This window comes from Streptomyces sp. NPDC102258 (assembly GCF_055584685.1).
The window spans coordinates 1-54514 of sequence record NZ_JBVJLO010000002.1 but is presented as its reverse complement, the minus strand read 5'-3'; the positions used below and the strand labels follow the sequence as shown (position 1 = coordinate 54514).

The window sequence follows — 54514 nt, the reverse complement described above, 5'->3', positions numbered from 1 at the left end:
GTGGTCGGCCTCGGAGAAGGAGTAGGCGAGCGGGGAACCGGAGTAGCGGACCCGTTCGTTGATCGTCTGGCAGCCGTGGAGGTGGCCGAGGGCGGCGTAGTCGACCCCGTCGAAGACGGCGGCGGGCACCGACTCGACCCCGCCGACGGCGATGTCGCGCTCGCTGTCGCTGGCCTGGCCGCCGGTGACGAAGGCATGGGCGAGGACCACCGAGCGGGTGCCGGGCGCCCGGCGGGCCAGGTCGGCCCGGATCCGGTCCATGGCCGCGCCCAGCACCGCCTGGTGACCGGTCCCGGCCGCCCCGAACTCGTCCTTGACCAGCGCCGGTTCCAGGTACGGCAGCCCGTACAGGGCCACCTCACCGTGTACGTCGGCCAGCACCACGGGGTCGGCGCAGCCCGCGGGGTCCGTCCTGAGGTGGATCCCGGCCCGGCCGATCAGCCCGGCGCCGACACCGAGGCGGCGGGCGGAGTCGTGGTTCCCGGAGATCATCACCGTCGGCACGCCGAGGTCGGCGAGCCGGTGCAGCGCCCGGTCGTAGAGCTCGACGGCGGGCAGCGGGGGCACAGCCCGGTCGTAGACGTCCCCGGCGACGAGGACGGCGTCGACCTCGTGTTCCCGTACGGCCGCGATGAGGTGGTCGACGAAGGCGGCCTGGGCGCCGAGCAGGTTGACGCGGTGGAAGGACCGGCCCAGATGCCAGTCGGAGGTGTGCAGGAACTTCACTCGACCGCTCCGACCCGCACGCCAGCTCTCCTCGTGTCCGCGCGCCGACCGGCCGCTCGCCGCCCGGTCCCGCGCCTTCTCTTCCCGCCCCGCCCGGGCTCTTCTGTACCGCCCGGGATCTTCCGTACCGCCCGGGACTCTTCCCGTACCGCCCGGGGCCCGCGCCTCCGGGCACCCGTCGCCCCGCCCCCCGCAGCGACCCTCCAGGCTACCCGGTGCGGATGCGCGGTGGCGGCCGGTCCCGGGGACCGGCCGGCCGGGGTCCGGCCGGGTCAGCCCTCCGCGTAGGCCTCGCCGCCGAGTTCGAAGCCCGCCGTGCCCGCGGTGGCGTCGGCGAGCCAGGCCCGGAAGGCCTCGATCTCCGCCTCCGGCAGGCCGATCTCGATGGCCACGGCCTCGCCGTAGCGCACGTCCAGCACCGCCCGGCCGGTGGCGCGCAGGTCGTTCTGGGTCTTCCCGGCCCGTTGGTGGTCGACGGTCACGGTGGCCAGCCGGTAGCGGTGCCGGGTGATCGTGCCGAGGGCGTCGAGCGCCTCCCCGACGACCCCTCCGTACGCCCGGATCAGCCCACCGGCCCCGAGCTTCACGCCCCCGTAGTACCGGGTGACGACGGCCACCGCGTAGCGGATGTCGCGCCGGGTCAGCATCTGCAGCATGGGCACCCCGGCGGTCCCGCCGGGCTCCCCGTCGTCACTGGCCTTCTGCACCGAGGCATCGGCGCCGATCACGTACGCGTAGCAGTGGTGCGAGGCGGCCGGGTGCTCCCGGCGGACGCGTGCGATGAACTCCTGCGCCTCCCGCTCGCTCGCCGCGGGCGCGAGCGAGCACAGGAACCGCGAGCGGTTGATCTCCGCCTCGTGCGTCCCCTCGCGTGCCACCGTCACGTACTGATCTGCCTTCACCGCTCCACCCTACGGGGAATCGGACACCCGTCCCGTTCGTTGAGGCGAGCAGACCAGAGCGGTCCGGAACAGCAGGAGGCGGCAGGCGTGTACGGCGACGCGGGGACCATTCGCAAGATCCTCACCGAACTCGGGGACACCTGGGCCGTGGTGGGTCTGTCCGACAATCCGGACCGGGCGGCCTACGGGGTGGCCCGCGTGCTGCAGGCGCACGGGAAGCGGATCGTGCCCGTCCATCCGAAGGCGGAGACGGTGCACGGCGAGCCGGGGTACCCGTCGCTGGAGGCGATCCCCTTCCCGGTGGACGTGGTGGACGTCTTCGTGAACAGCGCTCTCGCGGGTGCGGTGGCCGACGAGGCCGTCGCCGTGGGCGCCCGGGCCGTCTGGTTCCAGCTCGGCGTGGTCGACGAGGCCGCGTACGCCCGGACCCGCGGGGCGGGGCTGGAGATGGTCATGGATCGTTGCCCCGCCATCGAAATTCCGGCCCTGTAGGCCGGAGCCCCCGTCAGCCGGTGCCGCCCGTTCCCCTGACCGGCGGGATCGAGACCGCCATGGTCATCTCCATCGGTCCGGGGCCCTCGTTGCGGTAGGCGTGCGGGACGTTCGCCTCGAAGGAGACGGCACCGCCCGCCGGGACGACGTGCCGGTCGTCGCCGACCTCCAGCGTCAGCTCCCCGGCCGTCACGTGCAGCATCTCGAAGGTGCCGGCCGGGTGCGGGTCGGAGGCCGTGCCGTCGCCGGCCTCCAGCCGGTACGTCCACATCTCCACCGGTCCGCGCCGGTCGTCGCCGAGCAGCATGCGCGCCTCGCTGCCCGCCCCGCTGGACCACATCCGTACGCCCTCCCCCGGCTCCACCACGCGCACCGCCGGGCCGCGCTCGTGGTCGAGGAGGGTGGTGATGCTCACCCCGAGGGCGTCCGCCAGCTTGACCGTGGTGCCGACGCTGGGGTTCGTCCGGGCCTGCTCGATCTGGATGATCATGCCCCGGCTCACCCCCGCGCGGGCCGCCAGCGCCTCCAGGGTGAAGCCGCGCTCGGCGCGCCAGCGCTTGAGGTTCCGGGCGAGCGCCTGGGTGAGCTGTTCGAGATCCGACACCATTCCGTCCAATATTTTGGATGACACAGTCCAATGGAGTGAACTAACCTGCGGTGCAGTCGACGCGTATTCGATGCTGCACTCCACCGTTCACCGCACTGTACTGCGAGGTCCCGTCATGACCGCCCTGTTCGCCTTGGCCACGGCCGTGCTGTGGGGCCTCGCCGATTTCGGCGGCGGGCTGCTGACCCGCCGGATACCGGCGCTGACGGTGGTCGTGGTCTCCCAGATCGTCGCCGTCTTCGTGCTCGGGGCGATCGTGCTCGCCACCGGCGCGTGGCGGGAGGCCGGTCCGCAGTTGTGGTTCGCGGTGGGCGCGGGTCTGGTCGGACCGGCCGCCATGCTCGCCTTCTACAAGGCGCTGGCCCTCGGCCCGATGGGCGTGGTCTCCCCGCTCGGCTCCGTCGGGGTCGTCGTACCGGTCGGGGCGGGGCTGGCGCTGGGCGAACGGCCCGGCGCGGGCCAGTTCGCGGGCATCGCGGTGGCCCTCGTCGGCATCGTCCTCGCCGGCGGCCCCGAACTGCGCGGCGCCCCCGTCCAGCGACAGGCCGTCGTACTGACCCTGCTCGCGGCCTTCGGCTTCGGTGCGGTCATGGCCCTGATCGCGCACGCCTCCACCACGCTGACCGGACTCTTCCTCGCGCTCTTCGTCCAGCGGGTCACCAACGTGGCCGCCGGCGGCGCCGCCCTGTGGGCGCAGGTCCGGCGCGGCTCCCCGGCCCTGCCCGCCGGCGCCGGGCCGCGGGTGCTGTGGAGCCTGCTCCCGGCCCTGGCCTTCGTCGGCCTCGCGGACGTCGCCGCGAACGGCACCTACTCCGTCGCCGCGCAGAACGGGCCGGTGACGGTGGCCGCCGTACTGTCCTCGCTGTATCCGGTGGTGACGGCGTTCGCCGCCTTCGCCGTGCTCCGCGAACGGCTGCGCGCCATCCAGGCGGCCGGCGCCGGACTGGCCCTCGCGGGCACGGTCCTGCTCGCGGCGGGCTGAACCGGGGCGGGCCGACCGGGATGGGCCGACCGGGGCGGAGGGGCCCGGCCTCAGGCCTGCTCGGCCTCCGCGAGCAGCGCCAGCCCGCGCAGCTGCTCGGGCGTCATCCCGTCGGGGATCGGCACCGGGGCCGGCGTGCGCAGCGGGGGCTGCCAGCCCGTCGCGGGCTCCCAGCGGCGTACGATCCGGGCCGGCGCGCCCGCCACCACCGCGTGGTCGGGCACCTCGCCCCGTACGACGGCGCCTGCGGCCACCACCACGTTGCGGCCCAGCCGCGCCCCCGGGAGGATCACCGCCCCGGTGCCCAGCCAGCAGCCGGGCCCTATCTCCACCGGCTCGCTGCGGGGCCACTGCTTGCCGACGGGCTGGTGCGGGTCGTCGTAACTGTGGTTGGTGGAGGTGATGTAGACGCCCGGCCCGCAGAAGGTGTCGTCGCCGATGGTGATCCGGGTGTCGGCGATGACGTGGCTGCCGCGCCCCAGCACCACCCCGTTGCCGAGCACCAGCACCGGGTCGGCGCCGAGGTCGAGGTCCGGCATCATCCCGGCGGTCAGGGTGACCTGCTCGGCGATGATGCAGTGCTCGCCCAGCCGGATCCAGCGCTCGCCGAAGACGGTGCCCTGCGGGAAGGCGAGCCGGGTACCCTCGCCGATCGCGCCGAAGCGCAACCGCCCCGGGTGCTGCGCGGTGACCGCGCCCGCCCGCTGCATCCAGCGCCAGCCGGCGTGCACCGCACGGCCGGCGACCCGGCGGCGCAGGGCCGTCAGCGAGGAGAACGTGTTCTGGTTCTTCGGCACCCGGCCACGGTAGTGGCCGCCGCCCCGCAGGGCCCGGCCGCCTTCCTGTGATCTTCACCCCATCGCCGGGGCGCGGTGGCGCGTGCCCTACGGTGCCGGTAGCGCGGCACAGGAAACCAGAGGGACCAGAGGGAAGTGACCATGGCGGACCAGGCACACCAGCCACACCAGGGCCGGGCAGGACTCATCGCGGGCGTGGGCGACCGGCGGCCGTCCGTGGACCCGGCGGCCTTCACGGCCCCGACCTCCGTGGTCGTCGGCGACGTCACCCTGTCCGCCGGCGCGAGCGTCTGGTACTCGGCGGTGCTGCGCGCCGACTGCGGCCCGATCACGCTCGGCCCGGACAGCAACGTGCAGGACAACTGCACGCTGCACGTGGACCCCGGCTTCCCGGTGTCCATCGGCGCGCGCGTCTCCATCGGGCACAACGCCGTCGTGCACGGCTGCACCGTGGAGGACGACTGCCTCATCGGGATGGGCGCGACCGTGCTCAACGGGGCCGTGATCGGCGCCGGTTCGCTGGTGGCCGCGCAGGCCCTGGTGCCCCAGGGCATGGTGGTCCCGCCCGGCTCGCTGGTCGCGGGCGTACCGGCCAAGGTGCGGCGGGAGCTGACCGAGGAGGAGCGCGAGGGCATCAGGGTCAACGCCCTGATGTACACGGAGCTGGCGAAGCAGCACCGGGCCTCGGTGACCCCGGACGCCTGAGCGCCCGTACGCGCGCCGGCCGCGGCCCCTCGCGGCCCGCGGCCCCGCGGCCCTCAGTCCAAGATGACCGCCGCGGCCGTCGCGGGCTCCGCCTCCGGCTCCTCGCCGACGGCGGCGGTCGCCTTCTTCACGCGGGCGCGCACGACCAGCGTCACGGTCAGCCCGATCAGCAGGGCCACCACCAGCGCCAGCCACGAGAACCGCTTGATCCACGGCTCCGCGACGATCCCGACGGTGTAGATGACGGCGGTGGTGCCGCCGGCCCACAGGACGCCGCCGAGGACATTGGCGATCAGGAACCGCCAGTACGGCATGCGCAGCACGCCGGCGAGCGGTCCGGCGAAGATCCGCAGCAGGGCCACGAAGCGGCCGAAGAAGACGGCCCACATGCCCCACTTGTCGAAGGAACGCTCCGCCAGGGCCACGTGCGCGGGCCCGAAGTGCTTGGGGAAGCGCCGGCCGAGCCGCTCCAGCAGCGGTTTGCCGCCCCGGCGGCCGATGGCGTACCCGATGGAGTCGCCGACGATCGCCCCCGCGACCGCGCAGAGACCCAGCACCACGGGGTTGATGTGGCCTTGCTGCGAGGCCAGCAGGGCGGCGCTGACCAGGATGATCTCCCCGGGCAGCGGGATGCCGAGGCTCTCCAGTCCGATGACCAGGCCCACCAGGAGGTAGACACTGATCGCCGGAATCGTCTCCAGCCATTCCTGGATGTGCACCGGAACGTCCTCCCGAGTCCTCACGGGCGCGCCCCCGTGACACGCCGAACGGGCAGCCTATCCGCTCCTCACGTCGGCCCCCGCCCGTGGCGGGAGTGCGCGGGAGGAACGACCGGCGAACACCTCGCGACGGCCGGAACCCGGCGCCGCCACCCGCGCCGGGGGGCCACCCACGAGCGGCGGACCCCCGGGGACACCGGTTGCTCTCAGGCGTTCGGCCGCAGCGTCCAGACGACCGTCATCTCGCCGGTGACGGCCTCGTCCTCGCGCTGGATGGCGATGGCGACGGGGAACTCGGGGCGCCCGCCCGCGTCCAGCTCGGCCACGACGTCGGCGACCGGGCGGCCGAGGGTGGCGGTGGCGGTGACGACGCCCTTGGCGAGCTTCTTGTAGCCGATCTCGGCGCGGACGGCCAGCGGCACGGCGCGCGAGAGCTGGTCGCCGAAGGCGGCCAGGACGATGGCGCCGCTCGCGGACTCGGCGAGGGTGAACATCGCGCCGGCGTGCGGGCCGCCGACGTGGTTGTGGAAGGCGGGCTGGTCCGGCAGGCGGACGACGGCGCGCTCCGGGGTGGTCTCGATGAATTCGAGGTTGAGGGTGGCCGCCATCGGCACGGTCTGGACGAGCAGTTCGCCCACGTTCATCTGGTCTGCGCTCATGGGACGCGATGTTACCCACGAGTAGGCCCCGCTGGCCAGACCCGCGCGGGGGGCGGCCATGGCCCCCGCCCCCCGCTCCCACTATCGTTTCGGCCATGTGGCCAGGACAGCAGCAGCCGCCCGGGGGCGAACAGAACCCGCAGGGCGCGCAACACAACCCGTACCAGCAGCAGCCGGGACAGCCGAACCCGTACCAGCAGCAGCCGCAGCCGGGGTTCGGTGACCAGCAGCCCGGTTACGGGTACCCGCAGGCGGGCTACCAGACCCCGCCCCCGGCCCAGCCGTGGGGACAGCAGCCCCCGCCGCCCCCGCAGCGCGGCGGCAGCCCCTTCGCCACCCGGACGGTGGCGATCGTGGCGGCCTCGGCGGTCGTGGTGACGGCCGCCGCCACCGGGGCCTTCGTCCTGACGCGGGACGACAAGAAGGAGGACCGGGCCGACGACAAGCCGGCCGCCTCGTCCTCCCCCTCCACCCCGGCCGGCCCCTCGACGCCCGCCGGCCCGAGCTCCAACCCGCGCGCCGGGGGCGACGTCAAGCCGGTGATCGCCGGCTGGAAGGTCGTGATCAACCCCAAGTACGGCACCGCCTTCGACGTGCCGCCGGAGTGGAAGGTGCTCGGTTCCGGTTTCATCGCCGGCTTCGAGGACGCGAGCAAGAACGACGGTTCCCCCCTGATCACCTTCTCCGCACCCGCCTACCTCAAGGAGGAGTGGTGCAAGGTCGACTCCAACAAGGACGGCCACGAGGAGTCGACCTCACTGGCGGGCACCGGCACCAAGGGCGGCCAGGGCGCCAAGGACACCGCCGAGGCCGCGCGCAACGAGGCGGGCAACTGGGTGTTCGCCGGCTACGCGCAGAAGGCGCCCAAGGGCAGCGTCAAGGTCACCGACCCCAAGGAGTACACGACCTCCTCGGGCCTCAAGGGGCACGTGGCGACCGCGACGGTGACCGGTCAGCCCAAGGAGGACAAGTGCTCCTCGGACGGCAAGAGCATCGCGTTCAGCTTCAAGACCACCAACGGTGACTTCTCCAGCTGGGTCCTCTACAGCGCAGCAAACGTCCCGGGCGAGGTCGACCAGGCCACGTACGAGAAGATCCTGAGCTCGGTCCGGCTCACCACCGGCTGACCCTCCGCGCAACACCCCCTCCGCCGGGGCCGATTGTCCCTTATCCGGTTGTTGGATTGGATTCTCGGCTCCGGGCGGGGGATAGTCCGGGGGTGAGTCATCCCCCCGCCACCCCCTCCTCCGGCACGCCCGCGCGCCGCCGCCGGCCCGCCTGGGCCGGTCGCAACTACACCCTGCTCACGGGCGCCGCCGTCATCACCAACCTCGGCAGTCACGGCGCGCTCATCGCCGCCGCCTTCGCCGTGCTGGAGGCGGGTGGCTCCGGCGGGGACGTCGGCCTCGTGGCGGCCGCCCGTACGCTGCCCCTCGTCCTCTTCCTGCTCGTGGGCGGGGCGCTCGCCGACCGGCTGCCGCGCCACCGGGTGATGGTCGCCGCCAACGCCCTCAACTGCCTCTCGCAGGCCGCCTTCGCGCTCCTCGTCCTCGCCGGGGACCCGCAGCTGTGGCAGATGATGCTGCTCACCGCGCTCTGCGGGACCGGCACGGCCTTCTTCAACCCGGCCGCCGAGGGGATGCTCCTCTCCAGCGTCTCCGGCGAGCACTCCCACCGCGCCTTCGCCCTCTTCCGGATGGCCATGAGCGGCGCGGGCATCGGCGGCGCGGCCCTGGGCGGGGCGCTGATCGCGGCGATCGGTCCGGGCTGGGTCCTGGCCGTGGACGCGGCGGCCTTCGCGCTCGCCGGACTGCTCCGGGCCTTCCTGGACGTGAGCCACATCGCCGAACGGGTCCCCGGCGGCGGGCTGCTGGCCGACCTGCGCGAGGGCTGGGCCGAGGTGCGCACCCGGCCCTGGCTGTGGAGCATCGTGCTCCAGTTCTCCGTGGTCGTCGCCGTCGTCGGTGCGGCCGAGGCGGTCTACGGTCCCCTCGTCGCCCGGGACGAGCTGGGCGGCCCGGCTCCCTGGGGCATGGCGCTGGCCTTCTTCGGCGCGGGCACCATCACCGGGGCGCTGCTGATGATGGTGTGGAAGCCGCGCCGCCTGCTGCTGGTGGGCACCCTGTGCGTGTTCCCGCTGGCGCTGCCCTCGGCGGGGCTGGCCGTGCCGCTGCCCGTGTGGGGGCTGTGCGCGGTGATGTTCGTCAGCGGCGCCGCGATCGAGGTGTTCGGCGTGAACTGGATGACCACGATGCACCAGGAGATACCGGAGGAGAAGTTCTCCCGGGTCTCCGCCTACGACTGGTTCGGCTCGGTGTCCATGCTGCCGCTGGCCACCGCCCTGGCCGGCCCGGCCGAGACCGCCTTCGGCCGCGGGCCGGCCCTGTGGGGCTGCGCGGCGCTGGTGGTGGCGGGCACGGCCGCGGTGCTGTTCGTCCCGGACGTCCGCCGCATGACCCGCAAACCGCCGCCCGCCCCGGCGCGGCACCCCGCCCCGGCCGACGCCGCCGCCGGTGCGGTACGCGCCTGACGCCGGTGCTCACCCCAGGCTGAAGGCGCCCTCCGGCGGCTCCGGCGAGGCGACCGCGTCGGCGTCGGCCACCGGCCGGGCCCCCCGGGCGAAGCGGGAGAGCGCCTCCCCCGACTCCACCCGGGCCGGGAACGCGTCCCCGGCGCACCGCCGGGCCAGCGCGGCCAGCGGCAGGTCGGCGTCCGAGGCCAGCAGCACCGCGTTGCCGAAGCGCCGCCCCCGCAGCACCCCCGGTTCCGCGATCAGCGCCAGTTCCCCGAAGACGGCACCGAAGTTGGCCAGCTGGGCCCGCAGGAAGCCGAAGGGCGCCCCGTCGGCGAGGTTGGCCGCGTACAGCCCGCCGGGCCTCAGGACCCGGGCCGCCTCCCGCGCGTACTCCACCGAGGTCAGCTGGGCGGGCACCCGCGAGCCCCCGAAGACGTCGGCGACGATCACGTCCGCGCTCCGCGCCGGGGCGCGGCCCAGCCAGGCCCGGGCGTCGGCGGCGCGGACGTCCACCCGCGCCCCGGCGGGCAGCGGCAGGTGCTCGGCGACCAGGTCCACCAGGGCGGCGTCGAACTCCACCACCGTCTGCCGGGAGCCCGGCCGGGTCACGGCGGCGTAGCGCGGCAGGGTCAGGGCGCCGCCGCCGAGGTGCAGCAGGTCCAGCGGCGCTCCCGGCTCCGCCGCGCAGTCCAGCACGTGCGCGAGGCGGCGTACGTACTCGAACTCCAGGTGCTCGGGCTCGTCGAGGTCCACGTACGACTGCGGGGCCCCGTCCACGGTGAGCAGCCAGGCCCGCTCCCGGTCCACGTCCGGCATCAGCTTGGCGGTGCCCTGGCCCACGTCCCGGATGACCGGGATCTGTTCGTCGCTCACCCCACCATTGTCAGCCCCCGGCCGGGCCCTCCCAGACCTCCCTGGCCGCCGTCACGTGGGCGGCGGCCTGCGCCAGTCCGGCCCGCGCGGCGGGGTCGCGCCGGGCGGGGTCCAGCACGTTGCGCCCGAACGCCCTGCGGGCCTCGGGCGACGGGGTGATCAGCAGCACCCGGGCGCCCTCCGCGCGCAGCAGGGCGGCCTGCGCGGCGGGCGAGGGGACCTTGGCCGTGCCGAGCGCCACCGGGGCCAGCACGACCACGCGGCGGTATCCGGCGGCGAGGTCGGCGTTGGTGGCGGAGCGGATCCCGCCGTCGATGAAGCGGCGTCCGCCGACGGTCACCGGGGGCCACACCCCGGGGACGGCGCAGCTCGCCGAGACGGCCTCGACCAGTCCGGCCGGCCCCTCCCGGTCGAAGGCGGCCGGCTCCCCGCTGAGCGCGTCGACGGCGGTGACGACCAGGCGCCGTTCGGGCCACTCCCGGGAGACGAGCCGGGCCTCCAGGACGGCGCGCCGCTCCGCCTCGTCCGGCGTGCGGGCGGCGAGCGCCATCGCGCCGACCCGCCTGCGGTAGTCGGCGGCGTCGCGGGAGCGGGCGAGGGCCAGGGCGTACCGGGCCACGGTGCCCGCGCCGATCCGCGCCACCGCTTCCCCGGCGGCGTCGCCGAGCTGGCGCTCGTACAGCTCCCGCGGGCCGAGCTGCCCGGAGGTGAGCTGGGCGCCGACCACCGAGCCGGCGGAGGTGCCGACGACGAGGTCGGCGCCGGACAGGTCGATCCCGGCGCGGGCGAGCCCGTAGAGGATGCCGGTCTCCCAGCCGATGCCGGTCAGTCCTCCGCCGCCCAGCACCAGTGCCGTGTCGCCGCTCATCGCCGCCGCCCCTCGCCGGTCCGCCCGCTGTGGTGACGGCAGTCTGGCGCAGGGCCGCCGCCGTCACCACACCGGGGTTCAGCCGACCCGGGTGACCGTGCCCGCGCCGACGGTGCGCCCGCCCTCGCGGACGGCGAAGCCGAGGCCCGCCTCCAGCGGGACGTCGCGCCCGAGTTCGACGGTCATGGTGACCGTATCGCCGGGCCGGGCCACCGCGGCCTCGCCCAGGTCCACGTCGCCGACCACGTCGGCGGTGCGGATGTAGAACTGCGGCCGGTAGCCGGAGGAGACGGGCGTGGTGCGGCCGCCCTCCCGCGCGGAGAGCACGTAGACCTGCGCCGTGAAGCGCCGGCTGGGCGTCACGCTGCCGGGCGCGGCGACCACGTGCCCGCGGCGCACCCCGTCGCGCGGGACGCCGCGCAGCAGCAGCGCCACGTTGTCCCCGGCCTCGGCGGACTCCATCGGCTTGCCGAAGGTCTCCAGGCCGGTGACGACCGTCTCCACGGGCTCGCCGTCGCCCCCGAGCACGCCGACCCGGTCGCCCACGCGCACGGTGCCGCGCTCGACGGCGCCGGTGACGACGGTGCCGCGCCCGGTGATGGTCAGTACGTTCTCGACGGGCAGCAGGAACGGCGCGTCGGTGTAGCGCACGGGCGTCGGCACGTACGTGTCCACCGCGTCGAGCAGCGCCTGGACCGCCTCGGTCCACTTCGGCTCGCCCGCCAGCGCCCCGAGCCCGGAGACCCGTACGACCGGCGCGGTGTCCCCGCCGTAGCCCTGCGAGGTGAGCAGCTCGCGCACCTCCAGCTCGACGAGGTCGGTCAGCTCCGGGTCCCCGGCGTCGGCCTTGTTGAGGGCGACCACGATGTGGTCGACCCCGACCTGGCGGGCGAGGAGCACGTGCTCGGCGGTCTGCGGCATGACCCCGTCGAGGGCGGAGACGACGAGGATCGCCCCGTCCAGCTGGGCCGCGCCGGTGACCATGTTCTTGATGTAGTCGGCGTGGCCGGGCATGTCGACGTGGGCGTAGTGCCGGGTGTCGGTCTCGTACTCGACGTGCGTGAGGTTGATGGTGATGCCGCGCCTGGCCTCCTCGGGGGCCCGGTCGATGCGCTCGAACGGGATGTAGGAGGCGCCGCCCCGCTCGGCGAGGACCTTGGTGATGGCGGCGGTCAGCGTGGTCTTGCCGTGGTCGACGTGACCCATGGTGCCGATGTTGAGGTGCGGCTTGGTGCGGGTGAAGGCCGTCTTGGCCATGATGTTCTTCCCGTGGCTCGAAGCGTGGAACGGGACCCCTGGAGCGAGCCGACCCTCCCCCTGCGGGGTCCGCCGGACGATCCGGGAAGGGTCAGCTTCGTGCGCCGTCGAACGCGGCGAAGGGTGCCGCCGCGAAGGCTTCCGCGACGAAGCCCACTGCGGGGAAGGAGGGGACGGCAGCCTTCGGCGCGTCCGCGACTGCGGACGGCGCTGAGGGGAAGGCGTACCGGAACATGCCGTTGATCCTGCCGGACCGGCGCGGGGGCGTCGAATGGTTTTCCGCGCGCCGGGAGTCCGTACGTTCAGAGGTTCTTGAGGGCCTCGCGCGCCGACAGCGGTGAGAGCCGGACGCGTTCGCGGGCGACGAAGGCGCGGACGGCCCCCGGATCGGTCTTGGCGTACTCGCGCAGCGCCCAGCCGATGGCCTTGCGGATGAAGAAGTCGGGGTGTCCGGCCTGTCGGCGGCAGTAGGCGAACAGCCGGTCCGCGTCAGTGGCGGACTTGTGGGCGAGCTGGTGCAGGAGCGCGGTGCGGGCCACCCAGAGGTCGTCGTCGCCGATCCAGTCGTCCATCACCGCCCTCAGCTCCGGGTCGGCGGCCACCAGCGGGCCGACCGTGTGCGCGGCGAGCGGATCGACGGTGTCCCACCACGGCTGCGTGACGATCAGATGCCGGACCACGGGCAGCAGGGTGGAGGAGCAGCGGGAGACGTGCGGGCGCAGGTAGTCCACGGCGAAGTAGCGGTACTCACGCTCCGCGAGCTGCCAGCAGCGCAGCGCGAGCGCCACGCAGTCCGCCTCCGTGGGACGCGGAGTGTCCTTCGTCACGGCCCGGGACAGTTGACGGCGCAGCGGAGTGCGGATCCCGAGGAAGGGTCCGACGTCCTTCATGTACGCGGCCATGGGCGCGGCCAGCGCCGGATCCGCGGCGGCCCCGTACGCGGCGGCGAGCCGCTCCATCAGGGTGTCCGCGAGGGCGCTGTGCGGGACGCCGGGGGGTCTTCGGGTGTTCGGCCGCATGAGGCCCAGACTACGGCGGAGCGTCGGACATCTCGGCTAGTCTCCCGGAATGTCCCTCCTCCTCGCGCCGTGGACCCGGCTGTCGCTGCTCGTCGTGCTGCTGGCCGCGGCGGGGGTGTGCGTCTTCCTCTACGAGCCCCAGCGGCTGTTGTCGCAGGGCTGGCCGCCCGCGCTGCCGCTGGGCGCCGGAGTGCTGCTCTTCGCGGGTGCGTACGGACTGTGCACGGCGGCGTTCGTGCCGCGGCCCCTGCTCAACCTGGCTGCGGGGGCGGTGTTCGGCGCCGCGTTCGGGCTGGTGGCGGCGGTGGGCGGGACGGTCGTCGGGGCCGCGGTCGCCTTCGGGCTCGGACGGGCCCTCGGTCAGGACGCGTTGCGCCCGTACCTGCGCGGACGCTGGCTGCGCGCGGGCGACGAGCAGCTCAGCCGGCACGGCTTCCGGTCGGTGCTCGCGGTGCGGATCTTCCCCGGGGTGCCGTTCGCGGCGGCCAACTACCTGGCGGCCGTCTCCCGTTGCGGCTGGCTGCCGTTCCTGCTCGCGACGGCGCTCGGAACGGTCCCCAACACCGCCGCGTACGTGATCGCGGGGGCCAGCGCGGCCTCCCCCGGATCGCCCGCCTTCCTCGTCTCGTCCGGCTTCATCGCCCTGTCCGCGGTGGTCGCCGCAGCCGTCGCCTGGCGCGAGCGGCACCGTCTGGCACCCTCCCCCGCGGACCGCCCGGCGGACCGGCCGCTCGCCGGGCACCCCCCTGTGGTCACGGCCGCTCCGCACGGGCCCTAGCATCGGAGCCGAACTGCCCGACGATCACAAGGACGAGCGCACCCCGACATGAGCTGGTTCGAATCCCTAATCCTCGGTCTCGTCCAGGGGCTTACGGAGTTCCTCCCGATCTCCTCCAGTGCCCACCTGCGGCTGACCGCGGCGTTCGCCGGCTGGCACGACCCCGGTGCGGCCTTCACGGCCATCACCCAGATCGGCACCGAGGCCGCCGTCCTCATCTACTTCCGCAAGGACATCGCGCGGATCGTCTCCACCTGGTTCCGCTCGCTGTTCACCAAGGCGCTGCGCTCCGATCAGGACGCCAAGATGGGCTGGCTGGTCATCGTCGGCTCGCTGCCCATCGGCGTCCTGGGCCTGCTGTTCAAGGACCAGATCGAGGGCCCCGCCCGTGACCTGCGGCTGACCGCCACCACCCTCGTCGTGATGGGCCTGATCCTCGGCTTCGCCGACTGGCGGGCCTCGCGCGACGAGCAGGGGGGCCGCCACCGGGTGGTCCACCAGCGCAAGACGCTGAAGGAACTGGGCGTCAAGGACGGCCTGATCTTCGGTGCCTGCCAGGCCATGGCCCTGATCCCGGGCGTGTCCCGCTCCGGCGCGACGATCTCCGGCGGCCTGCTGCTGGGCTTCACCCGCGAGGCCGCGGCCCGGTACTCCTTCCTCCTCGCGATCCCGGCCGTTCTCGCCTCGGGCGCCTTCGAGATCAAGGACGTGATCGACACACCGGGTCACATCACCTGGGGCCCGACGATCTTCGCGACGGTCATCGCCTTCTTCGTCGGCTACGCCGTGATCGCGTGGTTCATGAAGTTCATTTCTACAAAGAGCTTCATGCCCTTCGTGATCTACCGCATCCTCCTCGGTATCGTGCTGTTCGCCCTGATCGGCGCGGGGGTGCTCAGCCCCCACGCCGGCGAGTCGGGCTCCTGACCGGCGCGCCGCTCACCGCTTCGCGTGAATCGCGGGCCGTTCGGGAACGTTCCCGGACGGCCCGCGCGTCGTTGTGCCTGGAGCAAGGAAAAGCAGTAAGGGGTGTCCCGCATGAGCCGCGTGGTACTGGAACGATTTCCGGCCAGCAGTCCGAGGGGAAGCTGGCCCGCCGAGGAGTACGCCGCCCAGCGTCTGCGCGAGGGCGTGGCGGCGGAGGTGGTGATGGACCTCGCCAGCGACGCGTTCCTGGTGGTGGTCCGCCAGCGGGAGGCACATGCCCGGCACTGACGGCCCCCGCGACACGCTCCGCTGACCGGCGCCACCGACGCCCCCGCGCGCGATCCGGCCACCGACGGCTCCCGCGCGCGATCCGGCCACCGACGGCTCCCGCGCGTGATCCGGCCGCCGCACGCCCCTTGGCCTCACGCCCCCGCAGCCCCACACTGACCCGATGACGCAGCGTGTGGACCTCGCGACCGTAATGGACCGGCTGGCCATCGACGAGGTGGTCTCGGGGTACGCGGCGGCCGTCGACGACGGGGACTGGGCCGCCTACCGCGCCCTGTTCGCCCCGGCCGGCCGGGCCGACTACACCTCCGCGGGCGGGGTCGAGGGCCCGGCCGGGGAGGTCGCGGACTGGCTGGAGCGGACGATGACGCTGTTCCCCGTGCGCCAGCACCTGATCGTCAACCGGCTCGTCCGGCTGGAGGACCAAGGCGGTGCCCCCGGGGACACCGCGCGGGTCCGGGCCGACTTCCTCAATCCGATGCGGCTCGCCGGCGAGGGCTCCGGCGAGGGCTCCGGCGCCGCCGTGACGACCCCCAACTTCGTCGCCGCCGGCCGCTATGCCTTCGCGCTGGCCCGCACCGTGGACGGCTGGCGCCTGACCTCGGTCACCGTGCACGAGAAATGGCGCCACATGCCGGCGTGAGGACGGGGCAGGCGGGTCCCACACTGGAAGCGGAGGCGTGCCTTGGTCACGAAGCGGACCCTGTGGTGGCGTACGGCGGCAGCGGCCGCCGCCGGGGCGCTGCCCTGTCTGGCCTTCCCGGCCCCGGCCCTGTGGTGGTTCGCCTACGTCGCCCTCGTGCCCTGGATGCTGCTCGTGCGCTCCGCCCCCACCGGGCGGCGGGCGGCCGTGGAGGGCTGGGTCGGCGGGGCGGGCTTCATCGTGGCGGTGCACCACTGGCTGCTGCCGAGCCTGCACGTGTTCCTGGTGCCGCTCGCCGCGCTGCTGGGCCTGCTCTGGATCCCCTGGGCCCTGCTGGTGCGGGAGCTGCTCGGCGGGGCGCCGGGCCGGGGGCGGGCGGGGGCCGCGCTGGTCCTCGTACCGGCGGGGTGGCTGCTGTCGGAGCTGGCCCGGTCCTGGCAGGGGCTCGGCGGGCCGTGGGGGCTGCTGGGGGCCAGTCAGTGGCAGGTGCCGCCCGTCCTGCGGCTCGCTTCGGTGGGCGGAGTGTGGCTGGTGAGCCTGCTGGTGGTGGCGGTGAACTGCGCGCTGGTGCTGCTGATCGCGGCGCCGGGGGCGCGGGTTGCGGCGGTGGCCTCGGTCGCGGGGTGCGCGGTGCTGACGGGGGTGGTGTGGCTGTGGCTGCCGCGCCCGGAGGCCTCGGGCGTGCTGCGGGTCGCCGTGGTCCAGCCGGGCCCGATGGCGCAGGACGGGGGTGGCGCCCCGGACGGCACGGACGACGGCGCGCGGCGGCGGTTCGACGCCGAGGAGCGGCTGACCCTGTCGCTGGTGGGGCAGCGGCCGGACCTGGTGGTGTGGGGCGAGAGCAGCGTCGGCGCGGACCTGGCGGCGCGGCCCGATCTGGCGCGCCGGCTGGCCGCCCTGTCCGCGCGGACGGGCGCCCCGCTGCTGGTCAACGTGGACGCGCGGCGCTCGGACCGGCCCGGGATATACAAGAGCTCCGTGCTCGTCGGCCCGCAGGGCCCCACCGGCGACCGGTACGACAAGATGCGGCTGGTGCCCTTCGGGGAGTACGTGCCGGCCCGCGCGGTGCTGGGCTGGGCCACCTCGGTCGGCAAGGCGGCCGGCGAGGACCGGATGCGCGGCACCGCCCCGGTGGTGATGAAGCTGCCCGGCGGCACCCGGCTGGGGCCGCTGGTGTGCTTCGAGTCGGCCTTCCCCGACATGAGCCGGGAACTGACGGCGGAGGGGGCCGCCGTCCTGGTCGCCCAGTCCTCGACCTCCTCGTTCCAGCACAGCTGGGCTCCCGCCCAGCACGCCTCGCTCGCGGCCCTGCGCGCCGCCGAGACCGGCCGGCCGATGGTGCACGCCACCCTCACCGGCGTCAGCGCCGTGTACGGCCCCTCCGGCGAGCGGATCGGACCGGCCCTGTCCACGCGGGAGCGGACGGCGGCCGTGTACGAGGTCCCGCTCGCCCGGGGCACGACCCCCTTCGTCCGCTTCGGCAACTGGCCCGGCGGGCTCTCGCTGGCCGTGCTGGCGGCGTACTGCGCGGCCCGGGGCGCGCGGGCGCTCAGGCCGGTGAGGCCGGTCAGGCCTGCTCCAGAGCCGTCAGCACCACCCGCTCGCACAGCTCGTGGGTGAGCAGCGCGTCCCGCGCGCCGAGCACCCGGCTGGCCGCCACCGCCTCCAGGAAGGTGTCGACGACCTGTTCGATGCCGCGCTGGCGGGCCACCGGCGTCCAGTCCCCGCGCCGCCGCAGGGTCGGCTGGCCCTTGTGGTCGATGACCTCGGCGAGGTTCACCACCTGGCGCTTGGAGTCCTGGCCGGAGACCTCCAGGACCTCCTCGGCGGATCCGGAGAGCCGGTTCATGATGCCGAGGGCGGTGAAGCCGTCGCCGGACATCTGGAGCACCACCTGGTGCATCAACCCCTCGCGCACCACGGCGCGTACGTCGATGTGGTCGGCCTCGCCGGGCAGCAGGAAGCGCAGCGTGTCCACGACGTGGATGAAGTCGTCGAGGACGAGGGTGCGCGGGTCCTCGGGCAGCCCGACCCGGTTCTTCTGGAGGACGATCAGCTCGCGCGGGTGCTCGGCGCACTGGACGTAGCCGGGCGCGTGGCGGCGGTTGAAGCCGACGCACAGGCTCACCCCGCGCTGCTCGGCCAGTTCGACCAGGCGCCGCGAGTCGGCGAAGTCGTAGGCCAGCGGCTTGTCCACGTACGTCGGTACGCCCGCTTCCAGCAGCCGCGTCACGATCTCGGGGTGGGCGGCGGTCGGGGCGTGCACGAAGGCGGCGTCGAGACCCTGGCCGAGGAGCGCGTCCAGCGAGGCGTGCCGTCGCTCGCGCGGGACGTGGTGGATCTCGCCGATCCGCTCCAGCGTGGCCGCGGTGCGCGTCTGGAGGTGGAGTTCCACGCCGGGACGGGTGGTGAGGACGGGCAGGTACGCCTTCTGGGCGATGTCGCCGAGTCCGATGACGCCGACCTTCACCGGGTGCCTCCTGATCTGTGCCGGACGGGACACCCGGCAGCTTAATCCCTGGTGGGAGGGGCGTGTTCGGGTGAGGATGGCGGCCATGACCTCTGATGGATCACACCGCCCCGAACCCTCCACCACCGCGAACGAGCGCGACATGCTGGACGGCTGGCTCGACTACCACCGCTCCACCCTCGCCTGGAAGTGTTCCGGGCTGACGGAGGAGCAGCTGCGCCGTACCCCGCTCGCTCCCTCCGGGCTGAGCCTGATGGGCCTCGTCCGGCACATGGCGGAGGTGGAGCGGTACTGGTTCCGGGAGATCTTCCTGGGCGAGGACCTGCCCGAGCTGTACAGCACCCTGGAGGACGGCGACGGGGACTTCCACTTCACCGACGCCGACAGCTGGGCCTCCTCCGAGCACGCGTGGCAGACGGAGGTCGAGCTGGCACGGCAGGCGGCCGCGGGCCGCTCCCTGGACGCGGTGTCGGACGCCGCGAGCCACCACCGCGGCGAGGTGTTCAGCCTGCGCTGGATCCACACCCACATGATCGAGGAGTACGCGCGCCACAACGGGCACGCCGACCTGCTGCGCGAGCACATCGACGGCGCCACGGGCGAGTAGCCGGTGTCCGCCGGACATCCCCTCGCCGTCACCCGTGCGGGGTGAATATCGGTCCTGGGTTTTCACAACCGGGTCCCCGCACAGCAGAGTTGCGCGGGTGCAACCAACCCGAACCTCCACGAAACTCCTTCTCGGAGCCGCCTGTGCCGTCTCCGCCCTCTCCGGCTGCGTGACCGTGGCCCCCGCGCCGGGGCGGCCGGCGACGGCCCCCTCGGCCGGGCTGCCGCCCCGGTACGAGCCGCGCGGGGGGCCGGGGGCGCTGCCGGTGGTCGTCCAGGCGCCCGCGCTGGAGGCGCTGGGGGCACTGCCGCGGGAGTCCGCACGGCCCTCGGCCCCGACGGCCGCGGCCCGGGGCACGACGCGTACCGCCTCGCGGACGCCCTCGGGCGGCTCGGAGGCCGTTCCTCCGGTCCCGGACATCCCGGAGCCCCACGATCCCGCCCGGCGGCCGGAGCGGCGCGTACGGGACCGGCCCGACCCCGTACGGCAGGACGCACGGGTGCCGCGCGAGCTGGTGCGGGAGCTTCCGGTGCGGCCGGCGGACGTGTGCGCGCTGGGCCGGCGGCACGGCCACTGGCATCCGGACAGCCCCGAGGCCCGCATCTGCGCGGGCGTCCACGAGGGCTGAGCCACCGGCGCCCGCCGGGCGCGGCGGCCCGGGACCCCGCTCCGCTACGGGGACTGCTCCGGGAACGGCCGCCGCCCCGGGCCCGGTTCCGTCGCGAGCCGCCGTTCCAGCCGGGCGATGGCGGCCCGCACCCCGTTCCCGTACCCGTCGTCGGCCAGCGCGGCCGTCGCCGCCCGGGCCCGGGCGAGGTGCGTCCGGGCGGCGTCGGGGCGGCGCAGCTTGACGTAGTCGGCGGCGAGGTTGAGGTGGAGCGAGGGGTAGAAGCCCCGCACCGCCTCGCGCGGCCCCTCCCCGAGGGCGTCGGCGGCGGTCAGGGCCCGCAGGTCCCAGGCGAGTTCGTCGGCGGGGTCGTCCTGGGCGTCGGCCATGTAGTGCGCGAGGGTGCAGCGGTGCAGGCCGTCCCCCTCCGCGCCGATCTCGGCCCAGATCTCGCCGAGCCGGTTGCGGGCCTCCTCGCGGTCGCCGGCGTGCAGCAGGATGACCGCCTGTCCGATCCTGGTCATGACGGCGTCCTCCGACGCCTCCCGCTGCTCCGTCAACGCCGCCTCCGGCTCGCTCCGCCGGACCCGCTCCGGTCCGGTCAGCACGAAGCTAGCCCGAGGCACCGGCTCCGGCGGCGAGGCGCGGTGGGGCGTCAGCCCAGGTCCGGGATCCGCCAGTCGATCGGCTCATGGCCCTGGGCGGCGACGGCCTCGTTGATCTGGGTGAAGGGGCGGGAGCCGAAGAACTTCTTCGCCGACAGCGGCGAGGGGTGGGCGCCCTTGACGATGACGTGCCGCTCCTCGTCGATCAGCGGGATCTTCTTCTGCGCGTAGGCGCCCCACAGGACGAAGACGACCGGGTCGGGGCGATCGGACACCGCGCGGATCACGGCGTCGGTGAACTTCTCCCAGCCCTTGGCCTTGTGCGAGTTGGGCTCGGCCTCGCGGACGGTGAGGACGGCGTTCAGCAGCAGGACGCCCTGGCGGGCCCACGGCATCAGGTACCCGTTGTCCGGGACCGGCAGGCCCAGCTCCTCCTTCATCTCCTTGTAGATGTTGCGCAGCGAGGGCGGGGTCCTGACCCCGGGCAGCACGGAGAAGCACAGGCCGTGCCCCTGGCCGGCGCCGTGGTACGGGTCCTGGCCGAGCACCAGCACCTTCACCCGGTCGAACGGCGTGGCCTCCAGGGCGGCGAAGACCTGCTCCCGGGGCGGGTAGACCGGCCCGTTCGCCCGCTCCTTCTCGACGAACTCGGTGAGTTCCCTGAAGTAGGGCTGGTCCAGCTCCCCGCCGAGAACGGGGAGCCAGGACTCGGGCAGCATCTGGGTCACGTCGACAACCTCCGGTACAAGTGCGTGCAACTGCCCAGAACCTACCGGGGGCCACTGACAACGCCGCGACCCGGGGCTTCGCCCCCGGCCGTCACCAGCTGGTCTTGCGGTACAGCTCCCACATCTGCATGGCGGTCTGCGGGTCGAGCGCCCGCTCGGCCCCGGCGATGTCCTCGCGCGCGCCGACGTACAGCTTGCCCTGCCACAGGGGCAGCAGCCGCACGTCCTGGGCGAAGATCTGCTGCGCCTGCTCGAACTCCTTGACGCCGGCCGAGCGGTCGCCCTCGCGGCGGGACTTGGGGAGCAGGTCGTTCAGGATCTCGGCGGGCTCGTACGGCGTGCCGACCGCGTTGTCCTTGCCGACGAACGGCGCGATGAAGTTGTCCGGGTCCGGGAAGTCGGGGAACCAGCCGCGGCCGAAGACGGGGTACTCGCCGTTCTTGTAGCCGACCTGGAAGTCCTTCCAGGGCTTGTTGCGCAGGGTGATCCGGAACAGGCCGCTCTCGTCGAGCTGCCGCTTGAGCTCGGTGAACTCGTCGGCGGTGGAGCCGCCGTAGCGGTCCGTGGTGTACCAGAAGGTCAGGTCGACCGGCACCGGGATGTTGGCCGCGGTGAGGAGCTTCTTGGCCTTGGCGATGTCGGGCTGGCCGTACAGGTCGTAGAACGGCGTCTTGTGGCCGACGACCCCCTTGGGGACCATCGAGTACAGCGGCTCGGCGGTGCCCTGGTAAACCTTGGTGACGAGCGCGCCGCGGTCGACGACCTGGGCAATGGCCTGGCGCACCGGGAGCTTGTTGACCTGCGGGTCCTTCGGGTTGAAGACCAGGTAGCGGATCTCGGCGCCGACGTTCTCGACGACCTGGACGCCCTCGTTGCGCGAGGCGGCGCTCTGCAGGTCCTTGATCTCCGGGGCGGAGAGGCCTCGGTAGGTGGCGTCGATCTCCTTGGACTTCAGGGCCGCGACCATCGCGTCGGACTTCGCGAAGTAGCGGATCGTCACGCCGTCGTTGCGGCGGTTGGCGAAGCCCTGGTAGCCGGCGTTGCGGCCGAGGACCGCCTCGGAGCCCTCGTCGTAGGAGGTGAGGACGTAGGGGCCGGAGCCGGTGGCCTTGCCGTCGGAGCGCACCTTGTTGGCCGGGTACTCCTTCGGCGGCACCAGCGAGGCGGCCGGCGAGCCGAGCACGAAGGGGAAGGTGGCGTCGGGGGTGCTCAGGTGGAAGACGACGGTGAGCGGGTCCGGGGTCTCGATCTTCTCCAGCGAGGCGAACAGGCCCTTGGGGCCGACCTGCGAGTTGATCGTCTTGATCCGGTCGAGGGAGTGCTTGACCGCCTTGGAGTCCAGCGGCTCGCCGTTGGAGAACTTCAGGCCCTTGCGCAGGGTGCAGCGGTACGACTCGTTCGCCGAGTCGGTGAAGTCGCAGCTCTGGGCCGCGTCCGGCTGGGGCTTGGTGCTGCCCGTGGGGAACGCCAGCAGCGTCTGGTAGATGTTCCGGTACAGCTCCCAGGAGCCGTCCCAGGCCGCCGCGGGATCGAGGGTGCTCGGGGCGCTCGTCGTGCCGACGACGATCCTTTTCGCCTTGTCGCCGCTGTCGTCGGAGAAGAGACCGCATCCGGCGAGCAGGGATATGGACGCAAGGGCCGCAGAGACCTGCAGGCATCTGGTCCGGTTGAACACGTGCACGCTCCTCGATCAGCCAGGGGTGCGGCAGACCCTACCGCAGTGCGTCACAAATCCAATGGGCAGGTTTCGTGAGGCACTTGACCGATTACGTGCGTATTCGACACGCATTTGCCTCCCCTTGGGAGGCAAATGCGTCCGGTTATCGGTCAGTGCACTCCGGCATTGAGGAACATTCCCCCGTCGACGACGAGAGTTTGCCCGGTTACCCATTCCGCTTGTGCAGATGTGAGGAATGCGGCGGCGCCCCCGATGTCCTCCGGGACGCCGAGCCGGCCCAGCGGGTAGGCGGACGCGGCCTCCTGCTCCCGGCCCTCGTAGAGCGCCTGCGCGAACTTGGTCTTCACCACGGCCGGGGCGATCGCGTTCACCCGCACCTGGGGCGCCATCTCATGGGCGAGCTGGAGCGTGAGGTTGATCATCGCGGCCTTGCTCATCCCGTACGCCCCGATGAAGGGCGAGGCGGAGACCCCGGCGATGGAGGCGATGTTCACGATCGCCCCGCCGTTGTCCTTCTGCCAGGCGTGCCAGGTCCGCTGGGCGAAGCCCAGGGCCGAGATCACGTTGGTCTCGAAGACCTTGCGCGCGACGCCGAGGTCCAGGTCCGCGATGGGGCCGAAGACCGGGTTGGTCCCGGCGTTGTTCACCAGGAAGTCGACGCGGCCGAAGGCCTCCATCGCGCGCTCCACGGCGACGGCCTGGTGGCCCTCGTCGTGCGCCTTGCCCGCCACGCCGATCACCCGGTCCGCGCCGAGCCGCTCGACGGCCTCCTTCAGCGCGTCCTCGTTGCGCCCGGTGATGCAGACCCGGTCGCCCCGGGCCACCAGCGCCTCGGCGATCCCGTAGCCGATCCCCCGGCTCGCGCCGGTGATCAGCGCGGCCTTGCCGCTGTCGATGCCGTTGTACGTCATGCCGTACGCCCTGCCTTCCGTAAACGGGTCAGTTGAGCGGGCCGCCGGCCACGTACATGACCTGGCCGGAGACGAAGCCCGCGGCCTCGCCGGTGAAGAACGCGATGGCGTTCGCGATGTCGTCGGGGCGGCCGACGCGCTGGACCGGGATCTGGGTGGCGGCGGCGGCCTGGAACTCGTCGAAGTCCATGCCGACGCGGGCGGCCGTCTGAGCGGTCATCTCCGTCACGATGAAGCCGGGGGCGACGGCGTTGGCGGTGACGCCGAACTTGCCGAGCTCGATGGCCAGGGTCTTGGTGAAGCCCTGGAGACCGGCCTTGGCGGCGGCGTAGTTGGCCTGGCCGCGGTTGCCCAGCGCCGAGCTGCTGGAGAGGTTCACGACGCGGCCGAACTTGGCCTCCACCATGTACTTCTGGCAGGCCCTCGTCATCAGGAACGCCCCGCGCAGGTGCACGTTCATGACCGTGTCCCAGTCGGTGTCGCTCATCTTGAAGAGCAGGTTGTCCCGGAGCACGCCGGCGTTGTTGACCAGGATCGTGGGGGCGCCGAGCGTGCTCGCCACCCGCTCGACGGCCGCCTCCACCTGGGCGCTGTCGGAGACGTCGCAGCCGACCGCCAGGGCCTTGCCGCCGGCGGAGGTGATCGCCTCCACGGTGTCCTTGCAGGCCGCCTCGTCGAGGTCGAGTACGGCGACCGCCCGGCCCTCGGCGGCCAGGCGCACGGCGGTGGCGGCGCCGATGCCCCGGGCCGCCCCGGTGACGATCGCTACGCGCTGCTCGGTGGTGGACATGCTGGATCTCCTCGCCCTTGAGAACGGCCGCCCAGAGGTGAGCAACCGCTTAGTAGCTTCAGCTGAGGAGACGCTAGGAGCCCCGGCACCGGGTGTCAACGCCAGCATGCCGTCCGTGGCGCGCGCAGGCCCCCGGGCAACGCCCGGGGGCTTCGCGTCGAGACCCCCGGGTCAGCGGACCAGGAGGTCGAACAGCCGCCGCGTCTCCGCCGCCGGGTCGGCCGTCAGGCCGGTGTGCACCGGACCGGGCTGCACCACCGTGCTGCGGGGGGCGATCAGCCAGCGGAAGCGCCGGCCGGGGGCGTCGCCGGCGGCCTGCCCGGCCGTCTCCCCGCCCGCGCACAGGCCCTCGACCCCGCGCAGGGCCGCCCGGATGCCGGCCACGTCGGCCTCCGGGTCCAGCGCGAGGAGCTTCGCCTCGTCGAGGTGGGTGCGCGCGGCGACGTACGCGTGCGCGCGGCAGTAGACGATGACACCGGCATTGAAGCACTCGCCGCGCTCCATCCGGGGCACCACGCGCACCAGCGCGTATTCGAAGACGTCCCGCTCGGTCACTCGTCGCCGCTCTTCCGCTTGTTCTCGTTCTCGTGCTCGTGCTCGCTCTTGTCCGTCCGGGGGGCGAGCCTTTCGGCGAGCCAGCCCGGCGGGCCGGACCGCGGCTTGACCTCGGCCTCCATGGTGATCCTCTGGTGGATCGTCGCCGCGCGCGGCAGCAGCGCCGCCACGTAGGCGCGGCGCACGGCGTCGGTGGAGTCGAAGCCGGGCTCGTCGACCAGCCACTCGTCGGGCACGTCCGCGGCAACCTCGGTGAGCAGGTCCTCGGTGACCAGCGGGGCCAGCTCGGCCGCGGCGGCGGCGATGTCCGGGCCCACGGGCGCGAGGACGTGGTCGGAGGCGTTGTAGGGCTTGGCGGAGGCCGCCTGGGCGGTGGGCCAGTTGTGGTGCCAGATCATGGTGGCGCCGTGGTCGATGAGCCACAGGTCGCCGTGCCAGACCAGCATGTTCGGATTGCGCCAGGACCGGTCGACGTTGTTGATCAGGGCGTCGAACCAGACCACGCGGCCCGCCTCGGCCGGGTCCGCCTGGTAGGCGAGCGGGTCGAAGCCGATCGAGCCGGGCAGGTAGTCCATGCCCAGGTTGAGGCCGCCGCTGGCCTTGAGCAGCTCCTGGACCTCCTGGTCGGGCTCGCCGAGCCCGATGACGGGGTCGAGCTGCATCGTCACCAGCCGCGGGACCCGCAGGCCCAGCCGCTGGGCGAGGCGCCCGCAGATGACTTCGGCGACCAGGGTCTTGCGGCCCTGGCCGGCTCCGGTGAACTTCATGACGTAGGTACCGAGATCGTCGGCCTCGACGATTCCCGGGAGCGAGCCGCCCTCACGCAGGGGCGTGACGTAACGGGTCGCGATCACTTCGGACAGCATCCGCCCAGGTTACGGGGGTCAGCGCGCGGCAGCCCACTGTTCGAGGAGGGCTTCGGTCGAGGTGATGGCCGCCACCAGCGCCAGGGAGTTGCGGATCACCTCGGCGGTGCAGGAGGCGGGCACCCCGGCGATCGCGTCGGCCGGGACCACGACCCGGTAGCCGAGGTTCACCGCGTCGAAGACGGTGTTCGGGATCGCGATGTTCGAGGAGACCCCGGTGACGACGAGGGTGCGCACGCCGAGGTTGCGCAGCAGGGCGTCCAGGTCGGTGCCGGCCATCGGGGAGAGCCCGTGCAGCCGGCGCACCACGAGGTCCCGCTCGTCGACGGTGACGGGGGCGGCGACCTCGACCGCCCGGCTCCCGGTGAGCTGGCGCACGGGCAGCTTCCCGGCGGCGCGGAACAGCCGCGCGTTGGTGCTGGCGCCGAGCCCGTCCGGGCGGCGTTCGGCGACCGCGTGCAGCACCTGGACGCCGGCCGCGCGGGCGGCCGCGACGAGCGCGGCGACGCGCTCCAGCATCCCGGAGTCCCGGGCCTCCTTGGCCAGCTCGGGCAGGGCGCTCTCCTCGCCGACGACGCCGTTCTGGCATTCGACGGTGAGCAGCGCGGTGGCGGCGGGATCGAAGTCCGGCATGGCTCCCCCTGGCGTGGCGGCGGCGGAGCCCGCATGATTCCTGACACACAGTCAGATGTGAAGGGGCGTGGCGCGATGGACGGGACACGTGGGGCCGGGGCGCAGCGGCGCGGCCGCCGCATCATGATGTCGGACGAGGAGCTGGACGCCTTCCTGCGCGAGCAGCGCACCTGCCGGGTGGCCACGGTCTCCTCCGACGGGCGGCCGCACGTGGGCGCCCTCTGGTTCGCCTGGGACGGCACCTCGATGTGGCTGTACTCGATCACGCGCAGCCGCCGCTGGTCGGACCTGCGCGCGGACCCTCGGATCTCGGTGGTGGTGGACGCCGGGGAGGCGTACGACGAACTGCGCGGGGCCGAGCTGTCCGGGACCGCCGTGTTCGTGGGCGAGGTACCGCGCACCGGCGAGCCGTGCCCGGAGCTGGCGGAGCCCGAACGGATCTTCCCGGCCAAGAACTTCGGCATCGCGGAGATGCCGCACGACGGCCGCCACGCCTGGATCCGCCTCACCCCCGACGCGGTCGTCTCCTGGGACTTCCGCAAGCGGTGAGGCGGCCGCTCACGCCTCCACGGCGGCCGCCGCCCCGCGCAGCGCCCCGACGGCCGCCCGCAGCGAGGGCCGGCGGCCCGCGTCCGCGCGCCAGACGGCGTACACGTGGCGGCGTACGGCGTCGCTCACGGGCAGCAGCGTGACCCCCGGCGGCACCGGCCCGCGCCCCAGCCGGGGCGTCACGCACACGCCCAGCCCGGCTTCCACGAAGGCGAGCTGGGTGTGGTGCTCCTCGGCGATGTGCGCGATGCGCGGCTCGACCCCGGTGCCGCGCAGGGTGAAGACCAGCCACTCGTGGCAGAACTGGCCCTCGTTCCAGGAGATCCAGTCGTCGGCGGCGAAGTCGGCCAGCGAGACCTCCCTGCGACCGGCCAGCGGATGGCCGGCCGGGACGGCGACGTCGGCGGCGTCGTCCAGCAGGTGGGCGCGGGCCAGCTCGGCCGGCACCGGCATCCGCTTGTTGTACCAGTCGATGGCCAGGGCCATGTCGAGGTCCCCGCGCACGACGGCGAGCATGGCCTCCTCCGGCTCCTGCTCGCGTACCAGGACCCGCAGTTCGGGGTGGTCCGCGCGCAGGGCGGTCAGGGCTCCGGGCAGCAGTCCGCGCATCGCGGTCGGGAAGGCGCCGATCCGCAGTTCGCCGACGGCGTGGCCGCGCTGGGCCTCGACGTCGGCCTGGGCCAGTTCCACCTGGGAGATGATCCGGGCCGCGTGGCCGGCGAGCAGCCGCCCGGCGTCGGTCAGGCGGACCCCGCGGCCGTTCTTGGCGAGCAGGGGCTGGCCGACCTCGCGTTCCAGCTTGGCCATTTGCTGCGAGACGGCGGACGTGGTGACGTGGAGGCCGTCCGCCGCGCCGCTGACCGAGCCGTGCCGGGCGAGGGCGTCGAGGGTGCGCAGCCGCTCCAGGTTCAACATGTAAGCGATGCTACGCGTTCGAGCGCACGAAATCTCGCTTGTTCTACGAGATCACGGGGCGCAGAGTGAGCGCATGAGCGCACCCACCACTCCCCGCCCAGCCCCCTCCGTCACTCCCGTCACATCCACCACCGGCCCCACCTCCGGCCCGGGCGGCCTGGACTGGCGGCTGCGCTTCGCCCTCCTCTCGGTGATCTGGGGCTTCAGCTTCCTGCTGATCAAGGTGGGCACGGAGGCGTACGCGCCCTTCCAAGTCGCCCTGGGCCGGGTCTTCTCCGGCGCCCTCGCCCTGCTGGCCGTACTGCTGCTGCGGCGCGAACCGCTGCCCCGGGGCGCGCGGACCTGGGGCCACCTCACGGTGGCGGCGCTGCTGCTGAACACCGCCCCGTTCTCCCTGTTCGCGTACGCCGAGCAGACCATCCCCTCCAGCCTCGCCGGGATCTGCAACGCGACCTCGCCGCTGTGGGGCATGGCCCTCTCCCTGGTCGCCCTCTCCGAGGACCGTCCGACCCGGCGCCGCTTCGCGGGCCTCGGGCTCGGCTTCCTCGGAGTGCTGACCGTCCTCGGCGCCTGGCAGGGCTTCTCCGGCATCGACGCGAGGGGCACCGCCCTGGCCCTGCTGGCCTCGCTCTGCTACCCGATCGGCTGGATCTACGTCCGCCGCACCCTGGCGGGCACCCCGGGCTCCCCGGTGGCCCTGACCGGGGCGCAGCTGATGGTGTCCACGCTCCAGCTGGCGGCGGTGAGCGCCCTGTTCACCTCCGCGCCGGCCGCCTTCCCGCTGTGGCCCACCCTCGCGGTGGCCGTCCTCGGCGCCGTCGGCACGGGCATGGCGCTGCAGATGCAGTACGGGCTGGTGACGGAGATCGGGCCGACCACCGCGCAGATGGTCACCTACTTCGTCCCGGTGATCGCCACCGCCGCCGGCGTCCTGGTCCTCGGCGAGCACCTGCACTGGAACACCCCGGTCGGCGCGGCGATCGTGCTGGCCGGCGCGGCCCTCACCCAGGCCCGCCCCCGCCGCCCGGCCTGAACCCGCCCCCGTCTCCGCTCCCGGGGGCGGGGGCCGGGCCCGCTCAGTCGAAGCGGCCGCCCGACGCCGGGCGGGCCGCCGCCGCCACCGCGTCCGCCAGCGGGCCGATGTCCCGCGGGGACAGCCCCGAGACGGTGATCCGCACGCCCGGACCGGCCTCCATCCGGTAGCGCGCGCCCGGCGTCACCGCCCAGCCCGCCGCCAGCAGCCGAGTGACCGCCGCCGTCTCGTCGGTGACGGGCAGCCAGACGTTCATCCCGCTGCGCCCGTGTGCCCGTACCCCCCGCTCCGCCAGCGCGGTGACCAGCCCGTCCCGCCGCAGCCCGTACGCCCGCGCCACCGCCACCCGGTCCACGGCGCCCGAGCTCCAGAGGTCCACGACCGCGTACTGGAGCAGCCGGCTGACCCAGCCCGGCCCCAGCCGCTGCCGGCCCCGGACCCGGTCCAGGGTCACCGCGTCGCCGGTGAGCACCGCGAGGCGCAGGTCGGGCCCGTACGCCTTGGCCGTGGAGCGGATCAGCGCCCAGTGCCGGGTCGCCCCGCTCAGCGGGCACAGCGGCAGGTCCACGATGCCGTGCCCGTGGTCGTCCTCGACGAGCAGCACCCCCGGGTGGGCGGCCAGCAGGTCCCGCAGTTCCCGCGCCCGCGCCGCGCCGACGGCGGCCCCGGTCGGGTTCTGCGCGCGGGCCGTCACCACCAGCGCCCGCGCCCCGGCCGCCAGCGCCCGGGCCACCGCCGCCGGGACCGGCCCGTCGTCGTCGACGGCCACCGGGAGCGGCTTGAGGCCGAGCGCGGGCACCAGGTCCAGTAGCGCCCCCCAGCCCGGGTCCTCCACCGCGACCGCGTCGCCGGGCCGCAGATGGGCGGTCAGCACCCGCTCGATGCCGTCCAGCGCGCCCGAGGTCACGGCCACGGGCCCGGCCGGGACCCCGTCGGCCTCCAGGCCGGCCCGGGCGAGCCGGGCGAGGTCCGGGAGCACCGGGTCCTGCCCGTAGAGGGTCGGCGCCCGCGCGTACCGCCGGGCGGCGGCGGCCAGCGCCCGGTCCAGCGACGGCAGCAGCGCGACGTCGGGATTGCCCTGCGTGAGGTCCCGTACGCCCGCCGGGACGGGCGTCCGCAGCGTGTCGCGCGGGGCCGTCGCCGGGCGGGCCCGCACCCGGCTGCCGCGCCGCCCGTCCGTCTCGATGACTCCGCGCTCGCGCAGCGTCCGGTAGGCGGCGGCCACCGTGTTGGGGTTGACGCCCAGCTCCCCGGCCAGCTCCCGCATGGGCGGGAGCGGGTCCCCGGGCGCGAGCGCGCCGCGGCCGACGCCCGCTTCGACGCTCGCCGCGATGTCCGATGCGCGACGGCCTGTGATCCGATACTCTCCTAGCACAAACGTCATTATGCACTAGTGCAATGGAGTCCGCACCATGACCACCACCCCCGCCGCCTACGCGCCCACCGACCGCACCGTCCCGAGCCGCGCCCGCCAGCGGGCGAGCTACGACCGCGAGACGGTGCACTCGATACTCGACCAGGCCTACGTCTGCCACCTCGGGTTCGTCCGCGACGGTGCGCCGGTGGTCCTGCCGACCCTCTTCGGCCGGGTGGGCGAGAGGCTCTACATCCACGGCTCGACCGGCTCGCGCCCGCTGCTGGCCGCCGGGAAGGCGGACCCCGGCCTGCCGGTCTGCCTGACGGTGACGCACGTCGACGGCCTCGTCCTGGCCCGGTCGGCGTTCCACCACTCGCTGAACTACCGCTCGGTGGTGGTCCACGGCACCGCCTACCAGGTCACCGACGAGGACGAGTGCCGCATCGCGCTGGACGCCCTCGTCGATCACGTCGTCCCGGGCCGCTCGGCCGACTCCCGCCCGGCCAACGCCCGGGAACTCGCGGCGACGGCCGTGATCCGCCTGGACCTGACCGAGGTCTCGGCGAAGATCCGTACCGGCGGCCCGAACGACGACGCCGAGGACCTGGGCCTGCCCTACTGGTCGGGCGTCGTCCCGGTCGCGCCGGCGTACGGGACCCCCGTCCCGGCCGCCGACCTCGCCTCGGGCATCGCGACCCCGGACTACCTCGCCGCGCTCTGAGGCTCCGGGGCGGGCCCGGCCACCGGCCCGCCCCCGGCCCCGGCTCCCCGCGCCTCGGCCGCGATCAGCGCGGCCACCGCGGAGAGCAGCAGTACGGTGCCCAGCACCACCGGCCCGGTCAGCCGTTCCCCCAGCAGCCCGACGGCGATCACCGCCGCGCCGACCGGCTCGATCAGCATGATCACCGACACCGTCGCGGCCCGCACCGCCGCGGCGCCGGTGAAGTACAGCGCGTACGCCAGCGCCGTCGGCACGGTGGCCACGTACACCAGCAGCCAGAGCACCCGGCCCCAGTCCGCGGTGTGCGGCAGCAGCCCCTCCGCCAGCGCGAGCGGCAGCAGGCACACCGTGCCCACCGCCACCGACCAGGCGGTGGTGACCAGCGGGTCCCCGCCGGCCCCGCGCCGCCCCAGCCAGCGCGCCCGCAGGGTCATCCCCGCGTACCCGGCGGCCGACAGCAGCGCCCAGCCGACCCCGAGCGGCCGCACCTCGCCGCCCCCGGAACCGAGCACCAGCACGGCCAGCCCCGCCAGCGCCCCGAGGACGGCGGCGACCCCGCCCCGCCCCAGCCGCTCCCCCATCCAGTGGCGGCCGCCGAGCGCGATCAGCACGGGGCCCGCCCCCAGGGTGACGACGGTGCCGACCGCCAGGCCGGTGTCGCGCACGGCGGCGAAGTAGGCGGCCTGGAACAGCGTGAACATCAGCCCCGTCCCGATCAGCGACAGCACCGGAGCGGCGGGAGCCGCCGGCCCGGCGGAGCCCCTGCGCGCCCGCGCGGGACGGCGGACGGCGAGCACGCCCAGCAGCACCACCAGCCCGCCCGCGCACCGCCAGAACGACAGGGCGAGCGGGCCGAGATCACTGGCCAGGAAGAGGAGGGAGGCGGCCGCCCCGGCGGTGCCCCAGGCGGCTCCGGCGACGACGAGGTACAGCAGACTGCGCCCGGCGGCGGGCGCGTGGTGCGGGGTATCGGACAGGTGTGACACGTGTGTCTCCGCGCTGCGTGAAGGATGAGGAAAGCAGGTCATCGCTTCGCGGGCAGCACGGACCGGCCCGGGAACACCCCGGGCGGGAACCTGGTGGGACAGGAGACGGCCGCCCGCGCTAGGCGGCGGGAGGCGGAAGCACGGTCGACGGCATGCGCAGCACCCTACGGGGCGGAGCCGCGCCGGGCCACCCCCGCCCTCCCCGCTCCGCTACGCCTTCGTGGTCTCGCGCGGCAGCATCGCCGGATCGGCCGCTCCCGGCGGGGTGGGCCGCGAGGACTGCGCGATGAAGGCACCGCCCAGCACCAGCGCTCCGCCCACGATCTGCGGGGTCGAGAGGTGCTCGCCGAGCAGCACCCACGCCAGTACGGTGGCGATGACCGCCTCCAGGCAGGCCACCACGCCCGCCACCTGGGGCGAGAGCCTGCGTACGGAAACGACTCCGGTCAGGTACGCGAACACGGTGGCCACCAGCACCACCCAGCCCAGCAGCACCAGGGCGGGCAGCTCCGTCTCCCCCAGGGCCGCGTCCCCGCCGAGCACGCCCCAGTCCATCTCCCACGGCCGGGCGATCACGGTCATGACGAGGGCGCCGACGAGCATCCCGTACGCGATCACCCCCATCGGGTCGGGCACGTCGTCGCCGTCGGTGCCCTGGTCGGCGAAGACGAAGTAGAAGGCCTGGCAGCAGGCGGCGGCGAGGCCGAGCAGCACCCCGAGCGGGTCCAGGCTGAGCCCCGACCAGATCTCGACCACGCAGGCCAGCCCCAGGACGGCCACCGCCGCACCGGCCGCGGCCGCCCGGGTCACCGGCTTGCGTTGCACGAAGCGGATCCAACCGAGCAGCAGGGCCGGCCCCAGGTACTCCAGCAGCAGGGCCACGCCGACCGGGATCCGCGACAGGGAGGCGAAGTAGAAGGCCTGTACGCCCGCCACCGCGACCAGGCCGAATCCGGCGAGCAGCAGGGGCTTGCGCCGCACCAGGGCGCGGTGCCGCCAGGCGAGCGGGGACAGCACGAGCGCCGCCCCGGCCACCCTGAGCCACACCACGTGCAGCGGGTCCAGACCCGCCTCGATCAGCGGCTTCGCCGCCACACCCGAACCACCGAACGCGCACGCCGAAACCAGGGCGAGGCCCAGCCCGGCGTTCTTCCCAGACGCTTGCATCGGGCCATCATGGCAGGGCCGGTCAGGACCGTCACACGCGTGACGCCTGTTGAGACGGACCCGCCTCCGGGCCGCCCGGAGCGCCCCGAATCTGACAGGTCGTCAGTCTTGTATGTTCCGCCCGCCGGGGCTACGTTCCGCCGCACGAACCCGACCAGAAGGGGTGGACGCATGGCTGAAGTCACCGCGGAATCACGCATCGAGGCGCCCGCCGCGAAGCTCTGGACCCAGCTCACCGACTGGGACGCGTACGGGCAGTGGAGCATGACCCACACCAACTTCCCGAAGGGCGGTCCCGAGACCCTCGCGGTCGGGTCCACCTTCGCCGAGAACATGAAGATGATGGGCTTCCCGGCCGAGGTCCTGTGGACCGTCTCGGAGCTGGAGGAACAGCGGGTCTTCGCGATCACGGGCAAGGGCCCGATGGGCGTGGCCGTCCTGACCCGCTACACCCTGGTCCCGGACGGCGGAGCCACCATCGTCCGCATCGACGGCGAGTTCACCGGCGCGGCCGTGTCCCTGATGGCGGGCAAGCTCAAGGACTCCGCGACCGCCGCACTGAACGAGTCCCTGCGCAAACTGGCCGGCCTGGTCGCCTGATCCCCGGCCCGCGGCACACACGACGGCGCGCCCCGCGAGCGGTCTCGCGGGGCGCGCCGTTTCGTATGACCCGGCTCAGTGTTCGTCGGCCAGGATCAGGTAGAGCTTCTTGCGGGCGTCGTTGACGACCGCGAGGGCCTTCTCCCGCTGCTCGGGCGTGCCGGTCTTGAAGACCTGCCCGAAGGCCTCCATCAGGCCGACGCCGGCGGCACGGATCTCGTGCATCGCCTCGAAGTCGAAGCCGCGCCCGGCGTCCGCCCAGGGGGCGTCCGGACCCGACTCGGCCTCGGTGCGGCCCGCGTCGGTGAGCGTGAACAGCTTCTTGCCGCCCTCGCTCTCACTGGTGATGAGCCCCTCGTCCTCCAGCAGCTGGAGGGTCGGGTAGACCGAGCCCGGGCTGGGCTTCCAGGCCCCGCCACTGCGCTCGCCGATCTCCTGGATCATCTCGTAGCCGTGCATCGGCCGGTCGGCGAGCAGCGCCAGGATCGAGGCGCGCACGTCACCGCGCCGCGCCCGGCCCCGCGGCCCGCCCCGTCCGCCGCGGCCGCCGAAGGGCCCGCCGCCGAAGGGCGGCCCGAACGGCCCGAAGGCCGCTCGCCGGCCCCGGAACTCCTCCCGACGGTCCGGCCCGCAGTGGCCGTGCCCCCGTCCGTGCTCATGTCCGTGGTCGTGCTGTCCATGTGAACGCATCACTGCGCTCCTTTCGTCATCGCTTGTCGTAGCTGGTGTCGTCGTTTCGACTTCTTCACTATCGCTGACCCATCGCGATGCGTCAACGATATATCGGAAACTATCTTTGACGACCCCGCCGACATGGATCCTTTTGACCTGTCTCAGCGAAATTGGGGCGTGTCTCACCGAAGGTGGGCAAACGCGACGAACCGGGGGCTTCGAGCACTGACGTGCATAATTGCCGGACGATCAGTGAGACGTAGAGGTGAGGACGCGGTGAAACTGGCTGAAGCGCTCGCGCAGCGCGCGGCTGCGGTGCGGCGAGTGGAACAGTTGCGAGCCCGCGTCGTCGGCAGCGCCCGCTACCAGGAGGGCGAGGAGCCGGCCGAGAACGCGGCGGAGCTCCTGGCCCAGGCCGGAGAGGTGCTGGGCGAACTGGAGCGGCTGATCCGCCAGATCAACCGGACCAACTCCGCCGTGGTCATCGAGGGCGGCGGCACCCTGACCGACGCCCTCGCCCGCCGGGACGTCCTGCGGCTGCGCCACTCGGTGCTCACCGCGGCCGCCGACGCGGCGTCCGGACGCGACCAGCGAGGAGCGGTACGGCAGATGCGGTCCGAACTGCGGATCCTCTCTGCCCTGCCGGTCGCCGAGCTCCGCGCCCAAGCGGACGCGCTGGCCAAGGAGATCCGCGAGGTGGACACTCTGATCCAGCGCAGCAACTGGGAGATCGACCTGAGCGAGGACTGACCCCACAAGCTGGGTGTGGGAAGCAGGTAGTCGTCACGGAGGCGTGCACACACCGCGGGTCGGCGGTCTATCCGGCCCTCTGGCGCGTGAAGAGCAACGCAGGGGTTCGATTCCCCACAAACAGTGCAGCTCAGCATCGCGTACAGGTGACAGGGCACATCGCACAGCTCACCACCACGTGCAGATCCGGACGACGAGGGCGGGAACGGGGCACCCCACACCCGGTGCGAGGGCCGTGCACACCAGCATGGCCCTCGCACCATCTCCCTGCAGCATGCTGCTGCCAGACTCCGGTGAGACGAAATCGCGTTTGTCCACCTTCGGTGAGACACAACGCAACTTCAGCGAGACGAGTCACCTTTCGGGTGTAACCGGGACCGAACCCCCTGACGAGCGGGGCACGGATGTGCTCTGCTGGCCGCGCTCCTCGCGACACGGGGCGCGAAACGGAGCACCGAAGAGGAAGAGACCTTCGTGTGCCGCCACCTTCCGCCTCGTCCCCATCCTGTCCGGCGCCAAGGCCCTCTCCTGCACCTGACCCCGCCCGACACCCCCGCCCGGCCGCGAGCCGACCGCGCGGGCCAGGGCCAGTCATCCCGGATTGGCCTTGGCCCGCGCCCGGCCGGCCCCCCTACCGTCGGCTCCATGCGCATCCGAATCGTCGACGCCTTCACCGACCGCCCCTTCCACGGCAACCCCGCCGCGGTCCTCGTCCTGGACGGGGCCTTCCCCCCGGACCCCTGGCTCCAGCAGGTCGCGGCCGAGGTCAACCTCTCCGAGACCGCGTTCGTGCTGCCCCTGCCGCCCGGCGGTGACGCGGACTGGGCGCTGCGCTGGTTCACCCCGGCCGGCGAGGTCGACCTGTGCGGGCACGCCACCCTCGCGACCGCCCACGTACTGATCGAGAGCGGCCTCGCCCGGGGCCCGGTCCGCTTCGCCGCGCGCTGCGGGATCCTCACCGCCGAGGCGGACGCGGACGGCATGATCACCCTGGACTTCCCGACCTCCTCGCTGACCCCCGTCGAGCCGTCCGCCGAGATCGCCCGCGCCCTGGGCGCCGAGACCGTCTCGGTCCACGACACCGCCGCGCACATCGGCGACCTCCTGGTGGAACTGACCGACGAGCGGACCGTACGGGACCTCACGCCCGACCACGCGGCCCTGCGCGACCGCGCCCGGCGCGGGGTGATCGTCACGGCGCTCGCCGAGGACCCCGCCCGCGGCTACGACTTCGTCTCCCGGGGTTTCTTCCCGCTGCACGGCATCGACGAGGACCCGGTGACGGGCAGCGCCCACACCGCCCTCGCCCCGTTCTGGGCGGCCCGGCTGGGCCGCACCGAGCTGACCGGTCTCCAGGGCGGCGCCCGGCGCGGTCTGGTCCGGGTCAGGCTCGCGGGCGAGCGCACCCTGCTGAGCGGCCGCGCGGTCACCGTGATCGACGGCGAGCTGCTCACCGCCCCGTGAGGCGCGGGCTCACGGCGTGGGCAGCCAGCCCACCTTCCCCGCGAGCAGCGCGTAGCCGCCGAACGCGACGAGGTCGAGCAGTGCGTGGGCGATGACCAGCGGCCCCACCCGGCCCCAGCGGCGGTAGGCCAGGACGAAGACGACGCCCATCACCACGTTGCCGATGAACCCGCCGATGCCCTGGTACAGGTGGTACGAGCCGCGCAGCACGGAGCTCGCCAGCAGCGCGGCCGTCGGCGACCAGCCCAGCCCGCCGAGCCGGCGCAGCAGGTAGGCCAGCACGATGACCTCCTCCACCACGGCGTTCTGCACCGCCGAGAGGATCAGCACCGGGAACTTCCACCACACGTCGGGCAGCGCCTCCGGCACCACCGTCAGATTGAAGCCGGAGGCCCTGGCCAGCAGGTAGAAGGCCAGTCCCGCGCTCCCGATCCCGGCGGCGACCAGGGCGCCCCGGGCCAGGTCGAAGCCGGGACGGGTCCGGTCGAAGCCCAGGGCGCGCAGGCCCGGCGCGCCTTCCCGGGTCAGCAGGTGCGCGACCAGCAGGACGGGCACCAGCGCGGAGGCGATCCCGAACAGCTGCCAGGCCAGGTCGAGCCAGGGCCGCCCGGGTGCGTACGAGCCGTTGAGCGTGGCGGCCTGGTGCTTGAGGCCGCCGGGCTTGGTCAGCGACCCGATGAAGCTGATCAGCGCCGAGACTCCGCTCGCCCCCAGCGACAGCGCGAGGACCAGCAGCGTCTCGGTCCGCAGCAGACCCCGCCGCCCGTCCCCGCGCAGCTCCACGTCCACCGGCTCCGGCTCCGCCCGCACGCCCGACTCCCGTCCTGCCGACCCATGGCGGCATCCTGTTGCGACCACCCCATACTGCCTCCTCGGGGGCCGGACGGGATCACCGGCTCAGCGCCGGACGACGGCGGCGGCGTCCACCTCCCGCTCCGCGGGGCCGACCGGCCAGGTGTGCACGGGGTCGCCCCGGTGCATCAGCTCGCTGTAGCGCCGGGTGGTGGCGGCCAGGGCGGCGTTCCGGTCCAGGCCGCCCGCGAGCGCCCGGTGATAGGTGTCCACCTGCCAGGTGGCGCCGTTGACCCGGCACCGGCAGCGCTCCTCGATGATGCCGAGGTAGCGGTCGCGGTCGGCGGGCTCGATGCCCCAGGCGTCCAGCCCGGCCGCGGCCATCGGCAGCAGCTCCTCCAGCACCAGCCGCACCGCGGACACGCTCGCCAGTCCCCCGGCCCGCCCCCGGCGCGGCCAGCGCAGGCGCGCGTCGATCCCGTACCGGCAGGCCGCGTCGAAGTTGGCCTCCGCCTCCGCGAACGGCAGCCGGCTCCACACCGGGCGCGGCTCGTCCGCGAGGGTCCGTACGAGCCCGTAGTAGAAGGCGGCGTTGGCGACGACATCGGCCACCGTCGGCCCGGCCGGCAGCACCCGGTTCTCCACGCGCAGGTGCGGCACCCCGTCGGCGATCCCGTAGACCGGCCGGTTCCACCGGTAGACGGTGCCGTTGTGCAGCACCAGCTCCTGAAGGTTCGGCACCCCGCCCTCGGCGAGCACCCGCAGCGGCTCCTCCTCGTCGCAGATCGGCAGCAGGGCGGGGAAGAAGCGGACGTTCTCGGCGAACAGCTCGTACGCCGAATCCACCCACCGCTCCCCGAACCAGGTGCGCGGCCGCACCCCCTGCGCCTGGAGTTCGGGGGGCCGGGTGTCGGTGGCCTGGGTGAACAGCGGCGGCCGCGATTCGCGCCACAGCTCCCGCCCGAACAGGAACGGCGAGTTGGCGCCCACCGCTATCTGCACGGCGGTCACCGCCTGCGCCGCGTTCCACACGTCCGCGAACCGGGCCGGGGTGACCTGGAGGTGCAGCTGTACGGAGGTGCAGGCGGCCTCCGGCACGATCGACCCGGTACTCCAGGTCAGCCGCTCGACCCCGTCGATGTCGAGCGTGAAGTCCTCCCCCCGCATCATCAGGATCTGCTCGTTGAGCAGCGAGTAGCGGTCCACGGCCGAGAGGTTGGCCGGCGCCAGATCGGCGCGCGCCAGCGTCGGCAGGATTCCGATCATCACCACACCCGCGTCGATCGCGGCGGCCTGCCGGTGGGCGTAGTGCAGTCCGGCGCTCAGCTCCTCGGCGAGCTGGTCGAATACCCGTCCGCCGAGCCGGTGCGGGAGTACGTTGACCTCCAGATTGAACATTCCGAGTTCGGTCTGGAAATCGGGGCTGGCAATCCGCTCCAGCACCTGTGCATTCACCATGCGCGGCAAACCGTCGGCACCCGCCAGATTCAGCTCGATCTCCAGCCCCATCATGTTCTTGGGACGATCGAACCTCTTCTCCGCCAGAAGCCGCTCCAGCCCCTCAAGGCACTCGTGAAGCTTCCTCCGATACCGATGCCGATCGGACAGGTCGAATCCGCCTGCCACGACCTTCTCCCCCATCGAATCGTCCCTCCTCCAGTGCCCCGCCCGGTGCCCCCGGGCGCGCGTTACGGTCGATGATGCCCATGCGCCGTGATCGATAACGCCGGGCCGGGCGGTCTGGCGGGGAGCGCGCGCCGGTATGGCGCGAAGGGCGCTTCGGCACATTCACCTGGCAACGCGCCGTATGCAAATTCCGCGTCGACTGTGCCAATTCCGCCTAACCGGCGCTTTCCAGCCGAGCCCCCTTCGGGTAACCTCCGAGGTCAGCGCGGCCCGTCCGCGCCTGACCGGCATGAATACCATGCCAGCGGGTCCGGTAAGCACCTTGTCGGCCATAGCCGGGACAGGTAGCCGAAACACCGCGTGAACAGAGGTCGTATAAACTCCGCAAACGAGGCAGAGAGTTGGCGCGCGGCCATTGCCCCTCAGCCCTCCTCTGACCCCAGAATGCGACAGCGCCGTCCGTACCTTCCCCCGTACCAGGTCTCCCAAGTGAGAGGCGACCCACCATGCCGCTGCATGTTCCCCCGGCTCCAGCGCCCGCCCTGCGCAGCGTCCTCGCGGCACTCGGTTCCCCCACCGCCGTCCACGAGGCGCACACCCCGTCCCTGCGCGCGATCCAGGGACCGCTCACCGCCGAACTCCCGCTCCCGGTGCACGTGCTCGACCGGCTGAACATGTCGGGCCGCGCGGCCGGCGGCCGCCCGCCGCGCACCCGGCTGACCGGCTGGCGGTTCCTGATCCGCAGCGGCGACCGGTTCGTCGCCGCCGCCGACACCCGGCTGACCCCGGACGGCTGGGCCTTCTCCCATTTCTTCGAGGGCCCCTACGTCGCCGCCACCGAACGCGCGCTGCGCCAGGCCGAGTCGCTCGGCACGGGCTACCAGCCCCGGCTGCTGTCCGTACCGGAGCTGTACATGCTGACCCTGTGGCTGCACGGGGCGGTCGGCGCCGATGCCTCCGCCGGTCTGCCCGCCGCCGCCGACCTGCTGATTCCGCTGGCGCCGGCCCCGCCGGGGATCGCCCCGTACCGGCCGCATCCCGTCTCGGAGCTCCTGCCCGTACTGACCCACCGGCTGATGACCCCTCCGGCCCCACCCGTACCGCCCTCGATCGCCGCGCCGGCGGCCTGAGCCACTGCCCGCCGGTGGCCTGTTCGGCTTGACCCGGTTGGCCCATCCGGCCTAGTCCGCCCGGGCCACCCGCGAACCATCCGAATTGACAGGGGAGTTGGCTTGAACCGCCCGCACGGGTGATGCGTCCTCAATCCATGAGGACAGCTGCCGGGAAATACCTGCGAAGCAGCCGTCATGGGGGAACACTGAGGACATCCTCCCCGCAGGTGCGGGGACGACACAGGGGGACGGCCATGAATCACGCATCGAGCCGTAGCGAACAGACCACACCGCAGCGAAAGAACGCATCCATGTGCCAGCACCAGCCTGCCTGCCCGTCATCAGATTCCGCAGACCGGGAGGCCGCGCGCCCGGTGGCCACCCACCCGGAGCAGGGCTGGAGCCTGCTGTGCAACGGCGTCCTGCTCTTCGAGGACACCGGTGAACTGCTGCCCGACGGCAAGATCATCGCCCCGCACCGCGCGCTCGCCGCGGCCTAGGCGACCTCGTACGGAGCCCCGACGCAAGAGAACACCGGCGCAAGAAGAACACCGGCGCACGCGAGCGAAACGAGCGACCACGAACGAAGGGGCCGGTTCCGGAGCGTGCGCTCCGGAACCGGCCCCTTCATCCCGTCAGGGGATCAGTTGTCGTACTCGTCCAGCGGCGGGCAGGAGCAGACCAGGTTCCGGTCGCCGAAGGCACCGTCGATCCGGCGCACCGGCGGCCAGTACTTCTCGGCGGCCGTGACACCGGCCGGGAAGACGGCCTCGTCCCGGCTGTACGGGTGGTTCCACTCGCCGCCCAGCGCCGCCGCGGTGTGCGGGGCGTTCGCCAGCGGGTTGTCCCCGACCGGCCACTCGCCGCCCGCGACCCGCTCGATCTCGGCCCGGATGGCGATCATCGCGTCGCAGAAACGGTCGATCTCGGCGAGGTCCTCGGACTCCGTCGGCTCGATCATCAGCGTGCCGGCCACCGGGAAGGACATCGTCGGCGCGTGGAAGCCGTAGTCGATCAGACGCTTGGCAATGTCGTCGACGCTCACGCCGGTCGACTTCGTCAGCGGGCGCAGGTCGATGATGCACTCGTGCGCCACCAGGTTGCCCGGACCGGTGTAGAGCACCGGGTAGTGCGGCTCCAGGCGCTTGGCGATGTAGTTGGCGCCGAGCACCGCCACCTGGGTGGCGCGCTTGAGGCCCTCGCCGCCCATCAGGCGGACGTACGACCAGGAGATCGGCAGGATGCCGGCCGAACCCCAGGGGGCGGCCGAGATCGGGCCGACGCCCGTCTCCGGCCCGGCGGTCGGCTGGAGCGGGTGGTTCGGCAGGTACGGGGCCAGGTGCGCCCGGACACCGACCGGGCCGACGCCCGGGCCACCGCCGCCGTGCGGGATGCAGAAGGTCTTGTGCAGGTTCAGGTGCGAGACGTCGCCGCCGAAGTGACCCGGCTTGGCGAGGCCCACCAGCGCGTTCAGGTTGGCACCGTCGACGTAGACCTGGCCGCCGGCCTCGTGCACCTGGGCGCAGATGTCGGCGACGTGCTCCTCGAACACACCGTGCGTGGACGGGTACGTGATCATGAGCACGGCGAGCTGCTCGCGGTACTGCTCGATCTTGGCCCGCAGGTCGTCCGCGTCGACCTCGCCGTCGTCGGCGGTCTTGACGACGACGACCTTCATGCCGGCCATCACGGCGCTGGCCGCGTTGGTGCCGTGCGCGGAGGACGGGATGAGGCAGATGGTGCGCTGCTCGTCGCCGTTCGCCCGGTGGTAGGCGCGGACGGCCAGCAGGCCGGCCAGCTCACCCTGGGAGCCGGCGTTCGGCTGGATCGAGACCTTGTCGTATCCGGTGACTTCGCAGAGACGTTCCTCCAGCTCGGTGATGAGCGTGAGGTAGCCCTCCGCCTGCTCCACCGGGGCGAACGGGTGCAGCTGGCCGAACTCCGGCCAGGTCACCGGCTCCATCTCGGTGGTCGCGTTGAGCTTCATGGTGCAGGAGCCCAGCGGGATCATGCCGCGGTCCAGCGCGTAGTCCTTGTCCGAGAGCTTGCGCAGGTAGCGGAGCATCGCGGTCTCGGAGCGGTGCTGGTGGAAGACCGGGTGGGTCAGGTACGCGTCCGAGCGCAGCAGGCCCTCGGGCAGCGTGTCGGCGGTGACCTCGTCCAGGGCCTCGATGTCGGCGCTGACGCCGAAGGCGGCCCAGACGGCGTCGACGTCGGCGCGCAGGGTGGTCTCGTCACAGGCGACGGAGACGTGGTCGGCGTCCACCTGGAAGAGGTTGACGCCGTTCGCGCGGGCGGCGGCGGCGACCTCGGCGGCCCTGCCGGGCACCCGGGCGGTGACCGTGTCGAAGAAGGAGCCGTGCACCAGCTCGACCCCGCCGGCCGTCAGGCCCGCGGCGAGGAGGGCGGCGTAGCGGTGGGTGCGGCGGGCGATCGTGCGCAGCCCGTCCGGACCGTGGTAGACGGCGTACATGCCGGCCATGACGGCGAGCAGCACCTGCGCGGTACAGATGTTGCTGGTGGCCTTCTCGCGGCGGATGTGCTGCTCGCGGGTCTGCAGGGCCAGGCGGTACGCCTTGTTGCCGTCCGCGTCCACGGAGACGCCGACGAGGCGGCCGGGCAGCGAGCGGGCGTGCTGCTGCTGGACGGCCATGTAGCCGGCGTGCGGGCCGCCGAAGCCCATCGGGACGCCGAAGCGCTGCGTGGTGCCGACCGCGATGTCGGCGCCGAGCTCGCCCGGGGAGGTGAGCAGGGTCAGCGCGAGCAGGTCGGCGCAGACGGTGACGATGGCGCCGAGCCCGTGGGCCTGGTCGATGACGGGCTTGATCGCGCGCACGGCACCGGAGGCGCCCGGGTACTGCAGGAGCACGCCGAAGACGCCGCGCTCGGCGATCTCGGCCGGGATGCCCCCGGACAGGTCGGCGACGACGACCTCGACGCCGATCGGCTCGGCGCGGGTCTCGATCACGGCGATGGTCTGCGGCAGCGCGTCGGCGTCGATCAGGAAGACACCGCCCTTGACCTTGCCCACGCGCCGGGCCAGGGACATGGCCTCGGCGGCGGCGGTGCCCTCGTCCAGCAGGGAGGCACCGGAGGTCGGCAGGCCGGTCAGGTCGGCGACGACGGTCTGGAAGTTGAGCAGCGCCTCCAGGCGGCCCTGCGAGATCTCCGGCTGGTACGGGGTGTACGCCGTGTACCAGGCCGGGTTCTCCATGACGTTGCGCAGGATCACTGGCGGCGTGAAGGTGCCGTAGTAGCCCAGGCCGATCATCGGCGACAGCACCTGGTTGCGGTCCGCGAGCGACCGCAGCTCGGCCAGCACCTCGGCCTCGGTGCGCGCCTCGGGCAGGTTCAGCGCCTCGGCGGTCTTGATCACATCCGGTACCGCGGCGGCGGTGAGCTCGTCAAGGGAGCCGTAGCCCACATGGGCGAGCATCTTGGCCTGCGCCTCGGCGTCGGGGCCGATGTGACGCTGCTCGAAGGGGATGCCTCGCTCCAGCTGGGAGAGCGGAATGCGGTTGGCGGTCATGACGGAGGCCTCCTGGTCGTATGACCTGCGAGGGGCACCACGGCGCGGGCACCCGGACGGCCTCCCCCTCTGTCATCTCAACCTGAGAGCTTCACCGGGCCTCGCGGGGATCGCCCTTGAGATCCGGTTTTCACCGTCGGTGAGGAGAGGAACCGGTACTGCGTGCCCGGTACCCGCCCCTGCTTTCCAGAGTGGCCTCACCACGTGCGGTACGTATGCCTGAGAGATTCCGGGGAGGATTTGCTCCTTCGGCGCCTCCGTCGAGCTCATTCGGAGGACTCTCCCGCACAGGGTCAACAGCCGTCACCCAGCCTACCAGCGGGGATCTCGCGGCTCCCTCAAGTGGCCCCCTCTGCCTTTATGCACTTTTGTAGTGGTTACGGATGAGTTCCACCACTGCGACCGTACGGAGGGACCGTGCAGACCGACATCGATCCGCGCAGCCTGATCGGCCGCAAGGCGTTCGACCGCAACGGCGCCAAGATCGGCACCGTGGACGAGGTGTACCTCGACGACGCCACGGGCGTACCGGAGTGGGCCGCCGTCCGCACCGGCCTCTTCGGCCGGGACGCCTTCGTCCCCCTGGAGCCCAGCGAGGTGGTGGACGACACCCTGCGGGTGCCCTTCGAACGCTCCCTCATCAAGGACGCCCCCGATTTCGGCGTCGGTCGCCACCTCTCCCCCGAACAGGAGCTGCAGCTCTACCACCACTACGGCCTGGACGTCACCCTCCCCTCGGAGTTCCACCACCCGCCGCCGGAGAAGCGGCCCTAAGCCGTCTCCGCCGGCCGCCCCACCAGGGGCAGCGGGTCGGAGGCCTCCAGTTCGGGGTCGTCCAGCCGGAAGGTACGCACCCGCCCGGGCGGCGTGCCCGGCCCCTCGAACCGTACGGTGACCCGTCCGACCCCGCTGCCCTGCACCCAGCCGGGCCCGTACACCGCGTGCCGTACGTCGCTCCCCGCGGCCCAGTGCCGTACGGGAGCGGCGTCCGCCCCTGGCTCCCCCGGCGCCGCAAGAGCCTCCGGACCCCCGGCGCCCCCCTCGGCCCCGCCGGCCCCAACCGCCTCGTCCGGCGCGGCGGCCCCCTCCGGCACACCCTCCCCGGCCTCCCCGCCCGCGCCGGCCTCGGCGCCGAGCGCCTGGGCGAACAGGTCCTCCTGGGTGTAGTCAGCGAGCCCCGTCACGCCGACGCCCAGCAGCCGGACCCCGCCGGTGGTGTCCACGCCCTCCAGCAGCCGCGCCGCGGCCTCCCGCACCACCGAGGGGTCGTCGGTCGGCCCCCGCAGGGTCTCGGACCGGGTCAGCGTGGAGAAGTCGTAGCGGCGCACCTTCAGGACGATGGTCCGCCCCGAGTGCCCGGAGGCGCGCAGCCGCCCCACGCACCGGTCGGCGAGCCGCTGCACCTCCCCGCGGATCCGGACCCGGTCGTGCAGGTCCACGTCGAAGGTGTCCTCCACGGACACCGACTTCGCGTCCCGCTCGGCGACCACCGGCCGGTCGTCCAGCCCGAGCGCCATCCGGTACAGGCCGACCCCGTGGGCCCGCCCCACCATCCGCACCAGCTCGTCCTCGCCCGCCTCGGCCAGCTCCCCGACGGTGGTGATCCCGGCCCGCCGCAGGTGCTCCCCGGTGGCCGGCCCCACCCCGGGCAGCGTCCGTACCGACATCGGCGCGAGGAGTTCCCGTTCGGTGCCGGGTTCGATCAGCAGCAGCCCGTCCGGCTTGGCCTCCTCCGAGGCGACCTTGGCCAGCATCTTCGACCCGGCCAGCCCCACCGATCCGCTCAGCCCCGTCGCGGCCGTGATGTCCGCCCGCAGCCGCTCCCCCGCCGCGCGGGCGCTCGCCGCGTCGAAGGCCGTGCCCCCCGCCTCCAGATCCACGAAGGCCTCGTCCAGGCTGAGCGGCTCCACCAGCGGCGACAGCTCCCGCAGCAGGCCCATGACGGTCTCGCTGACCTCCCGGTAGAGGCTGAAGCGGGGGATCAGATAGGCGCCGTTCGGGCAGAGCCGGCGGGCCTGGGCGGTCGGCATCGCCGAATGCACCCCGAAGCGCCGGGCCTCGTACGAGGCGGTGGCCACCACCCCGCGCGGCCCGAGGCCCCCGACGATGACGGCCTTGCCCCGCAGGCTGGGCTTCGACGCCTGCTCGACCGAGGCGTAGAAGGCGTCCATGTCCAGGTGCATGATGGTCGGGGCGGCTCTCACCGCACCGATGCTGCCCTACGCCACTGACAACGCGGTGACGTGCGCCCGCGCGCCGGTCAGACGGCCCGGTTGCGGCGCGCGGCCAGCTCGTCGGCGGGGTTGTGGCCCACCAGGGTCTCCCCGGTGTCCACGCGCTCCCCGTGCAGCTGCGACAGGGCGTTCTCCACGTCCCGCCACACCACGCCCACGGCGATCCCGAACACGCCCTGGCCGCCCTCCAGCAGGCTCACGACCTGGTCCGGGGACGTGCACTCGTACACGGTCGCGCCGTCGCTCATCAGGGTCATCCGGCCGAGATCGGAAAAGCCCCGGTCGCGCAGGTGCTGGACTGCGGTGCGGATGTTCTGCAGTGCCACCCCGGTGTCCAGGAAGCGCTTGACGATCTTGAGGACGACCACGTCGCGGAAGCTGTAGAGCCGCTGCGTGCCGGACCCGTACGCGGCCCGCACGCTGGGCTCCACCAGCCCGGTCCGCGCCCAGTAGTCGAGCTGCCGGTAGGTGATCCCGGCGGCGGCGCACGCCGTCGGTCCCCGGTAGCCGACCTGCTCGGACGCCGGGGCCTCGTTCACCGGTCCGACCGGCGTCGACGCAGGCTGACGGTGCGCGGAACCCGCCGCGCCGCCGTGCAGCGCGTACGGCCCACCATCACTCCGTGCGGGGGTGCCCCCGGTCGTACCGTCGCCCGTGATCCTCACGCCGACCCTCCGTCCTTGACCTGCCCCCTCGAAGGTAGGCAGTGACCAGGGGTGCGTCAACGATCGCCACACTCGGCACGCCGAGTGATAATCACCCTGAGAGTGGTTTCCCGTACCCCATTGCGGGGAAAGGCTACTCGAATGGGCTGAAAGTTCCCGGTGGGTGACGCGGCCCGCGTTTCGCCGCGGTCACCGCCTCCCCGCCCGGCCTACTGCTGCGGGCCGGTGCCGAAGTCCTCGGGCGAGATCTGGTCGAGGAACTCGCGGAACTTCTCCACCTCATCCTCCTGCTCGTCGGGAATGGCGATTCCGGCGTCGTCGAGCACACCGTCACTGCCGTAGATCGGCGTCCCCGTGCGCAGGGCCAGCGCTATGGCGTCCGACGGCCGCGCGCTCACCTCGACCCCGCTCGCGAAGACAAGCTCCGCGTAGAAGACGCCCTCCCGCAGATCCGTGATCCGGACCTCGGTGAGCTCCTCACCGACCGCCTCCAGCACGTCCTTGAACAGGTCGTGCGTCAGCGGCCGGGCAGGGGCCATCCCCTGCTGCGCGAAGGCAATGGCGGTCGCCTCCCCAGGACCGATCCAGATGGGGAGGTACCGGTCGCCTCCCACTTCACGCAGGAGCACGATCGGTTGGTTGGAGGGCATTTCCACCCGGACACCCACAACGTCGAGCTCGTTCACACAGCAACCCTAGGACCTGCCCGGCCGGTTTGGGTAGTCGGGGCCCCCGGGCGGCCCCTCCGGTCAGCGCAGCCGGACGCCGAGGGCCGTCTGTACGAGGGCTTCGTGGAGCCGTACGGAGAGCCCCGCGAGCTCCTTCATGGTGGCCTCGGCGTGCGCCCGGGTCTGCGGGTTGCGGTGCCGGCGCAGCGGCGAGACGACCTGTTCCACCAGACCGGCCTCCCGGTCCGCGGCGGCCTTCATGGCACGCAGGTGCCGCGGCTCCAGCCCGAACCGGCCGAGGTCGGCGACGAGCCGGGCCACGGTGACGGTCTCGGCGTCGAACCCGCCGCCCGCCGCCTCGGAGATGAGCCCGTACGACTCCCATTCGGCGAGCTGCGCCTCGTCCACCTCGGCGGCGGCGAGCAGCTCGGCCCGGCCGACCCGGGCCACGGTGGGCCGCACCCGGCCCACCTCCCCGTACAGGGCGGCGGGACCGGCCGGGTCCAGCGCCTCCCCGTGCGCGGCGGGCCCGGGGATGCGGATCTGCTCGCCCCGGTCGAGGGCGTCGAGCTGCTCCCGGATGACCTTCAGCGGCAGGTAGTGGTCGCGCTGGAGCCGCAGGATCCGGCCCAGCCGTTCCACGTCGGCTGCGCTGAACTTGCGGTATCCCGAAGGTGTGCGCACGGGCTCGACGAGCCCCTCCGCCTCCAGGAAGCGGATCTTCGAAATGGTGACGTCGGGGAACTCGTCGCGCAGCATGGTCAGCACCGTTCCGATGCTCACCAGCCGCCCGGTACTGCCGGCGGTGCCGTTCTTCGGGGCACCGCCGGTCGGGGTACGCAGCATGGGACCTTCCCTCGGGTTCCCCCGGACGGTGTCCGGGGGAGGGTCAGACGCCCCGCAGGCTCGCGTAGAAGACCAGCCGGTACTTGCCGATCTGCACTTCGTCGCCGTTGTGCAGGGCGACCGAGTCGATCGGCTCACGGTTCACGTACGTGCCGTTGAGGCTGCCCACGTCGGAGACGGTGAAGCCACCGTCCTGGCCCCGGCGGAAGTCGACATGGCGCCGGGAGACGGTGACGTCGTCCAGGAAGATGTCGCTCTGCGGGTGCCGGCCCGCCGTGGTCAGTTCGCCGTCCAGCAGGAAGCGGCTGCCGGAGTTGGGACCGCGCCGCACGATCAGCAGGGCGGAACCGGGCGGCAGCGCTTCCACCGCGGCCTGGGCCTCGGGGGACAGCGAAGACGACGCGTGCGCTTGTCCGGACACCTCGGCCTCGTAGGCTTCGAGCCCCGAGATCGAGATGGTGGACGTGGTCTCCGAGGCACGCTCCGGCGTGAGACCCGGCCGCAGCGGCGCCCCGCAGTTGGAACAGAAGCGGCTGGCCGCATCGCTGCGGTGGCCACACCTGCTGCAAACCTGCTCGGCCGACATGGACGGCTCCTCGCGCCGCGGCTGCCCCGCGGAGGCGTTGGTGGCATACGGGTCGGGCGTAAACCCTCCACCCGCACTTGAGGTTGACGGTTCACCGAAACCTATGCGCCCGGAACCGGCCTGGTCAACGGCCGACGCGCCCCGTGCGCCCGAAATGTCTCCCGAACCGGCCACCTCGTCACGGAAGAGCGGCCGGTCGCCCTGCCCTTCCCCGTCGCCGTGCCCCGCACGGTGGCGTGCCGTACCGCTTTCCTCGCGGTTCTTCTTGCCGAACAACTTCTCAAACAACTTCACGGGCGATTCCCCTTGCCGAAACAGACCCGCCCGTGGGGCAGGACGAACTCTGCATGCACACACCTGCCGACCCGGACATCCTCACAACGTCCGTAACCACCAGACAGTTTCCACCACGCACCGCGACTTCCGTGCGTCGACCCCCCGCAGGCATCCGCCCACGTGAGCCGGTCCACATTCCGCTCCGCGTCACGACGATGACGACCGAGCGTAGTCAGGCTGCTTCGCAGCCCGCAAGGCGTCCACAACGATCTTCGCCGACCGTGTGACGGCGACCGTGGCCTGTTCCTTCTCCATGGTCTGCACGACACCGCCCGGAATGTTGAGCGCCGGCTCCAGATCCTGCGGTTTGCCGATCACCCTGAACTCATAGGGTTGTGTGATCTTCTTACCGTCGATCGCGACCCCTCCGCCCTCGTCCGAGAAGTACGAGCCCGCCACGACGCGCACGCCGTTGATCTGGATCGCCTCGGCCCCGGCCGCCCTCAGCTCCTGCAACGTGTCCAGCAGCTGGTCGGAGCGCACCTGGCCCTTGGTGTCGGTGATCCGGAGCGTGATCCCCGGCCCCTGAGCGGCCACGGTACCGGCCAGGATGCCCAGTTGCCGTTCCTTCTCCACCGTCTGCCGACGCGCCTCTTCCGCCTGGTTCGAGCTGCTCTCCAGCTCCTTGCGCTGGTCCTCCAGCTTCTGCTTCTCGTCCTCCAGGCGTTTGGTCCGCCCGTCCAGCTCGTCGAGGATCCGCACCAGGTCCTCCTGCCGGGCACCGCGCAGCGGCGCGCTGGAGTCGCTGTTGGACCGTACCTGGATCGCGAGCCCGAGGCCCAGCACGAAGAGCAGCAGCGCCACGATCAGTTGGGCCCGGCTGATCCGCGGCGGCCACAAACCGGCGGCCAGCCGCTGACGGCCGGTCGGCGCGGGCTCCGCCGCGTCCGCCGGGGGGCGCGGCGGGACGTTCGGCTCCTGCGGCGGGGTGTTCTCCGTACTCATCGGCCTCACGCCCGGAAGACGTGCCGGCGGATGGCCGCGGCGTTGGAGAAGATCCGGATGCCGAGGACGACGACCACACCCGTCGACAGCTGCGAGCCGACCCCCAGCTTGTCACCGAGGAAGACGATCAGCGCGGCCACGACCACGTTCGACAGGAACGACACCACGAAGACCTTGTCGACGAAGATGCCGTCCAGCATCGCGCGCAGGCCGCCGAACACCGCGTCCAGCGCGGCCACCACGGCGATCGGCAGATAAGGCTCCACCACGGCCGGCACCTCGGGGCGGACCAGCAGTCCGACCACCACTCCGGCCACGAGGCCCAGTACCGCGATCACGATGCACCCTTCTTCGGCTCTACTGCTGTAGCTGTGTGGACGGTCAGGCTCGACGCGGCCGGCAGCTTCACCTCGTCCATGGCGGACAGGGTGGAGCGGATTCCGTAGCTCTCCTGCAGAACGTGCAGGTACTGGCCGTCCACGGAGTCCTGGAAGGCGGTGCCCAGCCGTTTCTTGTCCCCCACCGCGAGGACCTCGTACGGCGGCACCAGTGGCCTGTTGTCGACCAGTATCGCGTCACCGGCGGCCCGGATCGCCGACAGCGACGTGAGCCGCTGCCCGTTGATCGACACGGCCTCCGCTCCCGCCTGCCACAGACCGTTGACGATCCGCTGCATGTCCCGGTCACGGACCCGGCCGGTGTCCGAGAACCCGGCGCTCTCGCGCGGGCCGCCACCGCCGCCCGACGAAGATCCCTTCGCGTCGTCCACCACCAGCTTGACGCCCGGGCCACGCACTTCGGTTGCACCCGACAGCAGGGCGAGCAGCCCGGCCCGGTCACCGCCGGGCTGCTGGAGCGCGGCGTCCTGGCGGTCCGCGACCTCGCCGCGCAGCCGCTCGACGTCCCGCTCCAGGCCGTTGGCGTGCCCGTCGGCCCGCTCGACCCGGTCGATCAGCTCCTGGCGCTCCTTGGCCAGCACCGGCGCCGCCACCCGCGCCTGGGCGGCGCCGAGGGTGACGACCATCGCCGCGAGCACGAGCCCGCCAGCCAGCGCCAGCTTGGCCTTGAGGGTGCGGGGCAGGCCCGCCGTACCGTCCGCCCGGCGCCGGGCGGACGCTTCCGCGTAGCCCTCGTCGAGACTGTGGTCCATCACGTGCGTCAGCAGCGACATGGAAGCGTCCGGGCGCGCGGGCGGCGTGGCCGAACTCCGGTTGTTGGGCGGCTGCGACATGCCGCACATCGTCGCATGTCGCCGCCACCCGTACCGAACGCGCCCGTCGGCGGGCCGGGCCGGGTCGCTGCCCGTGCCCGGCCCGCCGACGGCCGTGCCCCTCTGCGTTTCCCCGCGCGGGGCGCCGGTCAGTGCTCGCCCGCGCCTTCCACCACCGCGCCCCACTCGTCCAGCAGGGTCTGCGCGGACGCGTCGTCGGGGCCCTCGGCCCACAGGTGGGTGACCGCCTCCGCCGGGTCCGGCAGGACCAGCACCCACCGGCCGTCGGCCTCGACCACGCGCACCCCGTCCGTGGTGTCCACCTGCCGATCCCCGGCCGCCTCCACGACCCGCCGCATGACGAGCCCCTTCGTCGCCCACGGGGTCGGCACGTCCCGCTTGATCACGTGCGCGCGCGGGATGCGCGCGTCGATCTGGCTCAGGGTGAGCTGGGTGCGCGCCACGAGCCCGATGAGCTGCACGAAGGCGGCCGACCCGTCGAAGACGCTGCTGAACTCCGGAACGATGTACCCGCCCCGGCCGTCGCCGCCGAAGATCGTGGTCTCCTCGCGGCCCACCCGGGTCAGGTCGTCCGGCGAGGTCGTCGTCCACTCCACCTGCGTGCCGTGGTACGCCGCCACCTGCTCGGCGACCCGCGTGGTGGTCACCGGCAGCGCCACCTTGCCGCTGCGCTTCTCCGCGGCCACCAGGTCGAGCAGCACCAGCAGCGCCCGGTCGTCCTCGATGATCCGGCCACGCTCGTCGACCAGCGAGATCCGCTCGCCCACCGGGTCGAAGCGCACCCCGAAGGCCGCCCGCGCCGAGGCCACGATCTCCCCGAGCCGCACCAGCCCGGCCCGCCGGGACTCACGGGTCTCGGTCGGCCTGGACTCGTCGAGACCGGGGTTGATCGTCAGCGCGTCCACCCCGAGCCGGCCCAGCAGGCTGGGCAGGACCAGACCGGCGCTGCCGTTGGAGGCGTCCACGACGACCTTGAGCCCGGAATCCGCGATCCCCGTCGTGTCCACCCGCCGAAGCAGGGAGCCCGTGTACGAGTCGAAGACGCTGGACGGGAACTGCAGGTCACCGATCTCGCCCGGGAACGCGCGCCGGTACTCCTGGCGGGCGTAGACCCGGTCCAGCTTGCGCTGCTGCGCCTGGGAGAGGTCCGCTCCGCGCTCGTCCAGGAACATGATGTCGACCGAGTCCGGCACCCCGGGAGAGGTCCTGATCATGATCCCGCCCGCGGCCCCGCGGGCCGTCTGCTGGCGGGCGACCGGCAGCGGTACGTTCTCCAGGTCCCGGACGTCGATGGCGCTGGCCTGGAGGGCCGAGATCACGGCCCGCTTGAGGGCTCTCGCGCCCCGGGAGTGGTCACGGGCCGTGGTGACGATCGCCCCCTTCTTCAGGGTCGTCGCGTAGGCACCCGCGAGCTTGACCACCAGCTCGGGAGTGATCTCCACGTTCAGGATCCCGGAGACGCCACGGGCACCGAACAGGTGGGCCTGGCCGCGCGACTCCCAGATGACCGAGGTGTTGACGAAGGCGCCGGCCTCGATGGTCTTGAACGGGTACACCCGTACGTTGCCCTGGACGATCGACTCCTCGCCCACCAGGCACTCGTCACCGATGACGGCCCCGTCCTCGATCCGGGCGGCCCGCATGATGTCGGTGTTCTTGCCGATCACACAGCCGCGCAGATTGCTGTGGGGCCCGATGTACACGTTGTCGTGCACGACGGCCTTGTGCAGGAAGGCCCCGCTCTTGACGACGACGTTCGACCCGACGACCGTGTGCTCGCGGATCTCGACGCCGGCCTCGACCTTGGCGTAGTCCCCGACGTACAGCGGTCCGCGCAGCACGGCGTCCGGGCTGACCTCGGCCCCTTCGGCGATCCACACGCCGGGAGAGATCTCGAAGCCGTCCATGTCGACCTGGACCTTGCCTTCGAGCACGTCGGCCTGGGCCTTGACGTAGCTCTCGTGGGTGCCCACGTCCTCCCAGTAGCCCTCGGCGATGTAGCCGTAGATCGGCCGCCCTTCCTTCATCAGCTGCGGGAAGACGTCACCGGACCAGTCGACGGACACATCGGCCTTGACGTAGTCGAAGATCTCCGGCTCCATGACGTAGATGCCGGTGTTGATCGTGTCCGAGAACACCTGGCCCCACGTCGGCTTCTCCAGGAAGCGCTCGACCTTCCCTTCCTCGTCCACGATCGTGATGCCGAATTCCAGCGGATTCGGCACCCGGGTCAGGCACACCGTGACCAGTGCGCCCTTCTCCTTGTGGAAACTGATGAGATCGGTGAGGTCGAAGTCCGTCAGCGCGTCACCGGAGATGACGAGGAAGGTGTCGTCCTTCAAGGCCTCCTCGGCGTTCTTCACGCTGCCGGCGGTGCCGAGGGGCTTCTCCTCGTTGGCGTAAGTGAGCTCCATTCCGAGCTCCTCGCCGTCACCGAAGTAGTTCTTGACGAGCGACGCCAGGAACTGGACGGTAACCACGGTCTCGCTGAGCCCATGGCGCTTGAGCAGCCTGAGCACGTGCTCCATGATCGGCCGGTTGGCCACCGGCAGGAGCGGCTTGGGCATGCTTGAGGTCATGGGGCGAAGCCGCGTACCTTCGCCACCGGCCATCACGACGGCCTTCATGTCGGAAGAGTCCTCCTAGAGAGATGACGGTCTGGCCGACCTCACCCGCCCCGGACGGTGACTCCGCTACTCCTCCGCGTCAGTACCGGCGCCGAGTGAGCTCAATCGGCCGTGGCATCCGCCTTCACCAGACGGCGGACCTGCACCACGTATAGGATTCCTGCCCACCAATAGAGGGTTGTACCCCATCCAGCGAACGCCCATCCGAAAACGGACGCCGCCCAGGCGAGCCAGCCGGTGCCGTCACTCAGCAGCAGCAAGGGGAAGGCGTACATCAGATTGAAGGTGGCGGCCTTCCCGAGGAAGTTCACCTGGGGCGGCGGATAGCCGTGCCGGCGCAGGATCCACACCATGACCAGCAGCATCGCCTCACGGGCCAGCAGCAGCCCGGTGAGCCACAGGGGCAGGATCTCGCGCCAGGTCAGACCGAACAGCGTGGTGAGGACGTAGAGCCGGTCCGCGGCCGGGTCCAGCAGCCGCCCCAGATTGCTGATCTGATTCCAGCGCCGGGCGAGTTTCCCGTCGAGGTAGTCACTGACCCCGCTGAACATGAGAACGGCCAGCGCCCACCCGTCGTGCCCGGCGAGGATCAGCCAGAGGAACAGGGGCACGCCGGCGAGACGAGCCATGCTCAGGATGTTCGGAATGGTGAAAATTCGGTCAGTCTGAACCCGAGTCTCCTGGACCTCCACCCGGGGGCCTCCACTGTGACGCTAGAAATGGTCGAATCGATGCCCCCTGACCCTACAGGAGTCCGCGAGCGGCCCGATCGGCCCCGGAACGCAGAAAAGCCCCGCACCGAACCCTGAAGGGCTGGTGCGGGGCTATCCCACAATAATTGTTCGGCGGCGTCCTACTCTCCCACAGGGTCCCCCCTGCAGTACCATCGGCGCTGA

57 protein-coding genes, 1 pseudogene and 1 riboswitch (1 of these 59 cut by a window edge) are annotated in these 54514 nt (G+C 72.8%); of the genes and pseudogenes, 21 read left to right on the top strand and 37 right to left on the bottom strand.

The genetic code is table 11. The features are described 5' to 3' along the window. Both ACZ6ZT_RS03455 and ACZ6ZT_RS03450 read right to left on the bottom strand, forming a co-directional pair. Positions 1-726: the 5' portion of an exonuclease SbcCD subunit D gene (locus tag ACZ6ZT_RS03455; protein WP_469715122.1), read on the bottom strand. It extends 450 nt beyond the left edge of the window; only the first 726 of its 1176 coding nucleotides appear in the window; its start codon is at positions 724-726; its stop codon lies off the left edge, out of view. A gap of 272 nt (positions 727-998) precedes the next feature. Beyond that, on the bottom strand, positions 999-1628 hold the full coding sequence (locus ACZ6ZT_RS03450; RefSeq protein ID WP_469715120.1) for a YigZ family protein: 630 nt from the start codon (positions 1626-1628) through the stop codon (positions 999-1001). Between the two features lie 87 nt (positions 1629-1715). On the opposite strand from ACZ6ZT_RS03450, the gene ACZ6ZT_RS03445 reads away from it, so the two are divergent. Continuing rightward, positions 1716-2120 (top strand): CoA-binding protein, encoded by a 405-nt coding sequence (locus ACZ6ZT_RS03445; RefSeq protein ID WP_469715118.1) that lies wholly within the window; start codon positions 1716-1718, stop codon positions 2118-2120. 13 nt (positions 2121-2133) lie between these two features. Here ACZ6ZT_RS03445 and ACZ6ZT_RS03440 read toward each other — a convergent pair whose 3' ends face one another. Next, on the bottom strand, positions 2134-2724 hold the full coding sequence (locus ACZ6ZT_RS03440; RefSeq protein ID WP_469715809.1) for a helix-turn-helix domain-containing protein: 591 nt from the start codon (positions 2722-2724) through the stop codon (positions 2134-2136). A 118-nt stretch (positions 2725-2842) separates the two neighbouring features. On the opposite strand from ACZ6ZT_RS03440, the gene ACZ6ZT_RS03435 reads away from it, so the two are divergent. After that, positions 2843-3709, top strand: coding sequence for an EamA family transporter (locus tag ACZ6ZT_RS03435; protein WP_469715116.1), 867 nt, complete (start codon positions 2843-2845; stop codon positions 3707-3709). A gap of 50 nt (positions 3710-3759) precedes the next feature. On the opposite strand, the gene ACZ6ZT_RS03430 is transcribed toward ACZ6ZT_RS03435, so the two are convergent. Beyond that, positions 3760-4506 (bottom strand): acyltransferase, encoded by a 747-nt coding sequence (locus ACZ6ZT_RS03430; protein WP_469715115.1) that lies wholly within the window; start codon positions 4504-4506, stop codon positions 3760-3762. Positions 4507-4647: 141 nt separating this feature from the next. Here ACZ6ZT_RS03430 and ACZ6ZT_RS03425 point away from each other — a divergent pair, with 141 nt between their 5' ends. Then, positions 4648-5211 carry a gamma carbonic anhydrase family protein gene (locus ACZ6ZT_RS03425; protein ID WP_469715113.1) on the top strand — a complete coding sequence of 188 codons (564 nt, stop codon included), beginning with the start codon at positions 4648-4650 and terminating at the stop codon, positions 5209-5211. A gap of 53 nt (positions 5212-5264) precedes the next feature. Here ACZ6ZT_RS03425 and ACZ6ZT_RS03420 read toward each other — a convergent pair whose 3' ends face one another. Together ACZ6ZT_RS03420 and ACZ6ZT_RS03415 are read right to left on the bottom strand one after the other, a co-directional pair. Further along, on the bottom strand, positions 5265-5930 hold the full coding sequence (locus ACZ6ZT_RS03420) for a DedA family protein (protein ID WP_469715111.1): 666 nt from the start codon (positions 5928-5930) through the stop codon (positions 5265-5267). A gap of 206 nt (positions 5931-6136) precedes the next feature. Then, the gene (locus tag ACZ6ZT_RS03415; protein ID WP_469715807.1) at positions 6137-6574 is read right to left on the bottom strand and encodes a DUF4442 domain-containing protein; all 438 of its coding nucleotides are present in this window, start codon (positions 6572-6574) and stop codon (positions 6137-6139) included. Between the two features lie 110 nt (positions 6575-6684). Between ACZ6ZT_RS03415 and ACZ6ZT_RS03410 the strand changes: the two genes are divergently transcribed. After that, positions 6685-7716: a DUF8017 domain-containing protein gene (locus ACZ6ZT_RS03410; protein WP_469715109.1), complete on the top strand. Its 1032-nt coding sequence runs from the start codon at positions 6685-6687 to the stop codon at positions 7714-7716. A gap of 92 nt (positions 7717-7808) precedes the next feature. Beyond that, positions 7809-9119 (top strand): MFS transporter, encoded by a 1311-nt coding sequence (locus ACZ6ZT_RS03405; protein WP_469715107.1) that lies wholly within the window; start codon positions 7809-7811, stop codon positions 9117-9119. 9 nt (positions 9120-9128) lie between these two features. On the opposite strand, the gene ACZ6ZT_RS03400 is transcribed toward ACZ6ZT_RS03405, so the two are convergent. The 4 genes from ACZ6ZT_RS03400 to ACZ6ZT_RS03385 form a co-directional block, all read right to left on the bottom strand. Further along, a complete protein-coding gene (locus ACZ6ZT_RS03400) occupies positions 9129-9920 on the bottom strand; it encodes a spermidine synthase (protein ID WP_469715805.1) in 792 nt (263 codons plus the stop codon). Positions 9921-9987: 67 nt separating this feature from the next. Continuing rightward, the gene (locus tag ACZ6ZT_RS03395) at positions 9988-10845 is read right to left on the bottom strand and encodes a patatin-like phospholipase family protein (protein ID WP_469715105.1); all 858 of its coding nucleotides are present in this window, start codon (positions 10843-10845) and stop codon (positions 9988-9990) included. A gap of 78 nt (positions 10846-10923) precedes the next feature. Further along, positions 10924-12102 (bottom strand): elongation factor Tu, encoded by a 1179-nt coding sequence (gene tuf, locus ACZ6ZT_RS03390; RefSeq protein WP_469715104.1) that lies wholly within the window; start codon positions 12100-12102, stop codon positions 10924-10926. A 302-nt stretch (positions 12103-12404) separates the two neighbouring features. Next, the gene (locus ACZ6ZT_RS03385) at positions 12405-13121 is read right to left on the bottom strand and encodes a DNA alkylation repair protein (RefSeq protein ID WP_469715102.1); all 717 of its coding nucleotides are present in this window, start codon (positions 13119-13121) and stop codon (positions 12405-12407) included. Between the two features lie 49 nt (positions 13122-13170). Between ACZ6ZT_RS03385 and ACZ6ZT_RS03380 the strand changes: the two genes are divergently transcribed. From ACZ6ZT_RS03380 to lnt, 5 genes are all read left to right on the top strand, one after another. After that, entirely contained in the window at positions 13171-13899 is a 729-nt protein-coding gene (locus ACZ6ZT_RS03380) for a TVP38/TMEM64 family protein (RefSeq protein ID WP_469715101.1), read from the top strand. A gap of 48 nt (positions 13900-13947) precedes the next feature. Further along, positions 13948-14826 carry an undecaprenyl-diphosphate phosphatase gene (locus ACZ6ZT_RS03375; RefSeq protein ID WP_469715099.1) on the top strand — a complete coding sequence of 293 codons (879 nt, stop codon included), beginning with the start codon at positions 13948-13950 and terminating at the stop codon, positions 14824-14826. Positions 14827-14937: 111 nt separating this feature from the next. Beyond that, positions 14938-15114 carry a hypothetical protein gene (locus ACZ6ZT_RS03370; RefSeq protein ID WP_469715098.1) on the top strand — a complete coding sequence of 59 codons (177 nt, stop codon included), beginning with the start codon at positions 14938-14940 and terminating at the stop codon, positions 15112-15114. A gap of 163 nt (positions 15115-15277) precedes the next feature. Then, entirely contained in the window at positions 15278-15757 is a 480-nt protein-coding gene (locus ACZ6ZT_RS03365) for a nuclear transport factor 2 family protein (RefSeq protein ID WP_469715097.1), read from the top strand. 42 nt (positions 15758-15799) lie between these two features. Continuing rightward, positions 15800-17377 (top strand): apolipoprotein N-acyltransferase, encoded by a 1578-nt coding sequence (lnt, locus tag ACZ6ZT_RS03360; RefSeq protein ID WP_469715095.1) that lies wholly within the window; start codon positions 15800-15802, stop codon positions 17375-17377. On the opposite strand, the gene ACZ6ZT_RS03355 is transcribed toward lnt, so the two are convergent. Then, positions 17325-18227, bottom strand: coding sequence for a Gfo/Idh/MocA family protein (locus tag ACZ6ZT_RS03355; protein WP_469715094.1), 903 nt, complete (start codon positions 18225-18227; stop codon positions 17325-17327). The two genes, lnt and ACZ6ZT_RS03355, sit on opposite strands and share 53 nt — an antisense overlap. A gap of 85 nt (positions 18228-18312) precedes the next feature. Between ACZ6ZT_RS03355 and ACZ6ZT_RS03350 the strand changes: the two genes are divergently transcribed. Beyond that, positions 18313-18834 (top strand): DinB family protein, encoded by a 522-nt coding sequence (locus ACZ6ZT_RS03350; RefSeq protein WP_469715092.1) that lies wholly within the window; start codon positions 18313-18315, stop codon positions 18832-18834. 97 nt (positions 18835-18931) lie between these two features. Further along, a complete protein-coding gene (locus ACZ6ZT_RS03345) occupies positions 18932-19462 on the top strand; it encodes a hypothetical protein (protein ID WP_469715091.1) in 531 nt (176 codons plus the stop codon). 44 nt (positions 19463-19506) lie between these two features. Here ACZ6ZT_RS03345 and ACZ6ZT_RS03340 read toward each other — a convergent pair whose 3' ends face one another. From ACZ6ZT_RS03340 to ACZ6ZT_RS03305, 8 genes are all read right to left on the bottom strand, one after another. Further along, entirely contained in the window at positions 19507-20001 is a 495-nt protein-coding gene (locus ACZ6ZT_RS03340) for a hypothetical protein (protein ID WP_469715089.1), read from the bottom strand. Positions 20002-20096: 95 nt separating this feature from the next. Continuing rightward, complete coding sequence (locus tag ACZ6ZT_RS03335; RefSeq protein ID WP_469715803.1) at positions 20097-20765, bottom strand: uracil-DNA glycosylase; 669 nt, start codon at positions 20763-20765, stop codon at positions 20097-20099. A 100-nt stretch (positions 20766-20865) separates the two neighbouring features. Beyond that, positions 20866-22449, bottom strand: coding sequence for an ABC transporter substrate-binding protein (locus ACZ6ZT_RS03330; RefSeq protein ID WP_469715087.1), 1584 nt, complete (start codon positions 22447-22449; stop codon positions 20866-20868). Between the two features lie 152 nt (positions 22450-22601). After that, complete coding sequence (locus ACZ6ZT_RS03325) at positions 22602-23363, bottom strand: SDR family oxidoreductase (protein ID WP_469715085.1); 762 nt, start codon at positions 23361-23363, stop codon at positions 22602-22604. Between the two features lie 28 nt (positions 23364-23391). Beyond that, entirely contained in the window at positions 23392-24153 is a 762-nt protein-coding gene (gene fabG, locus ACZ6ZT_RS03320; protein ID WP_469715084.1) for a 3-oxoacyl-ACP reductase FabG, read from the bottom strand. A gap of 171 nt (positions 24154-24324) precedes the next feature. Beyond that, a complete protein-coding gene (locus ACZ6ZT_RS03315; protein WP_469715083.1) occupies positions 24325-24708 on the bottom strand; it encodes a DUF3037 domain-containing protein in 384 nt (127 codons plus the stop codon). Continuing rightward, on the bottom strand, positions 24705-25574 hold the full coding sequence (locus tag ACZ6ZT_RS03310; RefSeq protein ID WP_469715081.1) for a HipA family kinase: 870 nt from the start codon (positions 25572-25574) through the stop codon (positions 24705-24707). Before ACZ6ZT_RS03310 ends, ACZ6ZT_RS03315 begins: the two co-directional genes overlap by 4 nt. 18 nt (positions 25575-25592) lie before the next feature. Beyond that, a complete protein-coding gene (locus ACZ6ZT_RS03305; protein ID WP_469715080.1) occupies positions 25593-26207 on the bottom strand; it encodes a cysteine hydrolase family protein in 615 nt (204 codons plus the stop codon). Between the two features lie 75 nt (positions 26208-26282). Between ACZ6ZT_RS03305 and ACZ6ZT_RS03300 the strand changes: the two genes are divergently transcribed. After that, positions 26283-26756 (top strand): pyridoxamine 5'-phosphate oxidase family protein, encoded by a 474-nt coding sequence (locus ACZ6ZT_RS03300; RefSeq protein ID WP_469715078.1) that lies wholly within the window; start codon positions 26283-26285, stop codon positions 26754-26756. A 9-nt stretch (positions 26757-26765) separates the two neighbouring features. Here ACZ6ZT_RS03300 and ACZ6ZT_RS03295 read toward each other — a convergent pair whose 3' ends face one another. Beyond that, on the bottom strand, positions 26766-27671 hold the full coding sequence (locus tag ACZ6ZT_RS03295) for a LysR substrate-binding domain-containing protein (protein WP_469715077.1): 906 nt from the start codon (positions 27669-27671) through the stop codon (positions 26766-26768). 73 nt (positions 27672-27744) lie between these two features. Here ACZ6ZT_RS03295 and ACZ6ZT_RS03290 point away from each other — a divergent pair, with 73 nt between their 5' ends. Next, on the top strand, positions 27745-28704 hold the full coding sequence (locus ACZ6ZT_RS03290; RefSeq protein ID WP_469715075.1) for a DMT family transporter: 960 nt from the start codon (positions 27745-27747) through the stop codon (positions 28702-28704). 43 nt (positions 28705-28747) lie between these two features. Here the strand turns inward: ACZ6ZT_RS03290 and ACZ6ZT_RS03285 are convergent, their stop codons facing one another. Next, entirely contained in the window at positions 28748-30079 is a 1332-nt protein-coding gene (locus ACZ6ZT_RS03285) for an aminotransferase class I/II-fold pyridoxal phosphate-dependent enzyme (RefSeq protein WP_469715074.1), read from the bottom strand. Positions 30080-30116: 37 nt separating this feature from the next. On the opposite strand from ACZ6ZT_RS03285, the gene ACZ6ZT_RS03280 reads away from it, so the two are divergent. Continuing rightward, on the top strand, positions 30117-30782 hold the full coding sequence (locus ACZ6ZT_RS03280; RefSeq protein WP_469715072.1) for a pyridoxamine 5'-phosphate oxidase family protein: 666 nt from the start codon (positions 30117-30119) through the stop codon (positions 30780-30782). Here ACZ6ZT_RS03280 and ACZ6ZT_RS03275 read toward each other — a convergent pair. Together ACZ6ZT_RS03275 and ACZ6ZT_RS03270 are read right to left on the bottom strand one after the other, a co-directional pair. Next, positions 30764-31759, bottom strand: coding sequence for a DMT family transporter (locus tag ACZ6ZT_RS03275; protein ID WP_469715801.1), 996 nt, complete (start codon positions 31757-31759; stop codon positions 30764-30766). The genes ACZ6ZT_RS03280 and ACZ6ZT_RS03275 overlap by 19 nt on opposite strands. Positions 31760-31978: 219 nt before the next feature. Further along, positions 31979-32935, bottom strand: a complete 957-nt coding sequence (locus tag ACZ6ZT_RS03270) for an EamA family transporter (RefSeq protein WP_469715070.1) — start codon at positions 32933-32935, stop codon at positions 31979-31981. Between the two features lie 171 nt (positions 32936-33106). Between ACZ6ZT_RS03270 and ACZ6ZT_RS03265 the strand changes: the two genes are divergently transcribed. Beyond that, positions 33107-33535: a type II toxin-antitoxin system Rv0910 family toxin gene (locus tag ACZ6ZT_RS03265; RefSeq protein WP_469715068.1), complete on the top strand. Its 429-nt coding sequence runs from the start codon at positions 33107-33109 to the stop codon at positions 33533-33535. Between the two features lie 75 nt (positions 33536-33610). Here ACZ6ZT_RS03265 and ACZ6ZT_RS03260 read toward each other — a convergent pair whose 3' ends face one another. Then, a complete protein-coding gene (locus tag ACZ6ZT_RS03260) occupies positions 33611-34225 on the bottom strand; it encodes a PadR family transcriptional regulator (RefSeq protein ID WP_469715066.1) in 615 nt (204 codons plus the stop codon). A gap of 258 nt (positions 34226-34483) precedes the next feature. Between ACZ6ZT_RS03260 and ACZ6ZT_RS03255 the strand changes: the two genes are divergently transcribed. Together ACZ6ZT_RS03255 and ACZ6ZT_RS03250 are read left to right on the top strand one after the other, a co-directional pair. After that, complete coding sequence (locus tag ACZ6ZT_RS03255; RefSeq protein ID WP_469715065.1) at positions 34484-34957, top strand: DIP1984 family protein; 474 nt, start codon at positions 34484-34486, stop codon at positions 34955-34957. Positions 34958-35602: 645 nt separating this feature from the next. Further along, entirely contained in the window at positions 35603-36421 is an 819-nt protein-coding gene (locus tag ACZ6ZT_RS03250) for a PhzF family phenazine biosynthesis protein (RefSeq protein WP_469715063.1), read from the top strand. A gap of 9 nt (positions 36422-36430) precedes the next feature. Here the strand turns inward: ACZ6ZT_RS03250 and ACZ6ZT_RS03245 are convergent, their stop codons facing one another. Together ACZ6ZT_RS03245 and ACZ6ZT_RS03240 are read right to left on the bottom strand one after the other, a co-directional pair. Then, positions 36431-37231, bottom strand: coding sequence for a CPBP family intramembrane glutamic endopeptidase (locus ACZ6ZT_RS03245; protein ID WP_469715061.1), 801 nt, complete (start codon positions 37229-37231; stop codon positions 36431-36433). An 87-nt stretch (positions 37232-37318) separates the two neighbouring features. Continuing rightward, entirely contained in the window at positions 37319-38854 is a 1536-nt protein-coding gene (locus tag ACZ6ZT_RS03240; RefSeq protein ID WP_469715059.1) for a glutamate-cysteine ligase family protein, read from the bottom strand. A gap of 491 nt (positions 38855-39345) precedes the next feature. Between ACZ6ZT_RS03240 and ACZ6ZT_RS03235 the strand changes: the two genes are divergently transcribed. Both ACZ6ZT_RS03235 and ACZ6ZT_RS03230 read left to right on the top strand, forming a co-directional pair. After that, on the top strand, positions 39346-39969 hold the full coding sequence (locus ACZ6ZT_RS03235) for a hypothetical protein (RefSeq protein ID WP_469715057.1): 624 nt from the start codon (positions 39346-39348) through the stop codon (positions 39967-39969). Positions 39970-40262: 293 nt separating this feature from the next. Beyond that, positions 40263-40451, top strand: coding sequence for a DUF5999 family protein (locus ACZ6ZT_RS03230; protein ID WP_469715056.1), 189 nt, complete (start codon positions 40263-40265; stop codon positions 40449-40451). 143 nt (positions 40452-40594) lie between these two features. On the opposite strand, the gene gcvP is transcribed toward ACZ6ZT_RS03230, so the two are convergent. Next, positions 40595-43480 carry an aminomethyl-transferring glycine dehydrogenase gene (gcvP, locus tag ACZ6ZT_RS03225; RefSeq protein WP_469715054.1) on the bottom strand — a complete coding sequence of 962 codons (2886 nt, stop codon included), beginning with the start codon at positions 43478-43480 and terminating at the stop codon, positions 40595-40597. Positions 43481-43677: 197 nt separating this feature from the next. Then, positions 43678-43776, bottom strand: a riboswitch (glycine riboswitch). Between the two features lie 121 nt (positions 43777-43897). Here gcvP and ACZ6ZT_RS03220 point away from each other — a divergent pair. Further along, the gene (locus ACZ6ZT_RS03220; RefSeq protein ID WP_469715053.1) at positions 43898-44254 is read left to right on the top strand and encodes a PRC-barrel domain-containing protein; all 357 of its coding nucleotides are present in this window, start codon (positions 43898-43900) and stop codon (positions 44252-44254) included. On the opposite strand, the gene ACZ6ZT_RS03215 is transcribed toward ACZ6ZT_RS03220, so the two are convergent. The 10 genes and pseudogenes from ACZ6ZT_RS03215 to ACZ6ZT_RS03170 all read right to left on the bottom strand — a co-directional run bounded on the left by ACZ6ZT_RS03215 (position 44251) and on the right by ACZ6ZT_RS03170 (position 54310). Then, positions 44251-45684 (bottom strand): DNA polymerase IV, encoded by a 1434-nt coding sequence (locus ACZ6ZT_RS03215; protein ID WP_469715051.1) that lies wholly within the window; start codon positions 45682-45684, stop codon positions 44251-44253. The genes ACZ6ZT_RS03220 and ACZ6ZT_RS03215 overlap by 4 nt on opposite strands. Positions 45685-45740: 56 nt before the next feature. Then, the gene (locus ACZ6ZT_RS03210) at positions 45741-46379 is read right to left on the bottom strand and encodes a MerR family transcriptional regulator (RefSeq protein ID WP_469715050.1); all 639 of its coding nucleotides are present in this window, start codon (positions 46377-46379) and stop codon (positions 45741-45743) included. 209 nt (positions 46380-46588) lie between these two features. Then, positions 46589-47065, bottom strand: coding sequence for a bifunctional nuclease family protein (locus ACZ6ZT_RS03205; RefSeq protein ID WP_042812692.1), 477 nt, complete (start codon positions 47063-47065; stop codon positions 46589-46591). 63 nt (positions 47066-47128) lie between these two features. Then, on the bottom strand, positions 47129-47893 hold the full coding sequence (gene ftsR / locus ACZ6ZT_RS03200; protein WP_469715048.1) for a transcriptional regulator FtsR: 765 nt from the start codon (positions 47891-47893) through the stop codon (positions 47129-47131). A 43-nt stretch (positions 47894-47936) separates the two neighbouring features. Further along, positions 47937-48880, bottom strand: a pseudogene (locus ACZ6ZT_RS03195) (FHA domain-containing protein). 82 nt (positions 48881-48962) lie between these two features. After that, positions 48963-49760, bottom strand: coding sequence for a DUF881 domain-containing protein (locus tag ACZ6ZT_RS03190; protein WP_469715047.1), 798 nt, complete (start codon positions 49758-49760; stop codon positions 48963-48965). A gap of 5 nt (positions 49761-49765) precedes the next feature. After that, positions 49766-50098, bottom strand: coding sequence for a small basic family protein (locus ACZ6ZT_RS03185; RefSeq protein ID WP_030158423.1), 333 nt, complete (start codon positions 50096-50098; stop codon positions 49766-49768). Continuing rightward, positions 50095-51000: a DUF881 domain-containing protein gene (locus ACZ6ZT_RS03180; protein ID WP_469715045.1), complete on the bottom strand. Its 906-nt coding sequence runs from the start codon at positions 50998-51000 to the stop codon at positions 50095-50097. The genes ACZ6ZT_RS03185 and ACZ6ZT_RS03180 overlap by 4 nt, the downstream gene beginning before the upstream one ends. 119 nt (positions 51001-51119) lie before the next feature. Further along, the gene (locus ACZ6ZT_RS03175; RefSeq protein ID WP_469715044.1) at positions 51120-53618 is read right to left on the bottom strand and encodes a sugar phosphate nucleotidyltransferase; all 2499 of its coding nucleotides are present in this window, start codon (positions 53616-53618) and stop codon (positions 51120-51122) included. A 101-nt stretch (positions 53619-53719) separates the two neighbouring features. Next, the gene (locus ACZ6ZT_RS03170) at positions 53720-54310 is read right to left on the bottom strand and encodes a CDP-alcohol phosphatidyltransferase family protein (RefSeq protein ID WP_469715043.1); all 591 of its coding nucleotides are present in this window, start codon (positions 54308-54310) and stop codon (positions 53720-53722) included. Positions 54311-54514 lie beyond the last annotated feature (204 nt).

Excerpts from the sequence above, each read along its gene's own strand:
- ACZ6ZT_RS03435 (WP_469715116.1), top strand. The coding sequence starts at position 2,843 with ATGACCGCCCTGTTCGCCTTGGCCACGGCCGTGCTGTGGGGCCTCGCC.
- ACZ6ZT_RS03295 (WP_469715077.1), bottom strand. The coding sequence starts at position 27,671 with ATGTTGAACCTGGAGCGGCTGCGCACCCTCGACGCCCTCGCCCGGCAC.
- ACZ6ZT_RS03290 (WP_469715075.1), top strand. The coding sequence starts at position 27,745 with ATGAGCGCACCCACCACTCCCCGCCCAGCCCCCTCCGTCACTCCCGTC.
- ACZ6ZT_RS03305 (WP_469715080.1), bottom strand. The coding sequence starts at position 26,207 with ATGCCGGACTTCGATCCCGCCGCCACCGCGCTGCTCACCGTCGAATGC.
- ACZ6ZT_RS03375 (WP_469715099.1), top strand. The coding sequence starts at position 13,948 with ATGAGCTGGTTCGAATCCCTAATCCTCGGTCTCGTCCAGGGGCTTACG.
- ACZ6ZT_RS03380 (WP_469715101.1), top strand. The coding sequence starts at position 13,171 with ATGTCCCTCCTCCTCGCGCCGTGGACCCGGCTGTCGCTGCTCGTCGTG.
- ACZ6ZT_RS03260 (WP_469715066.1), bottom strand. The coding sequence starts at position 34,225 with ATGCGTTCACATGGACAGCACGACCACGGACATGAGCACGGACGGGGG.
- ACZ6ZT_RS03240 (WP_469715059.1), bottom strand. The coding sequence starts at position 38,854 with ATGGGGGAGAAGGTCGTGGCAGGCGGATTCGACCTGTCCGATCGGCAT.
- ACZ6ZT_RS03265 (WP_469715068.1), top strand. The coding sequence starts at position 33,107 with ATGGCTGAAGTCACCGCGGAATCACGCATCGAGGCGCCCGCCGCGAAG.
- ACZ6ZT_RS03400 (WP_469715805.1), bottom strand. The coding sequence starts at position 9,920 with ATGCCGGACGTGGACCGGGAGCGGGCCTGGCTGCTCACCGTGGACGGG.
- ACZ6ZT_RS03395 (WP_469715105.1), bottom strand. The coding sequence starts at position 10,845 with ATGAGCGGCGACACGGCACTGGTGCTGGGCGGCGGAGGACTGACCGGC.
- ACZ6ZT_RS03300 (WP_469715078.1), top strand. The coding sequence starts at position 26,283 with ATGGACGGGACACGTGGGGCCGGGGCGCAGCGGCGCGGCCGCCGCATC.
- ACZ6ZT_RS03410 (WP_469715109.1), top strand. The coding sequence starts at position 6,685 with ATGTGGCCAGGACAGCAGCAGCCGCCCGGGGGCGAACAGAACCCGCAG.
- ACZ6ZT_RS03175 (WP_469715044.1), bottom strand. The coding sequence starts at position 53,618 with ATGAAGGCCGTCGTGATGGCCGGTGGCGAAGGTACGCGGCTTCGCCCC.
- ACZ6ZT_RS03415 (WP_469715807.1), bottom strand. The coding sequence starts at position 6,574 with ATGAACGTGGGCGAACTGCTCGTCCAGACCGTGCCGATGGCGGCCACC.
- ACZ6ZT_RS03270 (WP_469715070.1), bottom strand. The coding sequence starts at position 32,935 with ATGCAAGCGTCTGGGAAGAACGCCGGGCTGGGCCTCGCCCTGGTTTCG.
- fabG (WP_469715084.1), bottom strand. The coding sequence starts at position 24,153 with ATGTCCACCACCGAGCAGCGCGTAGCGATCGTCACCGGGGCGGCCCGG.
- tuf (WP_469715104.1), bottom strand. The coding sequence starts at position 12,102 with ATGGCCAAGACGGCCTTCACCCGCACCAAGCCGCACCTCAACATCGGC.
- ACZ6ZT_RS03280 (WP_469715072.1), top strand. The coding sequence starts at position 30,117 with ATGACCACCACCCCCGCCGCCTACGCGCCCACCGACCGCACCGTCCCG.
- ACZ6ZT_RS03370 (WP_469715098.1), top strand. The coding sequence starts at position 14,938 with ATGAGCCGCGTGGTACTGGAACGATTTCCGGCCAGCAGTCCGAGGGGA.
- ACZ6ZT_RS03310 (WP_469715081.1), bottom strand. The coding sequence starts at position 25,574 with ATGCTGTCCGAAGTGATCGCGACCCGTTACGTCACGCCCCTGCGTGAG.
- gcvP (WP_469715054.1), bottom strand. The coding sequence starts at position 43,480 with ATGACCGCCAACCGCATTCCGCTCTCCCAGCTGGAGCGAGGCATCCCC.
- ACZ6ZT_RS03325 (WP_469715085.1), bottom strand. The coding sequence starts at position 23,363 with ATGACGTACAACGGCATCGACAGCGGCAAGGCCGCGCTGATCACCGGC.
- ACZ6ZT_RS03235 (WP_469715057.1), top strand. The coding sequence starts at position 39,346 with ATGCCGCTGCATGTTCCCCCGGCTCCAGCGCCCGCCCTGCGCAGCGTC.
- ACZ6ZT_RS03335 (WP_469715803.1), bottom strand. The coding sequence starts at position 20,765 with ATGCTGCCCGAGTCCTGGCTCCCCGTTCTCGGCGGGGAGCTGGACCAG.
- ACZ6ZT_RS03250 (WP_469715063.1), top strand. The coding sequence starts at position 35,603 with ATGCGCATCCGAATCGTCGACGCCTTCACCGACCGCCCCTTCCACGGC.
- ACZ6ZT_RS03180 (WP_469715045.1), bottom strand. The coding sequence starts at position 51,000 with ATGTGCGGCATGTCGCAGCCGCCCAACAACCGGAGTTCGGCCACGCCG.
- ACZ6ZT_RS03385 (WP_469715102.1), bottom strand. The coding sequence starts at position 13,121 with ATGCGGCCGAACACCCGAAGACCCCCCGGCGTCCCGCACAGCGCCCTC.
- ACZ6ZT_RS03365 (WP_469715097.1), top strand. The coding sequence starts at position 15,278 with ATGACGCAGCGTGTGGACCTCGCGACCGTAATGGACCGGCTGGCCATC.
- ACZ6ZT_RS03425 (WP_469715113.1), top strand. The coding sequence starts at position 4,648 with ATGGCGGACCAGGCACACCAGCCACACCAGGGCCGGGCAGGACTCATC.
- ACZ6ZT_RS03190 (WP_469715047.1), bottom strand. The coding sequence starts at position 49,760 with ATGAGTACGGAGAACACCCCGCCGCAGGAGCCGAACGTCCCGCCGCGC.
- ACZ6ZT_RS03230 (WP_469715056.1), top strand. The coding sequence starts at position 40,263 with ATGTGCCAGCACCAGCCTGCCTGCCCGTCATCAGATTCCGCAGACCGG.
- ACZ6ZT_RS03350 (WP_469715092.1), top strand. The coding sequence starts at position 18,313 with ATGACCTCTGATGGATCACACCGCCCCGAACCCTCCACCACCGCGAAC.
- ftsR (WP_469715048.1), bottom strand. The coding sequence starts at position 47,893 with ATGCTGCGTACCCCGACCGGCGGTGCCCCGAAGAACGGCACCGCCGGC.